Annotated in this window: 41 protein-coding genes, 1 tRNA gene and 1 pseudogene (1 of these 43 running past the window's edge); 22 read left to right on the top strand and 21 right to left on the bottom strand. The window is 35.0% G+C overall.

Features of this window, described 5'->3' with window-relative positions:
• The 3 genes from ACNQGO_RS10085 to ACNQGO_RS10075 all read right to left on the bottom strand — a co-directional run.
• Positions 1-767: the 5' portion of an aspartate-semialdehyde dehydrogenase gene (locus tag ACNQGO_RS10085; protein WP_417985180.1), read on the bottom strand. The gene continues 223 nt to the left of window position 1, outside the view; only the first 767 of its 990 coding nucleotides appear in the window; the start codon lies at positions 765-767; its stop codon lies beyond the left edge, outside the window.
• 414 nt (positions 768-1,181) lie between these two features.
• Positions 1,182-1,598, bottom strand: coding sequence for a large conductance mechanosensitive channel protein MscL (mscL, locus tag ACNQGO_RS10080; RefSeq protein WP_309756941.1), 417 nt, complete (start codon positions 1,596-1,598; stop codon positions 1,182-1,184).
• An 86-nt stretch (positions 1,599-1,684) separates the two neighbouring features.
• Positions 1,685-4,129 (bottom strand): bifunctional UDP-N-acetylmuramoyl-tripeptide:D-alanyl-D-alanine ligase/alanine racemase, encoded by a 2,445-nt coding sequence (locus tag ACNQGO_RS10075; protein ID WP_417947523.1) that lies wholly within the window; start codon positions 4,127-4,129, stop codon positions 1,685-1,687.
• 408 nt (positions 4,130-4,537) lie between these two features.
• On the opposite strand from ACNQGO_RS10075, the gene ACNQGO_RS10070 reads away from it, so the two are divergent.
• Complete coding sequence (locus ACNQGO_RS10070) at positions 4,538-5,143, top strand: hypothetical protein (protein ID WP_417985179.1); 606 nt, start codon at positions 4,538-4,540, stop codon at positions 5,141-5,143.
• On the opposite strand, the gene ACNQGO_RS10065 is transcribed toward ACNQGO_RS10070, so the two are convergent.
• The 7 genes from ACNQGO_RS10065 to ACNQGO_RS10035 form a co-directional block, all read right to left on the bottom strand.
• Positions 5,138-5,863: a porin family protein gene (locus tag ACNQGO_RS10065; RefSeq protein WP_417985178.1), complete on the bottom strand. Its 726-nt coding sequence runs from the start codon at positions 5,861-5,863 to the stop codon at positions 5,138-5,140. The two genes, ACNQGO_RS10070 and ACNQGO_RS10065, sit on opposite strands and share 6 nt — an antisense overlap.
• A 368-nt stretch (positions 5,864-6,231) precedes the next feature.
• A tRNA-Ser gene (locus ACNQGO_RS10060) sits at positions 6,232-6,318 on the bottom strand.
• Positions 6,319-6,373: 55 nt separating this feature from the next.
• On the bottom strand, positions 6,374-7,402 hold the full coding sequence (locus ACNQGO_RS10055) for an asparaginase (protein ID WP_417985204.1): 1,029 nt from the start codon (positions 7,400-7,402) through the stop codon (positions 6,374-6,376).
• On the bottom strand, positions 7,392-8,528 hold the full coding sequence (locus tag ACNQGO_RS10050; protein WP_417985177.1) for a 1-acyl-sn-glycerol-3-phosphate acyltransferase: 1,137 nt from the start codon (positions 8,526-8,528) through the stop codon (positions 7,392-7,394). Before ACNQGO_RS10050 ends, ACNQGO_RS10055 begins: the two co-directional genes overlap by 11 nt.
• A 65-nt stretch (positions 8,529-8,593) precedes the next feature.
• On the bottom strand, positions 8,594-9,361 hold the full coding sequence (locus tag ACNQGO_RS10045; protein WP_417985203.1) for a TatD family hydrolase: 768 nt from the start codon (positions 9,359-9,361) through the stop codon (positions 8,594-8,596).
• 115 nt (positions 9,362-9,476) lie between these two features.
• Positions 9,477-10,202: a tetratricopeptide repeat protein gene (locus tag ACNQGO_RS10040; RefSeq protein ID WP_417985176.1), complete on the bottom strand. Its 726-nt coding sequence runs from the start codon at positions 10,200-10,202 to the stop codon at positions 9,477-9,479.
• A gap of 6 nt (positions 10,203-10,208) precedes the next feature.
• Positions 10,209-10,790, bottom strand: a complete 582-nt coding sequence (locus ACNQGO_RS10035; RefSeq protein ID WP_417947985.1) for an RNA polymerase sigma factor — start codon at positions 10,788-10,790, stop codon at positions 10,209-10,211.
• A 131-nt stretch (positions 10,791-10,921) separates the two neighbouring features.
• On the opposite strand from ACNQGO_RS10035, the gene ACNQGO_RS10030 reads away from it, so the two are divergent.
• The 5 genes from ACNQGO_RS10030 to ACNQGO_RS10010 all read left to right on the top strand — a co-directional run bounded on the left by ACNQGO_RS10030 (position 10,922) and on the right by ACNQGO_RS10010 (position 17,897).
• On the top strand, positions 10,922-11,311 hold the full coding sequence (locus tag ACNQGO_RS10030; RefSeq protein WP_417947984.1) for a hypothetical protein: 390 nt from the start codon (positions 10,922-10,924) through the stop codon (positions 11,309-11,311).
• 240 nt (positions 11,312-11,551) lie between these two features.
• Positions 11,552-12,529 (top strand): hypothetical protein, encoded by a 978-nt coding sequence (locus ACNQGO_RS10025; protein WP_417985175.1) that lies wholly within the window; start codon positions 11,552-11,554, stop codon positions 12,527-12,529.
• A 208-nt stretch (positions 12,530-12,737) separates the two neighbouring features.
• Positions 12,738-14,690 carry a PKD domain-containing protein gene (locus tag ACNQGO_RS10020; protein ID WP_417985174.1) on the top strand — a complete coding sequence of 651 codons (1,953 nt, stop codon included), beginning with the start codon at positions 12,738-12,740 and terminating at the stop codon, positions 14,688-14,690.
• Positions 14,691-14,835: 145 nt separating this feature from the next.
• On the top strand, positions 14,836-17,460 hold the full coding sequence (locus tag ACNQGO_RS10015; protein ID WP_417985173.1) for a CHAT domain-containing protein: 2,625 nt from the start codon (positions 14,836-14,838) through the stop codon (positions 17,458-17,460).
• Positions 17,457-17,897: a retropepsin-like aspartic protease gene (locus ACNQGO_RS10010; RefSeq protein ID WP_417985172.1), complete on the top strand. Its 441-nt coding sequence runs from the start codon at positions 17,457-17,459 to the stop codon at positions 17,895-17,897. Before ACNQGO_RS10015 ends, ACNQGO_RS10010 begins: the two co-directional genes overlap by 4 nt.
• Positions 17,898-17,954: 57 nt before the next feature.
• Here ACNQGO_RS10010 and ACNQGO_RS10005 read toward each other — a convergent pair whose 3' ends face one another.
• Complete coding sequence (locus tag ACNQGO_RS10005) at positions 17,955-18,074, bottom strand: T9SS type A sorting domain-containing protein (RefSeq protein WP_417948271.1); 120 nt, start codon at positions 18,072-18,074, stop codon at positions 17,955-17,957.
• A 432-nt stretch (positions 18,075-18,506) separates the two neighbouring features.
• On the opposite strand from ACNQGO_RS10005, the gene ACNQGO_RS10000 reads away from it, so the two are divergent.
• The 9 genes and pseudogenes from ACNQGO_RS10000 to ACNQGO_RS09960 all read left to right on the top strand — a co-directional run bounded on the left by ACNQGO_RS10000 (position 18,507) and on the right by ACNQGO_RS09960 (position 32,357).
• Positions 18,507-19,202: a LytR/AlgR family response regulator transcription factor gene (locus ACNQGO_RS10000; RefSeq protein WP_417985171.1), complete on the top strand. Its 696-nt coding sequence runs from the start codon at positions 18,507-18,509 to the stop codon at positions 19,200-19,202.
• A 3-nt stretch (positions 19,203-19,205) separates the two neighbouring features.
• Complete coding sequence (locus tag ACNQGO_RS09995; protein ID WP_417985170.1) at positions 19,206-22,028, top strand: sensor histidine kinase; 2,823 nt, start codon at positions 19,206-19,208, stop codon at positions 22,026-22,028.
• A gap of 111 nt (positions 22,029-22,139) precedes the next feature.
• Positions 22,140-27,149: an Ig-like domain-containing protein gene (locus ACNQGO_RS09990; protein WP_417985169.1), complete on the top strand. Its 5,010-nt coding sequence runs from the start codon at positions 22,140-22,142 to the stop codon at positions 27,147-27,149.
• Between the two features lie 420 nt (positions 27,150-27,569).
• The gene (locus ACNQGO_RS09985; protein WP_417985168.1) at positions 27,570-28,391 is read left to right on the top strand and encodes a hypothetical protein; all 822 of its coding nucleotides are present in this window, start codon (positions 27,570-27,572) and stop codon (positions 28,389-28,391) included.
• Positions 28,392-28,640: 249 nt separating this feature from the next.
• The gene (locus tag ACNQGO_RS09980) at positions 28,641-28,979 is read left to right on the top strand and encodes a hypothetical protein (protein WP_417947856.1); all 339 of its coding nucleotides are present in this window, start codon (positions 28,641-28,643) and stop codon (positions 28,977-28,979) included.
• A 201-nt stretch (positions 28,980-29,180) separates the two neighbouring features.
• Positions 29,181-29,408: a hypothetical protein gene (locus tag ACNQGO_RS09975; RefSeq protein WP_417947857.1), complete on the top strand. Its 228-nt coding sequence runs from the start codon at positions 29,181-29,183 to the stop codon at positions 29,406-29,408.
• 44 nt (positions 29,409-29,452) lie between these two features.
• Entirely contained in the window at positions 29,453-30,238 is a 786-nt protein-coding gene (locus ACNQGO_RS09970) for a prolipoprotein diacylglyceryl transferase (RefSeq protein WP_417947858.1), read from the top strand.
• A 3-nt stretch (positions 30,239-30,241) separates the two neighbouring features.
• A complete protein-coding gene (locus ACNQGO_RS09965) occupies positions 30,242-31,459 on the top strand; it encodes an RCC1 domain-containing protein (RefSeq protein ID WP_417985167.1) in 1,218 nt (405 codons plus the stop codon).
• Between the two features lie 485 nt (positions 31,460-31,944).
• Positions 31,945-32,357, top strand: a pseudogene (locus ACNQGO_RS09960) (retropepsin-like aspartic protease).
• Positions 32,358-32,414: 57 nt separating this feature from the next.
• On the opposite strand, the gene ACNQGO_RS09955 reads toward ACNQGO_RS09960, so the two are convergent.
• The 3 genes from ACNQGO_RS09955 to ACNQGO_RS09945 form a co-directional block, all read right to left on the bottom strand.
• Positions 32,415-35,303 (bottom strand): T9SS type A sorting domain-containing protein, encoded by a 2,889-nt coding sequence (locus tag ACNQGO_RS09955; RefSeq protein WP_417985166.1) that lies wholly within the window; start codon positions 35,301-35,303, stop codon positions 32,415-32,417.
• 395 nt (positions 35,304-35,698) lie between these two features.
• Positions 35,699-36,922, bottom strand: a complete 1,224-nt coding sequence (odhB, locus tag ACNQGO_RS09950) for a 2-oxoglutarate dehydrogenase complex dihydrolipoyllysine-residue succinyltransferase (RefSeq protein WP_417985165.1) — start codon at positions 36,920-36,922, stop codon at positions 35,699-35,701.
• A gap of 221 nt (positions 36,923-37,143) precedes the next feature.
• A complete protein-coding gene (locus ACNQGO_RS09945) occupies positions 37,144-39,915 on the bottom strand; it encodes a 2-oxoglutarate dehydrogenase E1 component (protein ID WP_417985164.1) in 2,772 nt (923 codons plus the stop codon).
• Positions 39,916-40,035: 120 nt separating this feature from the next.
• Between ACNQGO_RS09945 and ACNQGO_RS09940 the strand changes: the two genes are divergently transcribed.
• The gene (locus ACNQGO_RS09940) at positions 40,036-40,578 is read left to right on the top strand and encodes a hypothetical protein (RefSeq protein ID WP_417946403.1); all 543 of its coding nucleotides are present in this window, start codon (positions 40,036-40,038) and stop codon (positions 40,576-40,578) included.
• Between the two features lie 56 nt (positions 40,579-40,634).
• Here ACNQGO_RS09940 and ACNQGO_RS09935 read toward each other — a convergent pair whose 3' ends face one another.
• Both ACNQGO_RS09935 and ACNQGO_RS09930 read right to left on the bottom strand, forming a co-directional pair.
• Positions 40,635-40,988 carry a hypothetical protein gene (locus ACNQGO_RS09935; RefSeq protein WP_417946401.1) on the bottom strand — a complete coding sequence of 118 codons (354 nt, stop codon included), beginning with the start codon at positions 40,986-40,988 and terminating at the stop codon, positions 40,635-40,637.
• Between the two features lie 140 nt (positions 40,989-41,128).
• Positions 41,129-42,103: a polyprenyl synthetase family protein gene (locus ACNQGO_RS09930; RefSeq protein WP_417946399.1), complete on the bottom strand. Its 975-nt coding sequence runs from the start codon at positions 42,101-42,103 to the stop codon at positions 41,129-41,131.
• Positions 42,104-42,370: 267 nt separating this feature from the next.
• On the opposite strand from ACNQGO_RS09930, the gene ACNQGO_RS09925 reads away from it, so the two are divergent.
• From ACNQGO_RS09925 to ACNQGO_RS09905, 5 genes are all read left to right on the top strand, one after another.
• Positions 42,371-42,892 carry a YceI family protein gene (locus tag ACNQGO_RS09925; protein ID WP_417985163.1) on the top strand — a complete coding sequence of 174 codons (522 nt, stop codon included), beginning with the start codon at positions 42,371-42,373 and terminating at the stop codon, positions 42,890-42,892.
• Positions 42,893-43,030: 138 nt separating this feature from the next.
• The gene (locus ACNQGO_RS09920; protein ID WP_417985162.1) at positions 43,031-43,627 is read left to right on the top strand and encodes a TetR/AcrR family transcriptional regulator; all 597 of its coding nucleotides are present in this window, start codon (positions 43,031-43,033) and stop codon (positions 43,625-43,627) included.
• Position 43,628: 1 nt separating this feature from the next.
• Complete coding sequence (locus tag ACNQGO_RS09915) at positions 43,629-44,969, top strand: TolC family protein (protein ID WP_417985161.1); 1,341 nt, start codon at positions 43,629-43,631, stop codon at positions 44,967-44,969.
• A gap of 5 nt (positions 44,970-44,974) precedes the next feature.
• The gene (locus tag ACNQGO_RS09910; protein WP_417971638.1) at positions 44,975-46,042 is read left to right on the top strand and encodes an efflux RND transporter periplasmic adaptor subunit; all 1,068 of its coding nucleotides are present in this window, start codon (positions 44,975-44,977) and stop codon (positions 46,040-46,042) included.
• A 64-nt stretch (positions 46,043-46,106) separates the two neighbouring features.
• The gene (locus ACNQGO_RS09905) at positions 46,107-49,274 is read left to right on the top strand and encodes an efflux RND transporter permease subunit (protein WP_417985160.1); all 3,168 of its coding nucleotides are present in this window, start codon (positions 46,107-46,109) and stop codon (positions 49,272-49,274) included.
• A 104-nt stretch (positions 49,275-49,378) separates the two neighbouring features.
• Here the strand turns inward: ACNQGO_RS09905 and ACNQGO_RS09900 are convergent, their stop codons facing one another.
• The 4 genes from ACNQGO_RS09900 to ACNQGO_RS09885 all read right to left on the bottom strand — a co-directional run bounded on the left by ACNQGO_RS09900 (position 49,379) and on the right by ACNQGO_RS09885 (position 55,003).
• On the bottom strand, positions 49,379-51,835 hold the full coding sequence (locus tag ACNQGO_RS09900) for a TonB-dependent receptor (protein WP_417985159.1): 2,457 nt from the start codon (positions 51,833-51,835) through the stop codon (positions 49,379-49,381).
• Positions 51,836-52,008: 173 nt separating this feature from the next.
• Positions 52,009-52,827: a GLPGLI family protein gene (locus tag ACNQGO_RS09895; RefSeq protein ID WP_417947505.1), complete on the bottom strand. Its 819-nt coding sequence runs from the start codon at positions 52,825-52,827 to the stop codon at positions 52,009-52,011.
• Between the two features lie 470 nt (positions 52,828-53,297).
• On the bottom strand, positions 53,298-53,738 hold the full coding sequence (locus ACNQGO_RS09890) for a LexA family protein (RefSeq protein WP_417985158.1): 441 nt from the start codon (positions 53,736-53,738) through the stop codon (positions 53,298-53,300).
• Entirely contained in the window at positions 53,729-55,003 is a 1,275-nt protein-coding gene (locus tag ACNQGO_RS09885; protein ID WP_417985157.1) for a Y-family DNA polymerase, read from the bottom strand. The genes ACNQGO_RS09890 and ACNQGO_RS09885 overlap by 10 nt, the downstream gene beginning before the upstream one ends.
• A 401-nt stretch (positions 55,004-55,404) precedes the next feature.
• Between ACNQGO_RS09885 and ACNQGO_RS09880 the strand changes: the two genes are divergently transcribed.
• The gene (locus ACNQGO_RS09880; RefSeq protein WP_417985156.1) at positions 55,405-56,076 is read left to right on the top strand and encodes a hypothetical protein; all 672 of its coding nucleotides are present in this window, start codon (positions 55,405-55,407) and stop codon (positions 56,074-56,076) included.
• A 439-nt stretch (positions 56,077-56,515) separates the two neighbouring features.
• Here the strand turns inward: ACNQGO_RS09880 and ACNQGO_RS09875 are convergent.
• The coding region (locus ACNQGO_RS09875) for an OmpA family protein (protein WP_417985155.1) at positions 56,516-57,671 on the bottom strand (1,156 nt) is incomplete at its 5' end.

The raw sequence follows: 57,671 nt of genomic DNA, 5'->3' as shown, positions 1-57,671 counted from the left end.
TGCAAAATATTTCTCACGTCATTTACATCAAAATCATTTGTAAACTCAACATTTACTGCTTCGCTGTGTCCGCCTACTACTGGTACTCTAACCGCAGTGGCCGTAACAGCAATGGTATTATCCCCTAATATTTTTTTAGTTTCTCGAACCAATTTCATCTCTTCTTTAGTATATCCGTTGTCCTCGAAAGAGTCACATTGTGGAATCGCGTTACGGTGAATAGGATACTTATAGGCCATTTCTCCTTGAACACCTGCGTATTCATTTTCGAGTTGCTGTACCGCTTTTACGCCTGTACCAGTGATGGATTGATATGTAGAAACAATCACACGTTTAATGTTGTATTTTTTGTGCAAGGGAGCCAATACCAAAACCATTTGAATGGTAGAGCAGTTTGGATTAGCGATGATTTTATCTGTTGCTGTTAATTCGCTTGCATTGATTTCTGGAACAATTAATTTTTTAGTTGGATCCATTCTCCAAGCCGATGAATTATCGATAACCGTAGTTCCTGCTGCCGCAAATTTTGGAGCCCACTCTAATGAAGTATCACCACCTGCGGAGAATAAAGCAATATCTGCTTTCATGTCAACAGCAGTTTGCAACCCCACAACGGTATATTTTTGACCTTTAAAATCAATCTCTTTGCCTACAGAACGTTCTGATGCTACTGGAATTAATTCTGTTACTGGGAAGTTTCTTTCGGCTAAAACTTTCAACATGATCTCGCCTACCATTCCTGTGGCTCCTACAACTGCTATTTTCATAGTATATTTTTAGTATTACTTCGTCCGTTCGACTTTCAAGCTCGGGTGAATATTAAATTTGAAGTACAAAAGTAAGTAATATTGAAATCAAAACAAGTGGGTTCACAAAAAATAACAAAATGTTTAATTTGTAACATTTGAATAAAGGCATGAAAATAAAAAGTACAATTGTCTCTAGTAATTGTTCCTTTTTGCATAGCGAAACTTGTGAAATAACGTTTTATATAACTTTTGAACCATTAAGAAATTAAGAAAATCAAGTTTTTAAATGCTTCTCAATGTATCTTAATTTCTTAATGGTAAAAAAGCCGATACTGTTTTAGACACACTGTTAAAGAAAAACCGCCTCGGTTACGAAGCGGTTTAGTCCTGAAATGTATTCAGGATAAATTAGAATATATAATGTAGCGGAAATTACTTTTTTAACAAATCTCTAATTTGCGTTAATAGCTCTTCTTGTGTAGGTCCAGCTGGAGCCGCAACAACAACCACTTCTTTTTTCTTTGCTTTTTCAGCAGCTCGTAGCACCACAAAAATAAAGAAAGCAATAATAACAAAGTTAATAATAGCTTGCACTAAATTTCCATAAGTTATCACCGCAGCACCGGCCGCTTTTGCAGCCGCTAAATCAGCATAACTATTACCATCTAGTGTTACGAACTTTTTTGTGAAATCGATTCCACCAGTAAGTAATCCAACGATTGGCATAATGACATCATCAACAGCTGAACCAACTATTTTACCAAAAGCACCACCAATAACAACTGCCGTTGCTAAGCTTAAAACGTCTCCTTTCATTAAAGAAGCCTTAAAATCACCAAAAAATCCCATAGAAAATAGTTTAAGTTTATAATTATTTGAAGTTGCTAACCTACTTAAAATTTAACACATTAGCAAAGAAACTACTACAGCGACATTTATTCCCTGAAAAATATTCGTTTAACACGCTGAGAAATATTGGTTAAAATTTCATAGGAAATAGTATTTAATTTTTCAGCAATGTAATTCACTGTAGGGTTTTTACCAAAAACTATAACAACATCGCCTTCATTGCAATTGATTCCCGTAACATCAATCATTAGCATATCCATACAAATGCTGCCAACAATTGAGGCTTTATTATTTTTGACCATAACATGTCCCACACCATTGCCCCAACTTCTCGAGATTCCATCTGCATACCCAATAGGAATTGTAGCGATTGTAGTTGTTTTATTGGCCATGAAACGGCGCCCGTATCCTACACTTTCTCCCGCCGAGATCGTTCTTATTTGTGAAATGATCGATTTTAATGTACCTACATTTTCGAGTTGTTTTTGTTCTTCGGCATCATTTGACACACCGTACAATCCAATTCCCAATCGAACCATATCATATTGTGCGTTTTTGAAATTACTAATTCCTGACGTATTTAGAATGTGCCGCAACGGTTTTATTTGCAATTCAAGAAGCAGCTTTGAGGATAATTTTTCGAATAATGCAATCTGAGTATTTGCAAAATCCATATGTTCGAGATCATCGCTGGTCGCGAGATGCGATAAGATACTTTTTATCTGAACTGTTTCATTTCCTTGTAGCGCAGCAATCAACTCAGTGATGGTATTTTCCTCAAAACCCAATCGATGCATACCAGTATCTATTTTTATATGAATAGGAAAATGATCTAAGTTTTTTTGTTTGGCTAATTTAATAAAAGCATGCAATCCTTTGAGACTGTATATTTCTGGTTCTAATTGGTGTTGAATTATAGCTGAAAAACTAGTGTTTTCTGGATTAAGTACCATAATAGGCAACGTAATTCCACCATTTTTTAGCGCAATTCCCTCATCGGCAAAAGCCACACCCAAGTAATCTACTTTGTGATGCTCGAGTAATTTTGCAATTTCGAGTCCGCCATTGCCATAACCAAACGCTTTTACCATCACCATCATTTTCACCTGCGGTTTCAGCTTCGATTTGTAAAAATTTAAATTATGACTTATCGCATTCAAATTAATTTCTAAAACTGTTTCGTGTGTTTTCTCTTCTAGCAAATAAACAATTTCTTCAAATTGAAAAGTCCTCGCGCCTTTGATCAGAATGGTTTCGTTGTTGAAATCTAACGTATCAAAATCAGTTATAAAACTAGCTGTATTTTCATAAGTAACTGCATTCGCAAATTTAGTTTTGAATGCCGAAATGGTTTCACCAATTCCGATGACACGATCAATTTTATGAGCAATAATCAAATCTGCCACTTTATCATACAACTCATCCTTAGGCAAACCACTTTGAAAAATGTCAGACAAAATCACGGTTTTCTTTTTATACTGTTTTTGACTTTCTAGAAAATCCAATGCTATTTTTAAGGATTGAAAATCAGAACTATAACTGTCATCGATGATGCTGCAATTATTGATTCCGTTTTTGACTTTCAAGCGCATTTCTACGGGATATAACAATTCCATTCGGTTTTGAATAGTCGCTTCATCGTATTCAAAATACAGCAAAACCATCAAACAAGAGATGGCATTCTCGATTGATGCCTCATCTTGAAATGGAATTTTGACATCGAACTGCTTTTTGCCCAATTGAATTTTCAAAATAACATTCTCTAAAACAACTTTCTTGGAAACTAAAACTGAGGCAACAGCATCATTCCAACTCCAAGTAAATGTTTTTATGTTTGGCTTGACATGCGCATCAATACTTTCGTTTTTATGGTACATTAAAACTTGAACGTGTTCAAAAAGTTTTAATTTTTCTTTTATCTTTTCTTGACTGTTGGCAAAACCTTCATCGTGCGCTGTTCCTATATTTGTTAGAATTCCAATGGTAGGCTTGATAATTTGCTCTAATTTTTCCATTTCGGAAACCGTTGAAATTCCGGCTTCAAAAATACCTAGATTGTGTTGCTCGTTGATTGCAATAACAGACAGCGGAACACCAATTTGCGAGTTGTAACTCTTTGGACTTCGGATGATGTTATAATCCGGGCTCAATAAAAAATTTAACCATTCCTTTACAATCGTTTTGCCATTACTCCCCGTTATCCCGATGATAGGGAAATTAAAAAAGCCGCGATAATTGGCAGCAAATTCTTGTAAAGCACGCGTAGTATTTTCGACAACAAAGAAATTAGCATTTCCTTTACATCCCTCTGGAATATGGGTAATCACAAAATTCTGCACTCCTACTGCAATCAATTCCTTGATGTATGCATGCGCATCATTATTGGGTCCTACCAATGCAAAAAACAAGGTTTGTACGCCGTTTTGTAGCGAGCGGCTGTCTATAGAAATGTTGTCTAGCTTTATAGCTGCAGCATTACCCACAAAAGATGAAGTGCTGTTTTGAATACTTTTTAGAATTTTATTGCTCATGAAAATAGAAAAAGATTGAAATAAGTTCTTGATGTATGAGGTATTGTTTATACCACTGGATTACACAAAAGATAATCAAAAATACCATTTCTTTTCAAAATGAAGCGCTACACATACTGGCTAAATGTAAAAAAGAGATCGCGTTTTTTATATTGAACGTCTTTTTTTTGCGTGAGGGATTGTAGTGGAGCTCTTTTAAAATCCCGTTTTTAGGGGATTGTAAAAAGCGGGAACAGAAAGCCCGACGCTTTGTAGCGGCTTTTTGCCGAGACAACGCGACACGCCCAAAAGAATATCGCCGAATGGATTGTACCACGCGATATTTTATATTTCTATCACGAAACAGTAGCAATTGTTTTACTATTTTTACAGAGTACTTATATTTGTTTTTAGCTAAAAGTAGATGCTTTGAAAAAAATTATTCCTTTGTTTTCTTATGTTTTCCATCCGATATTCATTCCGGCTATGGCCGCATTGTTTTACTTGTTCTTTACCGATAGTGAGTTTACAAGTCAGGAAAAATTATTTGTGTTTTTTCAAGTTGTGGTGGTAACGGTGTTATTGCCTTTGTTGGTTTTTTTATTACTAAAAACAGCTGGTACCATAGACTCTATAATGCTTGCCAAGGCATCCCAACGAAAAATTCCGTTACTGATTCATTGTTTTTTGCTGATTATTTTGGTAAAAAAAAGCATTACTATTGACCGGTATCCCGAGTTGCATTTTTTCCTTTTAGCGGCACTTTTGAGTACATTATTGGCCCTTATTCTTTTATTTGCCAATATAAAAGCGAGTCTTCACATGATCTCCATCAGTTCGTTAACGGTCTTTATAATTGGACTGAGTTTGCATTTTCAAAATCCAAATACTGTTTTAATCACTGTGCTCCTCCTCCTGAATGGATTTGTGGCTTCCTCCCGTTTAGAAATGAAAGCCCATACCAATACTGAGCTCATACTTGGGTTTGTTTTAGGCGCGGTACCACAGTTACTTTTACTTGTTCTTTGGTTATAAAATATAGAATATGATTCCAATATTTAGGGCCTTCACGTTTACTGGCTCGCCATTTACTTGAGCTGATTTAAACAATGAATTCAAACCATAATACGCATATAAATTAATGGTGTTGTATCCCGCAGAGATGTACGTTCCGTATTGTATTTTGTTGAAATCGGTATTGCCAGTAACAGTCACTTTGCCGCCAGAACCATCAAAAATAGAGTAGTCGTAGAGCAAATAACTCAGTTTTAATCCGCTGTAAATGCGCCAAAATTTGTGACTCGCATAAGTCGATGTTCGCCAACGGAACTCCAATGGAACATCTATGGAGAGTTGCGAAAATTTGTTTTTGTTGTACGTTGTTTCGGCATCAATGTAGCTATACACCTGCTTGTCTCCCACAGTGGCAATCGCTAAATTTTGATTGAAGTTGTTGTAGGTGAAACCCACACCAGAGGCAACAGCAACCGTTCTAGACTTATTAATGGGCATGTCTCTTAAAAATCCTACCGAGAATCCTGATGAAAACTTAGCTTGGGACAAACTGGCTGGTTTGTCCCTCAAAATATTATACGTAATGCTAAAATAAAACTGATCTTCGCGGTATAAGGAATCTACCTTTTTTTCTGTAATACTTTCAGCCACTGTGTTTTCTTGCGAAAAAACATTAAAAACCGAAAACAGCAGCAAACAACTTAGAAAAATACGCATATGGATGTGGATTAAATGTGCCATTAGGGTTGTTGCACCAAATTTAAACAACTTTAGTGATGTAACGCTATAAATATAGAATTTTGAAGGTTTTAAAAAACGTATTCCTTGTAAATAAAGCAAGATTAATTGATTATTAAAAACGCTACTGAAATGAGTAAATCAAGAAAATAGACTTTATGGAGGTTCTTTTCATGGTTTTGATCACCTTATTTTTCAAGTTTAGTAAAAAACTTGAAAGACCAGTTTTAACCCGAAAGAACATCTCTCAAATAATTAATGCTCGGCACTTCATGCCTGATCTTTTTTTGTTTTATGGCTTAGACAAATTAAAAAGTTTGCCACGCCATAAAACAAAAAATGCTCCCCTTACAGGAAACATTATTTTTTTGCAGAGAGGATGGGATTCGAACCCACGATGCAGTTACCCACATACTAGCTTTCCAGGCTAGCTCCTTCAACCACTCGGACACCTCTCTATTTTGGTTTGCAAATAACACAAAAAAAACTGGTTTAGAAAAGTAAAATCTAATATTATATCATTTCACCTCGTAAAGAAGTCTCATACACGGTTTTGAAATCCTTTGCAGGAATATTTTGCCCCAATAAATACATCAATTTTGTAATTCCAGCCTCGGTGGTGATGTCTTTTCCAGAGATTACTCCTATTTCTTTCATACCAGTACTGGTCTCGTATTGTCCCATATTGACACTTCCGCCAGAACATTGTGTAACATTCACGATGTGTAAACCTGTTGAAATTGCTTTTCTTAATAGATTTAGAAACCAATCTTCGGTTGGTGCGTTGCCTGCACCATAGGTTTCTAAAACAATCCCTTTTAGATTTGGAATATTCAAAATAGCCTCCAGCACAGCTTCACTAATCCCAGGAAACATTTTTATAATGGCTACATTCGTATCTAAGTTTTTGTGAACTATAATTTCACTAGTAGCACTTTTGGGTAAAAAAAGATCAGCGCTCCATTTTAAATGCACACCTGACTCTACTAATTGTGGATAATTAGGTGACGTAAATGCTTTAAAATGCTCTGCATTAATCTTGGTCGTTCTGTTCCCGCGGTATAATTTATATTCAAAATAAAGCCCTACTTCACTGATTACTGGTCCATTTTCATTTCGCAATGAAGCGATTTGGATAGCCGTGATTAAATTTTCTTTGGCATCCGTACGCAGATCGCCAATTGGCAATTGAGAACCTGTAAAAATCACAGGCTTCGCTAAATTTTCGAGCATAAAACTCAATGCTGATGCACTGTAAGACATCGTATCAGAACCATGAAGTACCACAAAACCATCAAACAGCTTGTAGTTATCAGCAATTACGGTGGCGATTTTGGTCCATTCCGCTGGATTCATGTTAGAGGAATCAATAGGATTTTCAAATGAAATGGTTTCAATGGCACAATCCAACTGTTTCAGCTCTGGTATGCGTTGCAATAATTTACTAAAATTGAAGGCTTTGAGCGCGCCTGTCTCAAAATCCTTGCTCATACCGATGGTTCCGCCAGTATAGAGCAAAAGTATTTTAGCTTTATACGACATCATGGTATTTTAAAGTACTAACAACAGGATTGGCATACATAGCCAAAAAGCCCTCTAGAGCGACTGGGTTGTCATGATCAATTCGCATTTCAAGACGACGTTCAAATAATGATTTTTCATTTTCGCTGTATAAATGTGCGTATCGATCTGTTTTGTGTACAATATCGTAGGCAATAAAATTAGTTGGCCAAAGCTGGTAATTACTTAAAATAGCATCATCTATAACTTGTGCCAAAGCGACTACTTGCTTGTTAGAACTGTCATTATCGGCCTTGATAGCATCAATTTCAGTATCTAAAACTTTGCCTACGTGAATATGAATGCGTCTTTTTTGCCCTAGAGCACCACTAAGAATCGTCATGAAATCCTCGTTTTTTTCCTTGACATACACTTCATTATTGGCCTCAGCCATTAATTGTGGCATTTTCAACGCATCAGTAGGATCGTACTCATAGGAAATAGAAACCGGAACAATTTTTACTTTTTTGAAATAATCCATTAAGTTTTTTTCATCAGAACCCATTCCGAGCATTTTCAAAACACCTGGATTGGTTTCATCATTGCCGTCCTTGGTTCTACCTTCACGTTGCGCAATCCAAACAGAGCGGTTTTCATGCTGTAACAAGTTCCCGATATATTCCGACAATAATTTTGAACTCTGCAACATCTCTCTTGGCGTTAAGCCGCGTTGTACTAAAAAGTTTCGGTTTAGTTTTGCTAAAGTGTTCAAAAACGCCTTTTTGACTAAATTATCACCAATAGCCGATGCTGTCATGACCAAACCATGCTCAAACAGAGCCGTATTTAGCAAGGTTGTATCTAATAAAATGTCCCGATGATTGGATATAAATAAATAGGAAGTATTGGGTTGTAAGTTTTCAAAACCAGAGGTCGTTAAGCCATCTGAACTTTTTTCCAGTACTCTTTGTACAGATTGGTAAATAAAATTACACTGAAAATCCCTAATGGAGTGCGTTTTTCGAAGTTGTTCTTTCCACACCTCATCAGCAACATCTGGAAAAGTAAAGTTCATCAATGCTTTCATCATAGGATGATTCACTACGTTTTGAAGAGCTTCGTTTATTTCGGAATCATAAAAAGGCCGAATAGCGTCAAATTTCTGCATTTTGGTTCTCAATTTTTGTGTGGGCAAATGAACAAAAAAAATATCAAAATAAGGTAAATTCTAGTTTAAATCCCAAAAATAGCTTTCGAATTTGCTGTGGTAATTGCCGCAATTTCATCTGCCGAAAGGCCATAAATTTGAGCCAACTTATCGACTACACTAACAATATAACTGCTTTCATTTCTTTTACCGCGGTACGGAACTGGTGCTAAATAAGGGGAATCTGTTTCTAGAACGATGTGCTTTAGTTCGATTTGATTCAAAAACTGATCTACTTTTCCATTTTTAAAAGTCACCACGCCGCCTATTCCCAACTTCATGTTGTACGAAATCGCTTGTAATGCCTGCTCATACGTCCCCGAAAAGCAATGAAAAATTCCAAATAAATCATCCGACTTTTCTTCCTCTAAAATTTCGAATATTTCATTAAAAGCCTCTCTACAGTGAATCACGATAGGTAGTTTGTAGTGCTTTGCCAATTGGATTTGTTTTCTAAAGGCGATTTGCTGCTGAGGCAAATGGGTTTTATCCCAATACAAATCGATACCAATTTCGCCAATTGCATAGAATTTTCGTTTGGCTAGTTCGTCCTCCACATGTTGTAATTCCTCCAAAAAATTATCCTTCACATACGTTGGGTGCAGTCCCATCATCAAGAATACATTTTCAGGATAATCGTTTTCTAAGTCGTACATGGCTTGTGTACACGTAGAATCGATTGCAGGAATAAAAAATTTAGAAACACCTGCATCCAAAGCGCGTTGCATCATTTCATTTCGGTCTTGATCAAATTCCTCTGAATATAAATGGGTATGCGTATCGGTAATTGTTATCTGTGCTTCCAATGGTATCGTTTAAGGCTGCAAAATTACAACTATTACCTAAAGATGCCACAATTTAGCACAAAGGAAATGGTAAAATGATAGTGAAAATCGTTGCAACAGCATCCTAATCTAGTTGTTGAATCAAATCCTGAACTTGATCATAATCTTCATAATCCGAAGGAATAGTCAATAAGATTTCTTTACAGGATGTGTAGTCTTTTTGTTTTAATTTGGCCAAAGCCAAACTCCAAATAGCCTTGTTTACATAAATGGAATTTCCTGATTGCAGTGCTTTAAAAACAACTTGAGATTCTTTTATATTGTTGTTTTCTAACAAAGCTATTCCATAAAAATACTGAATTTCAGGAGTTTTATTTACTTTTAAGAGTGCTTCAAAAATAGGAATTGCCGTTGCATACTCTTTGGCATTAAATGCAATCTCCGCTTTTTTTAAGGTACCATCTGCTTCACTTCTCTCCGTAAAATAAGCATTTTCGTGTTGGTTATAATCCTCAAAATTTGGATTGGAATTAAATTGAGAAACAAACAATCCCATCATTACAACAACCGACGCTGCCACGGCGTACATCCACGGTTTAAAAAACACCACTTTTGGACGATTGGTTTCAGACTGGTTACTTGCAATGGTTTTCAGATTTGCTATGAAAGCATTTCGCTCTTGCTCGATTCCAAATTTATTTGCTAATTGTCCTTGTATTTCTTGAAAAGTTTCGAATGCCGATGCCAACTCTGGGTTTTCGATTAAGTTTTTCTCGAACAGCGACTGTTCTTCACGAGACAATTCTCCCTGAAGGTATTGATCAAATACGATATATTGTTCCTCGTTCATGGCTAGTTAATTTTTTAATGATTTAAAGCGATTGGTTTCTTGAATCCACTGAGTGAGCTGTCCTGTACACAAGGATTTTTTCTTGCGGACATAACCGTAGGTCACATTCAGTTTTTGGGCCACTTCTTCCATCGATTGTAAAGAAAAACTCAACTGTAAAACTTCTTTACATTTGTCGCCTAATTTTTGAAACATCAAATCGAAAAGTTGTTGTTTCTCATCGAAAAGTTCCGTTTCGGCAAGCATTACTTGTGTGGATTCAGTAGTAGATGTGAAATCCTCTTGTAATGTTACCCCTTTATTAGCTGATTTTTTCAACTCATTTAACCATTTTCTTTTGCAGAGTAAAAAAAAGTATGCATCAAACGGACAGGTGAGCTGCAGTTTTTTGGCTTTGGCCTGATTAAACAAGAGTATAAGCACTTCTTGAACTACATCTTGGGCCTGATCTTCATCACCTGAATTGTTCCTAATATAAGCAACAACTTTAGGAACAAACTTTTTATAGATGGATTGAATAACTGCCGAGTTGTTATTCGCAAGTCCTTCAATATACATCTGGTCGGGATGAAGCGTAGTTTTAGTCATATAAAAAATATTTATGTGCTAATGTAAAAAAGAATCTGAAATAAATTCAGATTAAAGGGGTAACAAATACAAAACCAAGTTGATATAACGGTATACATCAATAATTAACACCAATTTAAAAGTTAGAAATCATGAAATCAACGAATCAAAATTCAGAAAAAAATGTTTTTAATAGAACTTGTCTTCTATTGGTTTTAGCAACAACAATTGGTTTTGCACAAACAGAAAAACAAACACAAGAAAACGATGCAAAAGCAAAAAGCAATTTGTCAACTACTGGCGCACAAAACAATCCTTATTTTAAAGATAATACCTCACAAGGTACAATGCTTTCTGTTTCTGGCGAAAGCAAAGAGCCTGTTCAAGTTTTAAAAACAAGAACTAAAAGTAATCAAACTAACGAAAGGACTACAAAACCAAACGGTCAGGATGATGGAAATCCTTTTCCTCCAAAAAGCCAGTCATCTAATGGAAAACCTCAAATAGCGACGTATGATTTAAAAGCAAATAAAAAAGTGTAACACATCCTAAACTATGGTCAATTGAATAAAACAGGAGTCACTTTCATCAGTAAACTTTGGGCTATAATTACTAGATGAAAAAAAAATTAAAATCAGGGGTAACAAATTGTACATCGAATTGATATAGTAAAGAAGCCCATAAAATCAACAAATAAAAAAAATCGAAAAACAGGGTAACAATTTCAAACCAAAAAGTATCTATTAAAAAACAAGTGAACAACAATTTAAAAATTAGAAATTATGAAAACAAATTTTAAAAACATCGGATTAGTATTTTTAGCAACAATTGCATTAGTAAGCTGTAACAACGATGACGAAATGGCAAGCACGCCACCATCAGCAGCCGAATTTACTGCTATTACAAAAGACGCTTTAACAGGCAAAACACAAAAATTTACTGCAACAGCAGGAAGCGGAACCATCAGCTTGACATCAGCAAAAGGAGTATCAATTACCATAAACGGAAACGCACTTACTAAAAACGGAAGTCCTGTAACAGGACCAATTGATATCACTTACGTAGAGTTATTTGACAAAGGATCTATGTTAGTTACTAACAAACCTACAATGGGAATTAAAACAGACGGAAGTCATGCCATGCTAAAATCTGGCGGTGAATTTTTCATCAAAGCAAGTCAAGGCGGAGTCGATTTAAAAACTACTGCTAACATTATCCTTAACGTTCCTAATACGTTAACCGGTGGTAGAGATGCGTTAATGACTTTGTGGGAAGGCGTTATTGATACTAAAGATGAACTAGCGTGGAAAGATGCTCGAGATGCTACAGGAGCTAATGGTGTAAAAGGCGGTGTAGAAGCTATGCAGAACGGATATTACGTTTCTTTTGGAAACTTTGGCTGGACTAATGTAGATCGTTTTTATAGCGACCCAAGACCTAAAACATCAATTCTTGTGGGTGCTCCAGAAGGATATGACAATTCCAATAGTGCTATTTACTTATCTTATGATGGAGAAGGTACAAATGCTCTTGCAAAATTAGACACCTTCACTGCTGCTGGATTATTTAGTGAGCACTACGGACAAATACCTGTTGGTTTAGCGTGTCACATCATATTTGTAACAGAAGAAAATGGCCAATGGAAATATGCTATCAAAGGAGTTACAGTTGCTACGGGAGCCATTTACAATTTTACTCTTGCTGAAACTAGCATAGGTACCGAAGCCCAATTAATAGCTGCAATCAATGCGATTCAATAACTTACAAAATATATTTTTAAAGAAAAGTGGTGATTTGCTCACCACTTTTTTTTACATTTAAAAGATTTTTAACAGTCACCAATGCCAATTTCAAACCAAATAAGTTAGTTCTTAGGAGCTAATCCTGCTATCCGTTGCAATCTTTTTATTCGCCAAAAAGGCCAATAAAAAGGATTTCCACTGCTATCAGGGCTAAAAAAACCAGAATATGAAACCACTTTTAGTATTCGCCGTTTGCCTTTGGTCAACGCTGTTGTTTTCGCAAGCAAAAGTCAAAGATACAGTCACCCGCAGAGCTTCTATTAATTACAACCAAAAAGGGAATCTCGTTTCTTTCAAACCAGAAACTCCGCCTCTTATCCCTATTGCTGGCGCACCTAAACCCAGTTATTCCTATTTATGGGAATTAGGAGATGGTCATTACAGCAAAGACGCCGAACCCAAACACACCTACAAAAAAAAAGGAACCTATACTTCCCGATTGACCGTAACTAATAATTATGACAACGGAAAACCTCCAGCAACCAGGCCTAAAAAAGTCGTTGTAAATGAAATAGATACTGATTCCTATAAAAATATTGCATCTATAGAAGAACAAAATGGGTTTATAATTCAAAAAAATAGAGATCCAATACCGGAGCAAGAAATCGTGGTAATTGTGAGTTATCAAAATATGGAAAACTATGTTTCTAATGGTAAACTCTATCTTTTTTACAATGAAAAACAATTCAAAAACAATAATTTTGAATTGGTTGACTTCAGGACACATTCCGGTGAACGAGAAATCAAAGAAAATTCGATTGTATCTCTAAACGACTTAGACAATTCAGATTCCTATTTGGCTTCCGACTCTCCTTTGGCTCCAGCCAAAAAACACAAAAACACTTCATCAGAAGAAGACTTAGATGCAAGTTTAAAAATAGCAAACGAAACCTATAAAAATGTTTCTATTCTAGAATTTGACGATTGCGATCCTAGTGAAACCCGCAATGTTTTTTATACTTTCCAAACTACTCCAGAAATGATTAAAGATACTAGTGCAACGATTACCATGCGCGGTATATTTGTCCCCAATCGAAGCTTTAAAAACCACAAGATTAAAAATCTGGAGATGGAAATTGTAACTTCTCACGATCCAAATAAGATGGGCTCCAACGGAAGCTTTATGAATTATAGATTGGTCCGCTTTAAAAGGGTGAATTTTAAAACTCGTTTTCAAAATAACGGTGAAGGGCCCGCAAGAATGATCCGACTTGAAACCGATATTCCGATTATGCTAGACAAGAAAACTTTTCAAATAGAGGATATGTATCCCAAATGCCCTATTTGTCCCAAAGACGAAATACCAACCGTGAGCTGCTTGGATACAATCATAAAACAAAACCAAATCATTTTCACTTTCAAAAACATTTATCTTCCAGGCAGCAACCAAAAAAATGTCAAAGAAATTGACAGCACCAAAGGATTTGTCAAATACTCGATGAAGTTCAGTGAAGATTTTCACAAAATAAAAACCAAAAGTAGAACCGCAATTATTTTTGATAAGAACGATCCTATCCTAACCAATTATGCTACCACTCGATTCCTTCCGGGAATTTCTGTAGGGATTAAAACAGGATATAACTGGTATCCCAGTTTAGAAAATTCTAAAAGTTATTTTATGGGCACAACGGTTTCGCCTTTTAAATCCTACAGATATTACTGGCAAGCAGAATTTTTAAATAGCCTAAATACGTACTCTAATACAACTGTAAAACAAGAAGAAATTGTAGTGACGCCAAACGGAGTCAGACAATTGCAACGCACTACCACAAATACAAGTAACGAAAACGTTAATTGGGAAGTTCCTATATTGCTGCGCTACAACATCAACAATTACATTGGCGTTGGTGCAGGAGTACAAGCCAATATTAATGCTTCTGCCAAACAAAATACAAACCAAAAAATAGAAAACTACGAAGGCATTACCGATAAATTTTTGATCAGCACTCGTTCAGAATCTTCAGCTTCTTCTCAATCTTTTACTAGTATTAAAAGTGGTCTCATCTTAGACTTAACCCTTGGAGCTGCTAGAATTGGTCCAAGTTTAGGCGCAAGATATGTTATAAACTTTAAAGAAAATTTTAGTTATTTTCAGTTGTATGGGATTTGGAAATTTTAGAAAAAAACTAATTAGCGGTAAGGATTCTCACTGATTTTTTACGTTACGATCTTTAAAATCTAAGGTGATAATTAAGTGCGATTACGAAATTATCACACTATTATACTCCCAAAAGTCAACACTTAAATGACCTTACATTCCTTATATGGTTAAAAATATTTTTCTTCTTCTACTGTTTACCACGCTAACTATTTTTGGACAAAAACCAAATACAGTAGAAGATAGGATATACAATGCCCTTGATGCGTTTACCGCAAATCCTACTGAAGAAAATTTAAATACATTAGAAACGTTTCATAAAAGCATCTCAACTGTGCTCGATGCGACATCTAACAAAAATACTCTCTTGGCTTACGTTGTTCTAAATTGCAACAAAGCCTACTATGAAAATCAATTTGGCAAAACCAATCAAGCTATTTCCAGTTATGAAAAAGCCTTAGAAGTTTTTCAAAAAAATAAATTAACAAATTACGATATTGTTGAGTTTTGCTTGAAACCATTGGGGAATTTATATACCATTGTAGGCGATTACGACAATGCAGAAAGTACTATTAAACAATACTTCTATCTTGCATCTAATGCTAAAAATCAGCAACAGAAATTAGCAGCAATTTTAAATTTATCTAATGTGTATCAAAGTTCTGGGCGAAGTTTATTAGCAATAGAATTACTTGAAAAAACGATTCAAACAGAGCGATTATCAAACATTCAAAAAGGAATTCTACTGAATAATTTGGGCAATAATTATGTATGGAGCTATAAACACTCTAATTCATCTAAACCAATTCCTAGTATTTTCAACAAAATAGAAAAAACCTATTTTGCTGCAATCCAATTGTTGCAATTTGAAAAATCGCAATCTGAAACACTTGCAAATTGTTATCGAAACTTAGCTGCATTGAATTTGCAATGGCGAAAAATCGAGTTGGCTAATTCCTATTTTAAAAAAGCTAACAACTATTTTTCTGAAATCCCCAATGTATCTCCTCAAAAACTAGCCAAATTCAGATACGAAGAAGCTAATTTGTTATTGGAACAAAAAAAATATGGTGAAGCGACCGAAATTATTTCTGATGTTTTCAAGATATTAATTCCTAATTATTCTAACCGAATAAGCATTTTACCCAACTCAAAATCCCTTTATGCCGAAACAATTTTATTGGACGCACTTGATTTGCAGGCGGTTATTTTTTTAGAACAAAATCAACCCAAAAAAGCCTTACAAGCTTATGCACATTCGTTTCAAATCGAAGATTTGTTTGCCAACTTACTCGTTTATGAAAACTCTAAAATTATTAGCCAAATTCGCATTAGAAATCGTACCGAAAAATGCCTTTCTATATACGAGGCTCTGTACCAAAAAGAAAATAAAATCGCCTATATAGAAAAGGCTTTCCAACTTGCGGAACGAACCAAATCTGGAGTTTTAAGAAATTTTCTTTCTAATAAAAAAACAGCTTCAAGAGAAGAAAAATTACAATTGGAACAATTACAAAATTGGAATAATACCATTCTAAAAGAACAACAAAAAGGAGATTTGGCAAACGTATCGCAAATAAACGCAGCCTTAAAAAACCAAAACGAATTGATGCTTTCGCTAAAAAAAATCAGAGGCAAAAATCAAATTAATAGTGAAGAAAACATCGATTTAAAAAGCTTGCATTTGAAACTAAAAAAAGACAAGGCTGCACTGATAGAATATTTTTCGGGATATAACAAAATGTATTCCTTTACTATACTTGATAATACAATTTCCTTAAACTCATTTAGCAATTCTGCTGAAACGAGTGTAAAAATCATGCAATTTATCCACTATTTTAGCAGTGCTAATTCTATTACAAATGATATTTCAGGCTATAATTATTATGGAAATAGTGCTTATAAATTATTAAAATTACCTAGAAATACGATCGCGGAGAACCTCATCATTATACCTGATGGCATTTTGAATTTTCTACCTTTTGAAGCGTTGATAACAAAAGAATCTTCAACGACAAATTTTGCTAAAATGCATTATTTACTCCATGATTTCACGGTTGGATATGCTAATTCGGCCACATTTTATTTAAATGAAAAACCAATTCAACAGCAAGAAAAAACTGTTTTGGGTATGTTTCCCATCTTTGAGAAAACTAATTATACTTTGACCTATTCTAAAGAAGAATTGCAATCGATAAAAAATAATTTTAAAGGCAAGTACTTTCAAAACTCCACAGCTACATTCAAAAACTTTAAAGAAAATGCTGGTAGCTATTCCATTTTACATTTGTCTACCCATGCATCTTCGGGAGATACTGAAACTCCTGCCAGTATAAAATTTTACGATCAGGAAATCTTATATTCCGAGTTGTATACTTTAAATATCAATCCTGATTTAGTGGTTTTAAGCGCTTGCGAAACGGGAATTGGAAAACTATATAAATCAGAAGGTGCTATGAGCATTGCCAGAGGATTTCAATTTGCAGGAGCTCAAAACTTGTTATTCTCGCTCTGGAAAGTAAACGATTATACAACCGCTTTATTTATGGACAAAATTTATACCTACATCCATAACGGCAACTCCTATTTAGAGGCAAATCACCAGTCTAAACTAGATTTTTTAGCCGATAAAAACATATCAAACACGAAGAAATCACCCTATTATTGGAGCGCTTTTGTGTACTACGGCGCATTGACAAATAAGACTGAAAGTACAAATTATATTTTTTACGGAATTGGAATGTTGCTACTGATTGGCTTATTTTTGTATTACAACAAGCTCCAAAAATGAAAAACCTCGACAAAATTCTCAAAAAAGAAAACTACAAAAAAATAAAATTCAAGATTACCAAGACGCAACATCTTTTGATAAAAGCAAAAATCAACGGTGTAGCAGGTAATTTTATTCTGGATACAGGAGCTTCAAACAGCTGCGTGGGATTTGAGAGTGTCGATTTATTTGCATTAGAAGCTAAAAAATCAAAGACAAAAGCAGCGGGAGCTGGAGCAACTGGAATGTTTACACAACTGGCTTTAAAAAATAAATTACAACTTGGTTCTTGGAAAGATTCTAATTTTGAACTCGTTATTTTTGATTTATCACATGTAAATGAAGCAATAACACAACACAAAGCAAAACCCGTTCATGGAATCATTGGCGCCGATGTTTTAATGAAAGGAAAAGGAATTGTAGATTATTACAATCACTATTTATATTTGATGACATAAAAAAAAGAGCGTATCAAAAACTAATACGCTCTACTTCTACTACTAATCCAAACAAATTTATTCTTTGATCAGTTTTTGGATAATTACTTTTCCGTCAATAGTTGTTCGAACGATATAAACTCCTTTTGAAAGTTCATTTGTTTGAAGTGTTGCAGTAAATCTCCAATATATTCCCATACTAATTTTGAACTTTACAGCATTTCATGTCGGTCTTAACAAATTCCTCGGCATATAAATGGGCATAGGTATCAGTGATTAGTATCTGCACTTTTATTAGTGCCGATTTCTTTACATGATTTGAAATCTTTTTGTTTTAATTTGGCTTAAACCAAACTCCAAAAAGCCTTGTTAACATAATTGGAACTTCCTGATTTTAATGCTTCAAAAACAACTGTTTCTAGTTATTTTCTGAAGTACAAATGAAACTACTATTTCAATTCAAAACTTACCAAATCGTTTTTAATAACTCTTAATATTAAAAAGGCTTCAACATACAATTTCTAAAATACAATAGTAGCTCTTAAAGGTGACCATCTCATTTGAGTAACCCTCAAAAAAAATGCTAAAGTGATGATTTGCTGAACACTTTTTTTTATATTTAGAAAATATATGACACAAATTAAAACTATACTTGTTGATGACGAAATCCTAAATCTAAAAAATTTAGAAATTATCTTGATTGAAAATTTCCCAGAAATACAAATTCTAGGATTATTTCAAACTACTGAGGATGCAAAGTTATTTTTAGAGAACAATCCTATTCAATTACTATTTTTAGATATATCAATGCCGGTAGAGAATGGATTCGATTTGTTAGCTCAGTTTCCTGTGAGAAACTTTCAGGTAATATTTGTCACCGCACACGAAGACTTTGCAATAAATGCCATTCGTGTTGGAGCCTTAGATTATATTTTGAAACCCATACTTATTTCAGAATTAAAGATTGCTATTGCAAAAGTATCTGAAATATATAAACCTGACATCGCGAATAAACTAACACTAACTTACGAAGGCGGAAAATCTATTTTAGATTTTGATGAAATCTTGTATCTAAAAGGTTTCGATAATATCACGACAATATATCTCACTAAAAAAAGAAAACTAACCGTTGCCAAAACCTTAAAGCATTTTGAAAGCATTTTAAAAAATGACTTTTTTAGAATTCATAAGTCCTTTATTGTGAATCTAAAATTTGTTTCTAAAACAGTATCCAAAGAAGCTTATTTTTTGGAATTAAATGAAGGAACACAATTACCTGTTTCGAGAAGAAATTACAAAACACTAAATGATTTTTTAAAAAAATAATTAATGAAAAGTGTATTTTTAATAGTATTTACAACGATTTTTTCATCCTTTTCCTATGCTCAAATTCAATATAAATTCAACCATTTCACTACTGATGATGGCTTGCCAACCAATTCTATTTATTGTATAACCGAAAATAAAAACGGAGAGATTATTTTAGGAACGGACAATGGCTTGACTTTCTTTAACGGAAATAATTTCAAAACTTTGAACGTTAAAGACGGATTAATAAATCCTTATATTGTGGCTGTTACCGTGGATAAAAAAGGAGTGCTTTGGTTTATTAATTATGGAGCAAAACTTCAAAAATATGAGAATAATAAGATTCAAAACACGAGTGTATTTTCAGAATACCACACCCAAATTATAGAGACTAAGGACAAGTTTTTTCTTTACACTTTACAAAACAGATATACCAATAAATGTTACGCATACAGCGAAGTAAGCAAAAGTGACTGGAGGATTTCAAGATCTAAAAATTCTAAAATTTCAAAAAAAATAGCTCCTCCCATATTAGTGCAGGATAAGAAAGAAATTCAAGTTTTAGATAATCATTTGATTTACAAAAAATACAAAGTACCAATACCTAATGAAGTCAGATTTATACATAAAGTAGTTTTTACAAAAAACGATGTTTGGGTTCTGGATGAAAATTTTCTTTTTTTGATAGATCTTAGGGGTGTACTAGTAAAAAAAATAAAACTACCACAATCTCTTTCTGTAAATCCAATTTACAAAAATGACTTTATTGTAGATCCTCAAAACAATTGCTGGCTAAGCATTCAGAGTAAAGGACTTTTTATTTTAAATAACAATAACTGGAGCTCCATCAGTGAGAATTTAGGACTGAACACAACTGAAAATATTAACTTTTTATATTGCGACAGAAAAGGAAAAATATGGATTGCAACCAATGAAAACGGGCTTTTTTGCATTCCAAATACTTTAATAAAAACTTTTCGATTTAAGAATAAAGAAAATTATTTCAACGGATTTGCAAATTCAAAGGATAAAAAATCATTGTTTGTTTCTTCAAAATTTAGACTGTATTCGTATAAAAACGAGACATTAAATCTGTTAGAAAACTCATCCTTAGAAATTAAAATCGGCAACTACAACAATGTCCCCATTTTATACTTACCCCAAAAAGAGCCCATACATTGGGATAAAAAATTACAGTTATTAAAAGTTACTGGTAAACTACTTTTAAAAAATGAACGAGATAAGCATTATGTTTTTGCAGGAAATTCATCCATAAACATTTCACTAAAAGGAAAATTTGATTATAAATCCATCAGTTCAAAAATTCAAAAAAAAGAGAAAATAAAACAAATTATTTTGTACCAAAATGAGTACTATTTTAACAATTCCGAAAAAATAAATATCAGAACTTTTGATGACAATTTTATTTCTGAAAAACGGGATTTAAAATTTAAAATCAAAGGGTACATTGAAGATTTTATTTTTATAAAAGACACCATGTGGATTGCTGCAAACAACAGTATTTGCAAGGTTTATAATGAAAAAATCGTAGATAGGATTACCCAAATCAACAATATGAATATCGATGTAATTCATAAAATAAGACATATTGGTGAGGATGTTTATCTATGCACTAATAATGGATTATTTAAAATAAATGCAAATGGAAATCAAGTTTTAAATAAATACAATTTTTTGCCCAACAACGACGTATACAATGTAGCCCTTTTCGATAATGAATTATTAGTTGCCACAAAAGATGGGTTAGGAAAAATAAACAACGTGTTACTTCAAAAAAAATCAGACAAACCAATATTTGATGTGTTTTATTATGAATCAAAAGTTAAGAAATTAGAAATACCTGCTGATCAAAATTTAGTCAAGATAAAACTGGTAATTCAAAATTACAATTCCCCTAAAAATCAAATAATTCAATATAAAATAAACACCACTGCATGGACAAATTCACAAAGCACGACTGTTGATTTCCAATCGCTTTCGTATGGGCAAAACACACTGATTTTTCGAGTAAAGGACGTCAATTCAGATTGGGCGACTAATAAAATTGAGATCCATAGAGCTTTTCCTTTCTATCTGAAATGGTGGTTTATTCTTATAGTTAACATACTCGTTTTGGGGCTCATGTATTTTATTTATCGCTATCAAATTACAAAGATCAAGCGCAAGAAACAGCAAGAAATTAGCACTAATAACAAAGTAGCAGAATTGCGTCAAAGTGCACTTTCGGCAATGATGAATCCACATTTTGTATTTAACTCCCTTAACGCAATCCAATATTTTGTAAATAGCAATCAAAAAGAAAAAAGTAGTGAGTATTTAGGAAAACTGGCGCGACTGGTTCGGTTATTTTTATCACACGCATCAGAACCTTTTATTAGTTTAGAGGACGAAATCAAACGACTAAAAATTTATTTAGAACTGGAAAAAGTACGATTCAATAATTTTAATTTTTATTTCAATATTGATGATAAAATTGATAGGTATCAAACTAAAATACCAAATATGATTGTGCAACCTTTTATAGAGAATGCCATTCTTCACGGTGTTTCACATTTAAAGGAAAATGACGGAAAGATCGATATAAATTTTTACTTAAAAAAAGATGTGCTAACCATAGAGGTTATTGATAACGGTTATGGGATGACCCACACCAAGCCAAATAATGTAAGTCATGTTTCAAAAGGGATTTTAATTATTAAGGAAAGAATAGAGATTTTACAACGGTCCTACCCCGAAAAAACATTCTCAATAATACAACAAGATGCCTTTCCTAATGCCATTCGTAAAGGTCACAAAGTGGTACTTATAGTAACAATTTTATAATAGAAATACTTTTTTTTACCGTTGCCTAAATGAAAACTACCGTATTCTAAATGGTTTTGGTTTGTTTTATAGTTTCCCATAGTTTTAACGGATATAAAAATCTTGAAAACTATGAAAAAAACTATACTCCTTATTTTTTTACTCCTTTTTGCAATAAACGGAAATGCTCAATGCTGGAAAGTTATTTCTACAGGTACTCAAAATACCCTTGCAATAAAACAAGATGGAACTTTATGGGCTTGGGGGCGTGATTTTTTAACAGGCGGAGCAGGTGATGTTTCTACCCCTGCACAAATTGGGACTGGTACAAATTGGGAAGCCGTTTCGGCGGGATCTATTCACGCATTAGCTATAAAAACAGATGGCACTTTGTGGGCTTGGGGACTAAGCTCGGACGGTTCATTTGGAAGCGGAATTGCAGGTGATTTTTCTATATTGCCTAAACAAATTGGCATGCAATCGGATTGGTTAACAATTGCAGCAGGAACCAAGGTATCTACGGCAATAAAAACAGATGGCACCTTATGGTCTTGGGGTTACAATGCTGTTGGTCAGGTTGGAGATGGAACGACAGTAACCAAACTAATTCCCACACAAATTGGTACAGATACAAATTGGTCTTCTATATCATTACATGTTTCCAATTATACCTACAGTTCTACTTTAGCATTAAAAACAGATGGCACTTTATGGGCTTGGGGTACAAATAATGATGGGCAATTAGGTGATGGAACATTTGTGCAAAAAAACGCACCTGTACAAATAGGTACAGATACCAATTGGAGTTCAATTGACACAGGGGAATCTCATTCACTAGCAATAAAAACTAATGGCACATTATGGGCTTGGGGCAAAAATCAGTATGGGGAACTTGGTGACGGAACTACTGTTAAAAAAAATGTTCCAACCCAAATAGGCACGTCAACACTTTGGACTTCTGTTCGAGGAGGCACAGGTTTTTCTGGTGGTACACAAACTGGCGGATTATTATTGGCGTGGGGAGTTAATAGTAGCGGGCAATTGGGAAATGGTACTTTGACAACACAAACAACACCTTTGTTATCAACTACTTCAGCACAAACTGTGTCGGCTGGATCAAGTCATTCCTTTATACAAAACGCTACTGGCACTTATTCTTGGGGCTATAACGCTTATGGTGTTCTTGGCGATGGTACTACAGCAAATAAAAACATACCAACGCTAATAAATTGCCCAACATCGCGACCACAAGCAATAGCTCAAACTTATTGTAGTAGCGCAACAGTAGCGAATCTAGTTGCGACAGGAACGGCACTACAATGGTATGCAAACGCAACATTAGGTGCGGCTTTGGCAGGAGCTGCACCATTAGTGACAGGGACGTATTATGTGTCGCAAACAGAGAACGGTATCGAGAGTTTAAGAACTGCAGTAGCAGTTACAGTGAGTACTACTCCACCACCAACAGCACCAACTTCTGCTGCACAAACATTTTGTAGTGGAGCAACTATTGCAAATTTGACAGCTACAGGAACTACACCGCAATGGTATACAAGTCTAGTTGGAAATACAGCGTTGCCTACAACAACAGCTCTGGCAACAGGCACTTATTTTGTAAGTGAATCATTAAACGGTTGCGAAAGCACAAGAACAGCGGTTTCGGTTACTATAAATACCACGCCAGTTCCAGCGGTTGCTGCACAAGCATTTTGTGTTTCAGGAACGGCAGCTAATTTAGTTGCAACAGGAACTGACCTAAAATGGTATGCAAACCCAACGGGAGATACTGTTATAGCGGGAACAACTGTATTAGCGACAGGAACGTACTATGTATCGCAAACTTTAAACGGTTGCGAAAGTGCAAGAACAGCGGTAGCGGTTACAATAAATACCACTCCAGCTCCAACGTTTGCAGCACAAACATTTTGCAATTCAGGAACGATAGCTAGCTTAACATTTACAGAAACTATTGGAGCAACAATTCAATGGTATTCAACTTCAAGAAGCACAACACCTTTAGTTGTAGCAACAGCATTATCCACAGGAACGTATTATGTATCACAAACGATAAGCGGGTGCGAAAGTGCTAGAATAGCGGTATCTGTAACTATAAATACCACTCCTGCTCCAACTGCTGCTGCGCAATCATTTTGTAATTCAGGAACTGTAGCCAATTTAGTTGCAACAGGAACAACCATAAAATGGTATGCAAATCCAAGCAGTACATCAGTCTTATTAGGCACAACAGCATTAACTTCGGGGACTTATTATGTAACTCAAACTTTAAACGGTTGTGAAAGTGCAAGAACCGCAGTAGTTGTAACATTGAATAGTACAACAGCACCAACGGCTGCAGATCAAGCATTCTGTAATGCTGGTACGGTAGCAGACTTAATTGCAACAGGAACAATCATAAAGTGGTATGCAAATCCAAGCAGCACAGTAGCTTTGTTAGGCACAACAGCATTAACTTCGGGGACTTATTATGTAACTCAAACCTTAAACGGTTGTGAAAGTGCAAGAACAGCAGTAATAGTAACAGTAAATAGTACAACAGCACCAATAGTTTCTGCACAAGCTTTCTGCCATGCAGCTACAGTAGCAAATTTGGCTGCAACTGGAACAGCTATAAAATGGTATGCAACAACAACAACAACAACAACAGGCGGTAGTGCATTAGTTGCAACAACAGCATTAACTTCTGGTACATACTATGTAACTCAAACCTTAAACGGATGCGAAAGCACAAGAGTCTCGGTAGCGGTAACGATTACTAGTACAACAGCACCAATAGTTTCTGCTCAAGCATTTTGCAATGCAGCGACGGTAGCGAACTTAATTGCAACTGGAACAGCGATAAAATGGTATGCAAATGGAATGGGCGGTAGTCCATTAGTTGCGACAACAGCATTGGCAACGGGCACTTATTATGTATCGCAAAGTTTAAACGGTTGCGAAAGTGGAAGAAGCTCAGTAGCGGTTACGATAAATACTACTTCTGCTCCAATGGCTGCGGCTCAAGTTTTTTGTAATGCAGCAGCTGTAGCAAATTTAGTAGCTACAGGAACAACTATAAAATGGTATGCAAATCCAAGCAGTACATCAGTATTAGTAGGCACTGCAGCATTGGCAACGGGCACATATTATGTAACTCAAACTTTAAACGGTTGTGAAAGTCCAAGAACTGCGGTGGCAATCACAATAAATGTAACAGCACCACCAATTATTGCTGCACAAACATTTTGCGGTTTTGGTAGTATTGCTAGTATAACCGTTCCAGAAACTATACCTGAAACAACCCTAGCATGGTATGCAACTTCAAGTAGTGGAGTTGCTTTATTGACAAACACAACCCTGAATACAGGCACGTATTATGCAACAGCAACAACAAACGGTTGCGAAAGTACTAGAACAGCAGTGTCAATTATAGTCAATAATACTCCTGTTCCATTGGCTAATGCACAAACGTTGTGCAGTACAGCAACAGTTGCAAATCTCGTAGCTTCTGGAACAAACCTTCGTTGGTATGCAACTCCAATAGGAGCTTCTTTGGTAGGAACTACATTACTAACCACAGGAACCTATTATGTATCACAAACTGTGAATATTTGCGAGAGCCCGAAAACAGCTGTGGCGGTCACAATAACATCAAATCCTTCAATTTCGTATGGTACTCCAAATAATTTTACAGTTGGAACAAGCATAAATCCGCTAAGTCCTATTAATGTGGGTTGCCCAATACCACTTAGCGGAGTTAGCACATTTGCAGGAAGTGGAGCAATAGGATCTACAGACGGCATAGCTGCAAGCGCTAGTTTTTACCGTCCTTCTGGCGTTACTGTAGATGCTACAGGAGATATATATGTAGCAGATACTTACAATCAAAAAATTCGTAAAATAACTCCTTCTGGAGTCGTTTCTACCTTTGCGGGTAATGGATCAGCGGGTGCAACAGACGGCCCAGCTGCAAACGCTAGTTTTTACGGCCCTTCTGGCATTACCATAGATGCTACAGGATATATATATGTAGCAGATATAGGTAGTCGCAAAATCCGTAAAATTACACCAGCTGGAATTGTTTCTACCATAGCGGGTAGTGGATTGGCGGGTTCTAATGACGGCCCTGCTGCAAACGCTAGTTTTTACGGCTGTTCTGGCGTTACCGTAGATGCTTCTGGAAATATATATGTAGCAGATAGTTTCAATAACAAAATTCGTAAAATTACACCCGCTGGAGTTGTTTCTACCTTTGCTGGTAATGGGTCAGCGGGTGCAACAGACGGCCCAGCTGCAACCGCTAGTTTTTCAGACCCTTCTGGCGTTACCATAGATACTGCAGGAATTATATATGTAGCAGATTCAGGTAATAATAAAATTCGAAAAATTACACCCGCTGGTGTTGTTTCTACCGTTGCTGGAAGTGGAGTAAGAGGTTATACTAACGGTCCAGCTGCAACCGCTGGTTTTTACCTACCCTCAGATGTTGCCTTAGATACTGCAGGAAATATATATGTAGCAGATCATTATAATCAGATTATTCGTAAAATTACACCAGCTGGAATTGTTTCTACCGTTGCTGGTATTAATGGAGTATTTGGTTCTACTGATGGCTCACTTGCAATTGCTTCTTTTGATTTTCCTAATGGGGTTGCATTAGATTCATCAGGATATATATATGTAGCTGATAGTAAAAATGATAAAATACGAAAAATTACACTTACAAGTTATGAAATTTCGCCAAATTTACCAGTAGGTTTAAGTTTTGACTCTACAACAGGAATAATAAGTGGCACCCCAACAGCTTCATCGCCAGCAACTAACTATGTTATAACTGCACATACTATGGGCGGTACCACTAGTACAACTTTAAATATCAGTGTAGGCAATTTGAGCACTGATAGTTTTGAGGTGAAAAACAACCTAAAAATTTACCCAAATCCTACTGCAGGTAATGTTACAATCGAACTAAACAACTTGAACAATGCTAATTTGCAAGTGTCAGACATTAACGGTAGAATACTATTAAATCAAAAACTAGACAACACTACTGTTATTGATGTTTCTGGTTTTCCATCAGCTACCTATTTATTTAAAGTAAATTCTGATCAAGGAACTGCCACTAGCAAGGTTATTAAAAAATAAAAAACTATGATTCAAAGCCGCGTTAAATTTCGTGGTTTTGATTTTTAGAAGTCAGGAATTAGAATATTACAAGAAGATAAATTGATTATAATTTTAAAAAAATGAAAGATGCAAAATTTAAAAAAAACAGGGCACAATTTGATTAATAAACTTTGGGCATTGTTTACTAAATAAAAGATGAAAAAAGTAAAACAAAAATCCCAACCGAATTCGCAAAATCATATCCTGATGCTAATTTTGAAATCATCAATCAAGACAATTATCAAGATTTTATTTTCTAATACAACACCCTTTTTTACCGTTCCCTAAATGAAACCTACCGTATTCTAAATTGTTTTGGTTTGTATATCCTGTAAACCATAGCTTTATTTTATACAAAACCATAAAACTATTAAAACAAACTTCAAACTGCTATTTGTGATGATACTACTCATACAGACAATGCAAGCACAAAAAATCGCCAAGGGAATTAAGGATCAAGGGGTGAAATCACATACACATCAACGTGGCTGTTGTCAATATAAAGTCATTTATCTTGGTGGAAGTTTTAATAATCCTAATATAAACAGCAACCAACGACTTTATGGGAAAACAAGAGGAATAGCATTAGATTATTCACAAACAATCCTCCGCAAACCAGGATTTTCGATTGGGTTTAATATAGGCGGTCAATATTTTACTGGAAATAATGATCCATTTGAAAGTTCTTTGCCGCAACCTTATTCAATTAGTAATCAAATTTCGAGTACGGTCACATCGTCTGGCGACAGCAAAAATTCAGGCTATTTTATTGGAGTTGGACCACAATTTAATATTCATTTTGCTAATCATTTTGTATTTAGTCCTATTTTTCAACTTGGGTTTTTGAGTACAAAGCAAAACGAATCCAAAGCGACACAAACCACCCTGATTAGCGGAGGTGCAGTGGCTGACTATAACAAGACTTATGTTATAGTTTCGCAAAACGAAAGTAAAATTTCTGGAGTTGGTTTTATACCGAGAGCTAGACTTACTTACGTGATTAGTAACACCATTGGCGTTTGGACCGAAGTAAATTATTTAATGGGACAGACTGCGAAAAAAAACACTAATACCTTTGAGCCTGAAAGGGATTCAGATACTCAAACCGTTTTCAGCGTTGCACAAATGGATGCAGGCACATACACTACCACTTCAAGTGATGCAAAATACAGTGCTTTAGGACTTAATTTTGGAGTAATGTTTGGTTTTGGTGGTATGTAATAATGAGGTATAATATCAAGAATATAATTAAACAACTCTATCTATCAAAAGAGAAATTATAAAAAATATCGACTCTATTTTTATTGTCCTGCATTTGTTTTTTCCAAGAATATAAAATAATAGTTACGAACAGTAGAAAGAAAGTGTGCGGTTACGCTAAAAAAATGTATTTCACAACAAATTTATAATTCATACCAGACTCAATACCAAAAATTATTTCACTGTCAACTTAACAACACTAAAATCATTATGAGAAACATTAAAATAATTCTTAGAATACTCGTTATGACTCTGTTTTTAGGACAAAGTTTGCAAGCGCAAACATGTATTGACCATGAAGGAAATTACAATTTTAACAATTGGGTACCATTTTACTCAACCGTTACAAAAGGAGCTGACATACAACATAAAAATTACTTAAAACTTCAAGACGGAAGCGGTCCATCATTCGTAATAAATTATATTGATTTTTCAGGAAACTGGATAACAAAAGGTTTTGAGCAATGCTTAAGTTTTGATTATATGGCAACATATAATGTATCGTCAGGTATGACTATCGCAAAATCGCCACTTGTTTGGCTTTATTAAGTTAACTCAATAACTCTTTTAAGTAATCAAGCTAATTTTGGACAACAATATTTAAGAGCATGGCTTATTCCAAACCCGTCGTTTCGTATTATCGCAAATGGTGTTTGGAATACATGGCCGTTACCGATAGTTTTATTGGAAAATTAATTTCTACAAACTATTAGAAATCTAAAAACAATCATTGTAACAGCAATTATCACATTGTGCTGTTATGCTAATGTAAATGCACAAGCTATAGAAGTCAAAACTAAAGGAAAAGTTGTCAGCGCAGGAACTTCTACAAGCAACGTAGCAAAAACCAATACTGTCACAACTAACAGACAAATACTACAAAAAACAGTTAAAGGGATTAAGGATCCTGCTGTACAAGGTTGTGGTAGTTGTGGTATAAAAGGCAAGCAAAGGCTGGTGGCAACGCACAAGCAATAGCAAAAGAAACTGCTCGAGCAGGAAACACCAATAAACTCTAAACTATGCATCCCGAACTATTCCATTTTACTCTTCCCGATTTTCTTAGTAACACACAAATTACGATTTACACCTATGCGTTTTGTATAACGCTAGGATGTTTAATTACAGGTATATACACCCAGCAAGCCGCATATAAAGATCTAGGAATACAAAATCTTTCAAACAATTTTTTTTACTTAATTTTCATCAGTGGGTTTGTAGGCGGAAAATTATTTTATTACCTAGAAAATCCGAGTTATTACTGGTACAATCCCAATTTATTATTAGATAATTTTTCAGGTGGTTTTGTATTTTATGGCTCATTTGTAACCATAATCCCGGTTGTTGTTGGGTATCTAAAAAAACGGAACATCCCCGTCTTACCCATGCTGGATATTCTAGCAATAACTACTTTAATAGTTCATGCGTTTGGTCGTTTTGGATGTTGCTATGCAGGATGTTGCTATGGGTTACCTACAAATAGCATAATTGGGGTGACGTTTCCAGCAACAAATCATATAGCGGTACATCCTACCCAACTTTATGAGGTGTTTATTTTACTAGGGCTATTAACAATGTTATATATCATCAAAAAAAAGAAAAAATTTCATGGGCAAATTTTCTTAATATATATAAGTTTATATGGAATATCTAGAGCCATTCTCGAGATTTTTAGGGGAGATAGCCGAGGTTTTATTATCAAGGATATTGTTTCTCACTCCCAATTTATTGGATTTCTTTTACTAGTTGCTTCCATTATTTTTTATACCAAATTAAAAAAACAAAATATTACTAACTTAAATAACTAAAAAATGAAAAAAAAATTCTTAAAATTTATTTTGCCAATGCTATTACTTGTAGCAGCTACCCTTACAATAGGCCCAAGTTGTTCTGGAGAATTACTAGGAAACACTATAGGAGATCCCATTGCATATTCTGAAATTTCAGCTGGACATGACCACTCAATTGCTAAAAAACTAGATGGGACACTATGGTCTTGGGGTTTAAACACAACCGGACAGCTAGGAAATAGCAGCATTTCAACGAGTACAAGCAACCCTGAAAAAATTGGAACAGATACAAATTGGGATAAAATTTCAGCTGGACATTACCATAATTTAGCTCTAAAAACAGACGGAACATTATGGGCTTGGGGAAGCAATAGTTATGGAGAATTAGGTGATGGGACACTATCTATACAAAAAGAGCCCATACAAATTGGAACTGCAAATGACTGGAAATATATTGCTGCTGGAAGCAATCATAGTCTAGCCATAAAAACTGATGGAACTTTATGGGCTTGGGGCAGAAATGACAATACTGGACAACTGGGCGACGGAACAATAGTCAATAAAAGTACGCATGTAAAAATTGGTAAAGATACAGATTGGATGATTGTGTCTGCAGGTGACCGCCACTCTGCTGGTATAAAAACTGACGGAACACTTTTTATGTGGGGTAGTAATGACGAAGGACAGTTTGGAGTTGGTGCAGGAAATACCAAAGGGAGTCTAACGCCATTATCAACAGCTAATGTTGCCAGTAAAACTACTTGGAAAACAATTTCTTGTAGTAATTTTCATACTATAGGTATAAAAACAGATGGTACAATGTGGGGATCTGGAACAAATAGTAGAGGACAACTTGGTATAGGTTCAATAGTATCTCAAAATACATTTACTAAAATAGGAACAAGTGCTAATTGGATAATGATTTCTGCGGGTATGCTAAATAGCATTGCAATAAGTAGCAATGGAACTACTTCACAAAGCAAAGCATACTCTTGGGGTGCAAACGATTTAGGACAATCCGGAGATAATACAAATATTGATATTCTAGCTCCAGTTTTAATTGCTAATATCTTTGGCAATACAGATAATTATTTGCGTGTATCAGCAGGCGGAAACCATACTCTAACAATTCTTTCTACTAGTTGGAATCCTGTATTATGCTCTGGAAAAAACGACTTTGGACAGTTAGGAGATGGTTCAAATATTAATAAGAAAATTTTTGTGAGAGTTACACAATAAAAACAAACAACACTATTATTGCCTATAAAATTGCTTAAAATATTGATTGATTACTTTAGCTTAAGATAAAAATTATTGTACTCCTTAACCGCTAAGAATATTTTTTAAATAGTACATAGAGAAAAAAATCAGTAAATTAAAGCACTTTATAGGCAGTATTTGTAATAAATATTTCTGTGCATTTTTTAGTCAAGACTAACGCATGAGTTATTAAAACCACCACAGATTTTTAGATTTTTTTCTTGTTAATCTGAATCTTGTGATACATAAAAACTAATTTGTAAAAATTCCGTTGAAACAACTATTGTTTAACAGGAAGGTTATATTAAAATTATTGACAAATAGAACTTTATACGTTTGCCCAGTGCATACAGTGAAACGTTTTGCTTTATCAGAAAATATTTTTTTAGTAATTCTATCCGTAGCTGCGCGTAATATAAAATATATTAACACGCTCTAAATGAAAATTCTTTAAAATCATTAAAATGGAAAACTACAAAAAAGTAAAATTTAAGATTACTAAAACACAGCATCTTTTGATAAAAGCAAAAATCAATGGTGTGATAGGGAATTTCATTCTGGATACAGGAGCTTCAAATAGCTGCGTAAGATTTGAGAGTATTGATTTGTTTTATTGGACGCAAAAAAATCAAAGACAAAAGCCTCAGGTGCTGGCGCCAAATAAATATTTACCCAACTGGCTTTAAAAAATCAATTGCAACTTGGTTCTTGGAAAGACATCAATTTTGATATCGTTATTTTTGATTTGTCTCACGTTAATGAAGCTTTACTGCAACGCAAAGCAAAACCAGTTCATGGAATCATTGGCGCTAATATTTTTATGAAAGGAAAAGCGATTGTGGATTATTACAATCATTATTTGTATTTGATGACATAAAAAAAAGAGCGTATCAAAAACTAATACGCTCTAATTCTACTATTAATCCAAACAAATTTATTCTTTGATCAGTTTTTGGATAACTACTTTTCCGTCAATACTTGTTCGAACGATATAAACTCCTTTTGAAAGTTCATTAGTTTGAAGTATTGCAGTATTGTTTTTTGGATTTTTAACCAAAACTTCCTGACCTAAGATATTATATATACTCACATTTTCTATAGTACTATTGGCTTCGATCGTTAAAACATTCGAAACTGGATTTGGATACATCATAACTTTTGCCGTTTCAAAACTAGCCAAACTTAACGTGCTCGCTACCTTACTGAAATACACATTATCAATATAAACAGTTCCCGCTGGTGCTCCTGACATTACTAATTGAGCAATATGTGCTTTGGTAGTCAAGCCGGTAAACTCGGATAGCGGAATATCATAATGGTTCCATCCAGATAATGTAGGCGTACGCGTTACCTCAAACTCTACATCATCACCTCCTTGATACACCCCATTTGCACCAAAATCTACTAATTTAACTCTAAAAGCAGTCAAATCTGGTGTCCACACATCAATATGAAAATACAGCATTTGTGAAGCATCTAGCGAACCTGTTACATCTACACCAAAATAATTCAAATTTGTATATTTTTTAGTGTCATTTCCAGCGATTTGCATTTCAGTTAAAGTACTTCCAGCTGACCAATCGGTTCTCCAAGTGGTAACCGGAATGTTTGAATAGGCATTACTAAACATAGAAATAACATTGGTTGCCGCAGTTGTAGGCGTTGCTGCTGCAACAGTAGGTTCTGTTGGTGTTACTACTACAGTTGATTTATAAAAGTAAAAATTGTCTAAATAAACCGTTGTTCCCGCAGGAGTAGAGGACAAACTCATTTGAAATACATTACTAAAGTTGATTCCGGGAAAGTTAGAAGTGTTCAATAGTACATCAAAACTATTCCAACCTGCTGCAATTGTTAAGGTCACTCCAGATTCAACTGGACCCGGATTTATTAAATTGATTTTAACAGAAGTTGCACTAGAAGACCATAAATCAACGTGCATTTTAGTCATATCGGAAAGGTCAAAAACCTCTGCGCCAGGCAATGTAATTCCTTGATAATTGAAATTACTTAATTTTCTTGTATTGTTGGTAGCAATGACTTCATCAGTTACATCCGTAGACTGACCCCAACACTTACACCAATCGCCTGCCTTGTACACTGCATAAGCATCGCTGTAAATAGATTTTACATCTGTTGCAACTCTAGCTGGAGGCGTTGGTGCGGCAACAGTAGGCGCAGTGGCAACAACTGGAGCCGCTATTTTTGCAGAAAAAGTGATATTATCCACATAACATACATGATTCGCCGATCTTGTTGTTCCTTCTGGAATAAAATCTGGAAATACAATAATTTGATCAATGCCTGTAGAAACACCTTCACCTATTTTACCTGCAAAATTGAACGTTAATTCTTCCCATTCGTTTATTTTAGTATTAGTAACCGAAATCTCTCCGGTAGAACCGCCATCAGGACGAGCAAACTTTATCCCTACTTTACTAATTACATCCTTGTACACCATTACTTTTATCGTACTATTAGTTTCATTTAAAGTAAAGGTTCCAATACCATTGGTGCCAGAAGCATGAGTTGTTTCGAAACCAGTATACCAAGCCCCTGCAACCAATGCCGTAAATTTTGCCGCTGTGTTAGAGGTATTGATTCCTGTTTTATTTGGATTTGGAGCTAATAAAGATGCGGTTGAAGCTCCCGATGGATTGTCAAAAGAAGTCAAAACCCAAGTTGATCCGTATTCTCCTGTTTCGAATGTAACAGGTGCACAAGGAGCAGCAGCTGGTGGAGCCACTATCGCTACCTTGTTAAAATAGACATTATCGATGTAGATTGTTCCAGCAGAACCTGAAAATACGAATTGTGCAACATTCGATTTTGTTGTTAAACCTGTAAATTCTGATAGCGGAATTTCTAAACTGTTCCATCCGCTTAAGGCTAATGTACGTGTTATTTCAAATTCTTTATCATCACCACCTTGGTACGCACCATCAGCTCCAAAATCGACTATTTTCACTTTGAATGTAGTTACATTTGGCGTCCATACATCGATATGAAAGTTTAACATTGTTGAAGCATTAATTTTATTGGCTTCCGTAATTACTCCAAAATAACTTAAATCGGTATACTTTTTAGTATCATTTCCGGCAACTTGAATATCAGATAAAACATTTCCTGATTGTCCCCAATCTGCTCTCCAAGTATCTACTGTAACATTGGTATACGCATTACTAAATAACGAAATTACATTAGTCGCAGCAACTGTAGGAGTTGGCGCAGCAGCTGTTGGTATAGTTGCAGCCGGCTTTGCAGAAAATGTTACGTTATCAAAATAACTGATTGTTTCTGTAGTTCTTTCTTTAAAATCTAAAAAGAGTATGATTTGATCAATATTTATAGTTTCGAACAACCCTATCTTTCCAGAGAAATCAAAAGTCAATTCTTCCCATTCGTTAATTTTTGTATTGGGTACTTTAATTTCTGGTTGTGCACCACCGTTTGCTATTGCAAATTTGATAGCCACATCACTGATAACCGTTTTGTACACCATTATTTTTACAATACTGTTTGAAGCACTCAAGGTAAAAGTGCCTATTCCATTTGCACCCGAAGCATGGGTAGTTTCAAATCCTGCATAAGGCGCTGCGCCAGAGACTGTAGTTCCTGCTACAAATTTTCCAACCGTTGCAGAACTGTTGATTCCACCTGGAAATGAATTAGCTACTTTAGAGTATCCTGCTCCACTTCCATTTTGAAAAGTGGTAAAGGGCCAAGTAGAACCAAACTCACCTGTCTCTAAGGTAACTGGTGCGTTTTGTGAATATCCTATCGAAAAAAACAACAGGGAAATAATTAGAGTAATGTTCTTCATATTGTTGAGTTAAGAGTTATTCTCAAAGCTATGAATGTATTGTGTTGCGATCTGATAAGAAAAGTATCTAAAAACTATACAACAAAACAAAGAATTTTCAAGATCAAAATATATCTTAAATAGCACTATAACTTACCTTAGTCTCAATTAGTGGAATTCAGAAGAACTAATACAAACCTTTACAATTCAATAATGTTGTGGTAATGTTATGGTAAATAAATTATTTTTTAAACTTTTTTTTAAACAAAAAATAATTTTTTATTACATTAAAAACCATACTAATAAATAAATTGCAAAAAAATAGCTATTTCTAAATCAGAAGTCGCAAAAAAAACCCGCCTGAGTATTAAACCAGACGGGACTATATAGGAAAGCATATCTTGACAAAAGTCAACTTATAACTCTAACGCTTTTTTAGGATTGTTATCCATTAATAATTCTAAAGGATTTTCTAAGGCTTCTTTCACAGCAACCAAGAACCCAACAGACTCACGACCATCAATAATACGGTGATCATAAGAAAGTGCAACATACATCATAGGATGAATTTCAACTTTGCCGTTTACAGCAATAGGACGCTCAATAATATTGTGCATTCCTAGTATTCCTGACTGAGGAGGATTGATAATAGGAGTACTCAACATACTTCCAAAAACACCACCGTTAGTAATGGTAAAAGTTCCTCCAGTCATGTCGTCAACTGTGATTTGACCGTCACGAGCTTTAAGTGCTAATCTTTTTATATCGGCTTCAACACCTCTAAAAGTCAAATTTTCAGCATTACGCACCACAGGAACCATCAATCCTTTTGGTCCTGATACTGCAATTGAAATATCACAAAAATCGAAAGCAATCTTGTGATCACCATCCATCATACTATTTACATCTGGGAATAATTGCAACGCTCTGGTTACAGCTTTTGTAAAGAACGACATGTATCCTAAGCCAATCCCACCATGTTTTGCTTTAAACGCATCTTTGTATTCATTACGAATTAAGTTGATTGGCGTCATGTTTACTTCATTGAAAGTAGTCAACATGGCTGTTTCATTTTTAGCAGCTACTAATCTCTCTGCTACTTTACGACGTAGCATCGATAATTTTGTACGCTCTGTACCACGAGAACCACCAGTTGGAGTTCCCATAGAAGGCACTGCATTTACAGCATCCTCCTTAGTGATTCTTCCTGCTTTACCTGTTCCTGTTATGGATGCTGGCGCTATATTTTTTTCGTCTAATATTTTTCTGGCTGCTGGTGATGGCGTTCCTGAAGCGTAAGTTGCTGCTGGGGCTGCTGCTACGGGAGCCGCTTTTGGTCCCGAAGTTTCGGGATCAACAGTTTTTGTAACTTCAGCTACTGGCGCATCACCTGAGGGTTTTGCTCCGTCTGTATCAATATGGCAAACTACCGCTCCCACTGCTACAGCATCACCTTCTTCTGCTTTAAGAGTAATAATTCCGCTTGCTTCTGCTGGCAATTCTAATGTTGCTTTGTCTGAATCAACCTCTGCAATTGCTTGGTCTTTCTCTACATAATCTCCATCTTTTACTAACCACGTTGCAATTTCAACTTCTTTAATTGATTCCCCTGGTGATGGGACTTTCATTTCTAAAATCATGTTCTATTATTTTAAATTATGAATTTTAAGTTTTAAATTGTGTTCAAACAACCTATATTTTTTATGAAAACTATTTTTTAGCCCTGATTGCAGTGAAAATCCTTTTTAGGCGCCTTTTTCGGCGAATAAAAAGATTGAAACGTAAAGCAGGTTCCTGGCTCCTAAAAATACTTATTTTAGTAAGATTGCTTTGCTTCGTTCCTCGCAACTCCTCGCAATGACTATCTAAATAAATTTTTATCAAATACCATTTTTATAGCATCAGCATGACGGCGTTTTGCTCTTGTATAACTTCCCGCGGCTGGTGCTGCATACGCTTTTAAGGAAGCTAATCTCCATTTTACTAAATCGAAATTCATTAACATATAACTGTAAGCCCCCATATTCTTTGGTTCTTCTTGTGCCCAAACATAATCATCTGCATTTGGATATTGCGCTATAATCGCTTTTAATTGTTCTACTGGTAAAGGGAATAATTGTTCGATTCTAACAACTGCAACATCTTTACGACCATTATTTTCTCTCTCGGCGGTAATGTCATAATAAAATTTACCTGTACAGAAAACTAATGTTTTCACATCTGCTTTATTTACGGTTGTATCGTCAATCGTTTCTTGAAAACTTCCGGTTGCTAATTCTTCTACTGTAGACACACATCTTGGATCACGCAACAAACTCTTTGGTGTAAATACCACAAGTGGTTTACGAAAGGTGGTTTTCATTTGTCTTCGCAACAAGTGAAAAAAGTTGGCTGGCGTTGTACAATCGGCAACATACATGTTATGTCTGGCGCAAAGTTGTAAATAACGTTCCATTCTAGCCGAGGAGTGTTCTGCTCCTTGACCTTCGTATCCGTGAGGCAATAATAAAACAATTCCGTTTTGATTGTTCCATTTGTCTTCACCACAAGAAATATATTGGTCAATCATAATTTGGGCTCCATTACTGAAATCCCCAAATTGTGCTTCCCAAATGGTCAGTGTATTTGGATTTGCTAACGCGTAACCATAATCAAATCCCAGCACACCATATTCAGATAAAAGAGAGTTATAAACATTAAACTTCCCTTTTTTATTTTCGATTGCATTCAATACGATAACTTCCTCTTCAGAATCTTCTACTTTCACAACAGCATGACGATGAGAGAAAGTTCCACGCTCTACATCCTGACCGGAAATTCGAACGTCAAAACCTTCGGTCAAAAGTGCACCGTAGGCTAAGGTCTCTGCAGTTCCCCAATCGATGGTATTGTTGTCGTATCCTGTTTTTCTATCAGTGACAATTTTACTGATCTTATTGATGAATTTCTTATCTGATGGCAACGTGGAAACCGTTTTTATAATGGAATCTAATGCTGCTTTCGGAAATGAAGTATCATATTTTTGCAACATCTGGGCATCTGAAACCTGCTCAAAACCTTTCCATTCATTTTTCATAAACGGTGTAATGATGGTTAAATCCTTTTTACGAGATTCTTCTAAATTAACCTCTAAATTAGATTTGTATTCTTGCTCTAATCCTTTTACAAAAGTGGCATCAATTACACCATCAGCAAGCAATTGCTCCATATAGATGTCTCTTGGATTCTTGTGCTTGGCAATAATCTTGTATAAAACGGGCTGTGTAAAACGAGGTTCATCTCCTTCGTTATGACCGTATTTTCTGTATCCTAATAAATCGATAAAAACGTCACGACCAAACTCCATTCTAAAGTCTAGTGCAAACGACATCGCATGTACTACTGCCTCAGCATCATCTGCATTTACATGCAATACTGGCGAAAGCGTCACTTTGGCCACGTCTGTACAATAGGTTGAGGAACGTGCATCTAAGTAATTCGTTGTAAAACCAACTTGGTTGTTGATGACAATATGAATCGTACCTCCGGTTTTGTAACCGTCTAGTTGCGCCATTTGTACGATTTCGTACAAAATTCCTTGACCTGCAATGGCAGCATCCCCGTGAACGGCGATTGGCAATACTTTTGAGAAATCGTTAGGGAAATATTTATCTTGTTTGGCTCTTGTGATTCCTTCAATTACAGCACCTACAGTTTCCAGATGCGAAGGATTTGGCGCCAAATTAATATTGATTTTTTTACCGGCACTTGTAACTTTATCAGCCGTAAGACCTAAGTGGTATTTTACATCTCCGTCAAAATATTCTTGGTCATAATCTTTACCGTCAAATTCACCGAAGATATCTTGAGTAGATTTACCAAAGATATTGGCCAAAACATTCAAACGACCACGATGTGCCATTCCCATTACAAATTGCTCCACTCCTTTTTCGGCAGCTTTTTCAATCAAAGCATCCAATGCTGGAATAATAGACTCTCCACCTTCAAGGGAGAAACGTTTTTGACCTACATATTTGGTGTGCAAAAAATTCTCAAAGGAAACCGCTTGGTTTAATTTATTGAGAATTGATTTCTTTTCCTCTATAGAAAATTTAGGCTGATTGTCATTTACTCCTAATTTTTTCTGAATCCACTCAACCACTTCTGGTTTTCGAATATACATGTATTCGACACCGATGTGCTGACAGTAAATCGTATCTAAATGAGTTATTATTTCATGAAGGGTACACGGTTGGATATTGATCACTTTAGCAGCATCAAAAACCGTATTTAAATCCGCAGTTGAAAGTCCAAAGTTTGAAATTTCAAGTGTTGGTGATGAAATACGTCTTTCTCTTACAGGGTTTGTTTTGGTAAACAAGTGACCTCGTGAACGGTAGCCATCAATTAATTTCAAGACATTAAATTCTTTATGAATTTTATCCGAAATCAAACTAACATCCGTGTTAATAGCTGCAAAATTAGCTATTTGCTCAACTGGGTTTTCCTCATTATAAGTCGTCATCCCAAAGTCGAAACCTTGAAAAAAACTCCTCCAACTTGGCTCAACGCTGTCTGGATTCTCTAAATATTGATCGTATAATTGTGCGAAAAATTCGGTGTGTGCTGCGTTTAAAAATGAAAACCTATCCATAATATTTAGTGAATATACCTTTTTTGTTAAAATAGTTTGGCAAAAGTACGATAATACAATAAATTTATAATTTATTTTAAGATACTTTTACATTGAATATTGTTAAAAAACCTGAAACTTATGACTACAAATCGCATTTTGAATGATTTTAGCGCAATTTTGATGCTGCTTTCCATTATACTATCCGGTAGTGTTTTTGCACAGCAAAATGATAGCACACCGAAGATGGAAAATCAATTTTGGAAAAACGTACAGTTTGGTGGCGGGATCGGTTTGGGATTTGGGTCAGGCTTCACCGATATTTCTGTAGCGCCGAGTGCCATTTATAACTTCAATGAATACGTCGCTTTCGGGGCGGGATTGCAGTACAAATACCTAAAACAACGCGACTTTTTTGCGTCTCATTTGTATGGAGGAAGCATAATTGCACTTTTGAATCCCATAAATGAAATTCAACTCTCTGCTGAATTGGAGCAATTAAGAGTCAATGTCAGCGGGCATGGATCCAATACAAATTCACAAAATTATTGGAATACAGGATTATTTGTGGGAGCAGGTTACCGCTCTGGAAACGCCACTATTGGTGCGCGTTACAATGTACTAACGGACAAAAACAATATTTATGGCAGTGCTTTTATGCCTTTTATTCGTTTTTATTTTTAATCCTCCCCCCTTGCCCCCTCCGAAGGAAGGGGAGACAAAATCGTAGAAAAAGAGAACTAATGATACTTATTCCTGAACCATACTTTTTGCCATTCTCTTTTTAAAATTAAAAAAGCAACTTGCTCCGCCAAAATTACCAAATCAGAACCGTCGAGTTTTTTTATTTCTTCTTCGGACACATCAATAATATAAAGCAGGTTCAAATATTCAGCAAACTTGTATTGAATGAGGCGGTAGATTTTTTCATGCAATTGAATCTTTAATTCGGCAGCAGTAGTACTCATTGGGAAATCTACTGCTTCATTAGCCAAATTAAAATCCTTATTGAGCTGCTCGACTAACTTCAAATATAAATTTTCTGCTTCGACTTCACAAAGTAATAAGTCGGTATTTTTTGGAACTATAAACATATCTTTAAAATTTCAATGGCAATATCAACAGCAATTTTCAATATTGTTGTTGTGGTGCAATTTATTTTTTGTTATTTTTTTAATATCAACTTTCAAAATCAACGTTGCTATTGATTATTGAAATTGCTATTAAAATTGAACTACACTTTCCTTCCCATTAAATTCTCTCCAAATGCCTTAAGCATAGCTTTTTTATCGTCACTAATATTCATTTGATCCAGCATTTGAAAAGCTTTAAAAGTAAAATCTTGTATCGCATCTTGCGTTGCTTTTGAAGCCCCAGAACTATTAAAAAGAGCTTTCACACGTTCTATTTTATCGGTGCTGTCTTCGGGTTGGATCGCGAATAAACGCTTTAATTCCTCCGCTTCTTCTTGGTTTGAAAAAGCAACTGCTTTAAGATATAAATAGGTTTTTTTATTTTCGATAATATCACCACCTACTTGTTTGCCAAAGGTTTCTGGATTTCCAAAAGCATCTAGAAAATCATCTTGCAATTGGAAAGCCAAACCTAAATTTAATCCAAAATCATAAATCAGATTTGCATTTTCAACAGAAGTTTCTGCAATAATAGCACCCATTTTCATAGCTGCTGCCACTAAAACTGCTGTTTTATACTGAATCATTTTTAAATATTCAGGAATGGTCACATCTGTACGATCTTCAAAATCAACATCCCACTGTTGCCCTTCGCACACTTCAAGAGCTGTTTTGCTGAACAACTTTGCGAGATCTCTAAAGATGAGCGGTTCATATTGTTCAAAATATTGATATGCTAAAATCAACATCGCATCACCAGAAAGAATTCCGGTGTTGATATTCCATTTTTCATGCACCGTTTCGTGTCCTCTTCGCAATGGCGCATCATCCATAATATCATCATGAACTAATGAAAAATTATGAAAAACCTCAACGGCCAATGCTGCAGGAAGTGCTTTTTTATAATCGGCATCAAAAACCTCAGCACTCATTAGCGTGAGCACTGGACGCATTTTTTTTCCGCCAAGATCCAAAATATAATGAATAGGCTCGTATAAATTTCTAGGCTCTTTAGTTTCATATTGCGATTGCAAATAATCCGAAAGAAACTCTTGATACTGCTGAATGGTATGCATTATTTTTTTGTTTAAGTTTAAAATTCATACCGTTTTGGGATGTCCTAACATTTGAATTCTATAGTCACAAAGAAACTCAAAAAACTTGAAACTTACTAAATTGTTAAAGTTACTCAAATGTTAAATAAATCAAAATACTTTGGAAACTTATTTGGTATTTAAAGTTTCCTTGTTACATTTGTACTCGAATTTAACGGTCCCAATTTCAACCTCAAATTTTATTACCTTTTATTACATCTGGTAAAGTTTAATCAAACCTCAAGAATTATGAAAACCAAATGGAACATTGACTCCAATCAATCTGATGTACAGATTAAAATGAGACACTCAATAATCGCTTATTTAGGTGGATCGATCAATTCATTTGGCGGCTATATTGATATTGAAAATAATGAAATTGAAGACGCATCGATTGAATTCTTTTTAGATGTAAATAAAAAAGATGCTAAACTGGCACAAAAAAATGATTATTTAAAAATGAATAATTTGTTCGATGTTCATGAATACCCAATGATCAGCTTTAAATCGACTTCGTTCCAAAAAATAAATAACAATATTAATTTTTTAAAGGGCAATTTAACAATCAAAAACATCACTAAAATGGTAGAACTTGATGCCGAGTTTATAGGAATCAATGCGTATAACGGTGCTAAAAAAGCAGGATTTGAAATCACTGGAAAAATAAACCGACAGGATTTTGGCCTAACGTATAACACCTTTACGCAAACTAGCGGATTGGCTCTAGGACAAGACATTAAATTAATTGCAAACCTAGAATTTACCGTTTAGGATACCAATCTAAAGGGAATGTTAAAAAGCTGTAAATTTAATGGAAACTATTTTAGTATCTAAAGTTTCCTTTGTAGCTTTGCATTTCTATAAAATGCTATTTTATTATAAACATCAAACCCATTCAGCATACCCAATATGAAAGATAAAATTATAAATAAAGCTAAGGAAATGTTTTTGAAACTCGGTTTCAAGAGCATCACTATGGATGATATTGCAGGCGAAATGTGTATTTCTAAAAAGACAATTTACAAGTATTTTGCTAATAAGGAATTGTTAATTGAAGAAAGCGTTCAAATCATTCATACAGAGGTAAATGCTATTATTACTGATATTACCTCAAAAGATTTTAATGCTATAGAGGAGAATTTTGAAATCAGACGAATGTTTGATGACATGTTCAAAGCCACTGACACTTCGCCGATATACCAACTGAAAAAACATTATCCTGAAGTATATCAAAAAGTACAAACCTATCAAATAGAAATGTGCCAAACTTGCTTTCGAGAAAACATTAAAAAAGGAATTTCACAAGGCCTTTACCGAAAGGAAATAAATATTGATGCCTATGTTACTTTTTATTACGCCCTGATTTTTACAATCAATGAAAACACAAGGTCTGAGCGTGAAGCTTTTGCACTAGAAATGCAAGCACTAGAATACCATACCAGAGCCATGGCAACTGACAAGGGCATACTAGAATTAGAGAAAAATTTAATTAAATCAAGCCTATAAAATGAGAAATACAATTATACTAATGACCGTGCTGCTTTCCTTAAGCATTCATGCACAAGAACTAAAAAGCCTTACCTTAAAAGATGCCATTGTATACGCACTGGAGAATAAAGCCGATGCAAAAAAAGCAAGATTACAGATAGAAAAAGGAGAGTATGAAATTAAAGAAGTGCGTTCAAGAGCTTTGCCTCAAATTGCTGCAAATGGAAGCTTGAACTACAATCCTATTTTACAAACTACCGTAATTGACGGAGCTGGATTCGGTCAACCTGGCACTACCATTCAAGCTGCATTTGGTCAAAAATGGAACTCTACAGCAGGTATATCTCTTAATCAGGCCTTGTACGACCAAGCTGTATTTGTAGGTTTAAAGGCAGCAAAATCAACTCGTGAGTTTTACCAAATAAACGCACAATTAACCGAGGAGCAAGTTATAGAGCGTGTGGCAAATGCCTATTACCAAGTTTACGTAACACGCCAAAACTTAACGGTACTGGACAACAACCTTAAAAACACTACAAAAGTTAAGGACATTATAAAAGGACAATACGATAACGGATTGGCTAAAAAAATTGACTTAGATAGGACTATGGTGCGTATATCAAACATAAATACGTTGCGCCAGCAAACCATAAATGCGGTTACACTGCAAGAAAATGCCTTGAAATTTTTTATGGGCTTGCCAGTAGATACTCGTATTTCTATTCCAGAAACGGAATTCGAAATAACTCCAAATGCGCTTTCATTGGCTCCAGATACTACAACCAGAACCGAATACTTATTGCTTAAAAAGAACGAGCAGTTGCTGGAATACCAAAAAAAATCTATTGAAGCGAACTACTACCCAAGTTTATCACTTACAGGAGGATATAACTTCATTGGTCAAGGTCCTGAGATGCCTTGGTTCAAGAAACCTTCAGATGGAGTTTATTGGTCGGACTTTGCATCAGTTGGACTAAATCTACGTATTCCCATATTTTCAGGATTTGGAACAAAAGCAAGAGTAAGTCAAGCTGATAACAAACTTGCTTCTATAAAAGTAGACTTAGAGGAAACTAAACTAGCATTAGATTTACAATATACCAACGCTAGAACACAAATCGAGAATAGTATTGTATCGATCAACAATCAAAAAGAGAATGCAAAGCTAGCACAAGAAGTTTTAACCAATACCAACAACAATTATATTCAAGGTTTAGCTTCATTAACGGATCTACTTGAAGCAGAAAGCGAACTTGTGGTTGCCCAAAACAATTATACCACAGCGCTATTAGATTACAAACTAGCAGAAATACAAGTAATAAAAGCAAAAGGAGAACTAAAAACATTAACCAATAAATAATCAAAATGAAAAAAATTATCATAACCGTAGTTGTAATTGCTGTCTCTCTAGGGATTATTGCTTACATACTTACTAATAACAAAAATGAGAACGAAGCTAAAACAGCTATTGTTGCTGAGAAAAATGCGACGGTATCAGTGCGAACTGATGTTGTAAAAACAGAAGAAGTTTCTCTTGACTTTGTTTCTAATGGAAATTTTGAACCTGTTCAAGAATTAAAATTCTCAGCAGAAAAGTCAGGTAAAATAACCAAAATATTAGCCAAGGAAGGAGATTACGTGAGCGTAGGACAAACTCTTGCTATTGTACGTAGTGATGTGGTAAATGTAAATGCTCAAAACGCAAATGCCATTTATCAAAACGCAGTTGCTGATTACAACCGATTTGAAAATGCCTTTAAAACCGGTGGTGTAACCAAGCAACAACTAGACCAAGCAAAATTACAAATGGTAAATGCTAAGTCACAATTAACACAAGCAAACATCAACGTGGGTGATACTAGAATCAAGGCACCAATAAGCGGATTCATCAATAAAAAACACATTGAGGTAGGTTCTATCATTACAGGAATGCCTGCAACACAATTATTTGATATTGTAAACGTATCAAAGTTAAAATTGAAAGTTAACGTGAATGAAAGTCAAGTTGCAGGATTAAAAGTAGGTAGCACAACTAATGTAGTTGCAAGCGTATATCCAGACAAAACTTTTTCTGGTAAGATCACCTTTATTGCAGCAAAAGCTGATGAAACTTTGAACTTCCCTGTAGAAATAGAAATTACAAACAATGCTAGCAAAGATCTAAAAGCAGGAATGTACGGTACTGCTACTTTTGCCTCTAACCAACAAAAACAATCCTTGAAAATTGTTCCAAGAAATGCTTTTGTAGGAAGTGTTAGTAGTAACCAGATTTTTGTGATAGAAAATGGAACCGCCAAATTAAAAACAGTAACTGCTGGTAGAATTCTAGGCGATAAAGTAGAGATATTAAACGGCCTTGAAGACGGCGAACAAGTAATTGTAACCGGTCAAATCAATTTGCAAGACGGAAGCAAAGTGGAAGTTATTAAATAAGTCTTAAAGTCGAAAGTCTTAAAGTCATCAAGAAACAGTTCAAAGCCTAAAGCACCTTAACAACATGAAAGTAGCAGAAATATCCATAAAACGTCCTTCGTTAGTCATCGTATTGTTCACAGTACTTACGCTAGGCGGACTGTTCAGCTATAGCCAATTAGGCTATGAGTTGATCCCAAAATTTGAAACCAACGTGATTTCGATTGCAACGGTTTATCCCGGGGCATCACCCAGTGAGGTCGAAAATACCGTTACCAAAAAGATTGAAGATGCGATTTCGTCCCTGGAAAACATCAAAAAAATTGATTCTAAGTCTTTTGAAAGTTTATCCTCGGTTTCGATAACATTAACATCTAATGCTGATGTAAATATTTCTATGAATGATGCACAGCGTAAAATAAACGCCATCATAAACGACTTACCAGATGATGCTCAGGCGCCTTCACTGAACAAGTTTTCGTTGAGCGATTTACCAATTATGACCATTGGTGCCAACGGAAAAATGGACGAAGTTGCTTTCTATGACTTAGTAGACAAGAAACTTGCGCCAGTACTTTCTCGTGTGCAAGGAGTAGCTCAAGTTAATATTACCGGCGGACAAGAGCGAGAAATTCAAGTGAATCTGGATGCAGTAAAAATGCAAGCCTACGGACTTTCTATTCCACAGGTACAACAGAATATTTTGTCCTCAAATTTAGATTTCCCTACCGGAAACATCCAAACTCGGGAACAAAAAATATTAATTCGTTTAGCTGGAAAATATAAAAATGTTGAAGAGTTAAGAAACTTAATTGTGTCCTCAAGAGGTGGAGTCCAAGTTCGTTTAGGCGATGTTGCAGATGTACAAGACACGCAAAAAATTACGGAAAAAGTGGCTCGTGTGAACCAGAAAAATGCCATTATTTTACAAATTATTAAGCAATCTGATGCCAACGCAGTTGCTGTAAGTGAAGAATTGGTAAAAACTATTGCGAAACTGGAAGGAGAATATAAAGCTGCCGACTTAAAACTAGAAATTGCCAAAGACAGTACCATTTTTACCCTTGAAGCAGCTGATGCTGTAGTGCACGATTTGCTTATTGCAGTGCTTTTAGTAGCCTTTGTCATGCTGTTTTTCTTGCATAGTATTCGAAACTCCTTGATTGTAATGGTCTCTATTCCTGCTTCGTTAATTGCCACTTTTATTGGGATTTACTTAATGGGTTATACCTTGAACTTAATGAGTTTGTTAGGATTGTCACTCGTTGTAGGTATTCTTGTGGATGATGCGATTGTGGTTCTTGAGAATATTTATAGGCACATGGAAATGGGCAAAAACAAAGTGCGAGCTGCCTATGATGGTACAGCCGAAATTGGTGGAACTGTAGTATCGATTACGCTTGTAATTGTGGTTGTATTTTTACCAATTGCATTGAGTTCTGGTCTGGTTTCTAATATTATTACGCAATTTTGTGTCACGGTCATTATATCTACCTTATTGTCATTAGTTGCTTCGTTTACTATTATTCCATGGTTGTCATCCATATACGGAAAATTAGAACACATCACTGGCAAAAACCTTTTTGGAAGAATCATTCTTGGTTTTGAAAGTTATTTAACCCGATTCATTAACTGGATCTCTGGCTTACTGACATGGTCTTTGGATCATTATAAAACAACACTTGCCATAGTTTTAGTTGTATTCTTCAGCTCAATTGCATTGGTACCAGCAGGATTTATTGGTGGTGAGTTCTTTGCAGCATCGGATAGTGGTGAATTTTTAGTTCAAATCGAAATGCCAAAAGATGCTTCGCTAGAACAAACCAACTTCATGACGCAAAAAGCAGAAGCCTTTTTAGACAAAGAAGATTTTGTTCATAGTCAATTTACTATTGTGGGTCAAACCAGTGGCGGCATGGGAGCTTCACAATCAACTGCTTACAAATCAGAGATTAATGTAAAAATGGTTGAATTAGACCAGCGCGATGAACCTGCCAATGTTTACGCTGCAAAAACCAAACGTAAATTAGAAAAAATACTAGTGGGTGCCAAAGTAAAAACGGTTCCCGTAGGTATTTTAGGAACAGCTGAAGATGCTACTTTAGGGCTTATTGTAACAGGTCCAGATGTAGAAAGTGCTATGAAATTTGCTATTGCTGCCGAAAAAGAATTGCGCACTATTCCTGGTGCAACAGAGATTGAATTATCGGTAGAGGACGGAAATCCTGAAGTAAGCGTAAAAGTAGACAGAGATAAAATGGCTGCACTTGGTTTGAGTTTACAAACCGTAGGTATGACTATGCAAACCGCTTTTAGTGGAAACACAGACGGGCGTTTTAGAGCTGGAGAATACGAATACGATATCAATATTAAGTACAATGCTTTCGATAGAAAAAGTATTGCTGATGTAAGCAACTTGATTTTCATCAATGATATGGGTCAACAAATCGAGTTAAATCAATTTGCAACCGTTACGGAAGGTTCTGGTCCAAGCCAATTAGAGCGTAGAGACAAAACAGCGTCTGTAACTGTTAAAGGCCAAAATGTGGGTATCTCTTCTGGAACAATTGTATCACAATGGGAAGAGAAAATTGACAAATTGGAGAAACCAGTTGGTGTTGACTATATTTGGGGAGGACAAAAAGAGAATGAAACAGAAGGTTTTGGAACCTTAGGAATTGCATTATTGGCTGCTATTATCTTGGTTTACCTTGTAATGGTTTCGTTATACGATAGTTTTGCACACCCGTTTGTGGTATTGTTTGCTATTCCGCTTTCGTTTATTGGAGCATTATTAGCCTTGGCTTTGACCAATAATACGTTAAATATTTTTACTATTCTTGGGGTGATTATGTTAATTGGTTTGGTTTGTAAAAATGCGATTATGCTTGTGGATTACACCAATCAGCGAAGAGCTGCGGGCGAGAGCATCAGAACCGCATTAATTCAAGCGAATCACGCACGTCTTCGTCCAATTTTGATGACAACCATTGCGATGGTATTTGGTATGTTCCCAATTGCATTAGCATCTGGTGCTGGTGCCGAATGGAAAAACGGACTGGCATGGGTAATTATTGGAGGATTAATAAGTTCATTATTCCTAACCTTGATTATTGTTCCGGTGATTTATGAAATCATGGAGAAATTAATTGCTAAATTCTCTAAAGGTCAAAAAGTAAATTATGAAGTCGAAATGATAGCTGATTACGAACACAGAGAATTAAATGAGGACGGAGTTACTCCCAAACACTAATACCTTCTCATATAACATAAAAACGACCTGCTCTTGATAGATGCAGGTCGTTTTTTTTGTAAGTATGTTGCGTTCAAATCTCAAGTTTCGATATTTAGAATTTATTACAACGAAAATCTAACTTTGAATAACAATTGCCTTGGTCTTAACATAAAATTAGTTGTAACATAACTAAAATCATTGACATTGATAGTCTTGAAATTATTGGTGCCAAAAACATTGTTCACTTGCATCTCAAAATCAATTTTTTTCTTTTGAATCGTGTATCTATAAATAAAATCTGCAAACACATTTTCGTTTCTCTCATGGAACAAGGTGGTGTTTACATACTCTGACTTTAAACCAAAATATTGTTTGTTTTTCAAATTAAAATTTAAATTTAAAATATGATTTTGTTGTTTTACTTGCGGTTGTTTTAGTTCCTCTAATTTGTTATTCGAAAACGTCCAACTTCCTGCGTATTCTAAGTTAAGCCAATCCGTTAAATCGGCATCTATTTTACTTCCAAAAATCAGATTTTGATTTGCTATATTTACTAAATTACCATTAATAATTTGCTGAAAATCCTGCAAAGCAAAACTGCTATTAAGCGTTAAATTTGATTTAATTGCTGAGACATATTTCCCAATGCGGGTTGAAAAATTATGACTGTATCTCGTGTTTAATTGTTCAATTGCTTCGATGGAAACCGCTCCATTTGCTAAAACTTCACTTTGATACAGTAAATTATTCTCACTTTGAACATTGCTGTAGCTGGCATTAAAAAAAAGTGATTTCACAGGATTCCTAAATGAGACTCCCACATTATAATTTTGAATTTTTGATTGTGGCAAGGGAGAATTAATTCTTTTAATACTTCGGTAATTTTGTAAAATATAGCCGTAATGCAACTGGTTTATAGTACCAAATTGATTCGAAATTCCTGCCGAAGAATTAATTTTCCAATAGGAATTTATATCATAGTTGACCGTCAGTCTAGGTTCGAAAGTAGTTTGGCTTAGGTTTTCCGATTGTTGAAGTGGAGCGTCTTTTATTGTGTACGAATGAAAATTAATTGGGGTTGACAATTCAATTCGCCAATTCGCTTTTTTAAATTGAGTTTGCAAATCAACATATATTTTAGAACGAAACCAATCTAAAGTATTCGAAAAATCAGGACTTAAAACACTATTGCTTGATGTAGCTATATCACTATTGAGTTTTTGATTTTCTAATTGCAAACCTACTTTTGACTCCAATGTAAAATACTTTACCGCTTTGATCATCGACAACGTATTGTTTGTGTAATAGGTGAGTAAATCTGTATGTTGTGTAACGGAGTCGTACGGCTTATTTTCGTTAAGTAAACCTTCAAACTGTCCGGGATTTACGCGCAGTTCTTGTGGAGTTTTGTTTAATCCTAGGTATGAAAAAAGTACAAGCTTTTGTTTTTCTAATGAAAATATTGATTTCAAATTATTTGAAAACCTAAAATATTCATTACTCAACCCCTGCATTAAACCCTCGTTATTTAAAACGATATTCCCGCGCTGACTATCCCAAAAGCCTTGAAACTCGAGACTGTTTTTGAAATAATTTTTGGTTGTGTTTTTTTGAAGTGTAAAATTTGTTTGTAAGGAATTATAATAGAATTGATTGTATTTTTCTTCTAACAAATCAATTGTACCCGAGGGCGTAAAAAATTGCGTGTTGGTAAAACCTTTTTGCTGTTGATAATCGTTTAAATAGGAAACATTAACACGTAATTCGTAGTCCTTCTTTAGCTTTTGCAAATAATTGCTTGACAATAAGTGAATAGAATTATCAAGCCATCGCTTTTCAGAAAATTTAGGATTGGCTAATTGTTGTACTGCAAGCCAATCTATTTTCTCTGAATTGTTTTCAAATTGATTTAGTAAATCTTCAATTGTTAACTTTTTAAGCTGCGACGCTACATTATCTCCTGTATTATTTGTTTGATAGGTAGTGAGCATTTGCCTTTTTTTAGAGAAAAGCATCGGAGTAATATTGGCATCCCAAAGTAATGGGCTAAAACCACTTCCAAGCCTCGCTTGACCTGTAAAAGTATAGGAGTTTTTAAGTTTGATATTGAGTGCCGTTCGATCAGAAAACTGTAAACTATCCAGTGTTTTTATGGGCTGATGGTTCTCCAGAATTTGCACTTGTGAAACCTCTTGATAAGGCAAGTTGTCATTGGCTAAATTGTATTTTCCTTCTAATAAATCTAGACCTTCAATATAATATTTGTTAATTGCTCTACCTTGATATAAAATTTTACCATCAGGCAATACCTCAATTCCTGGCATTCTCTTTAGCACATCACCAATGCTTCGGTCTTGCTCTTTTGAAAATGAATTCACCATATAGCGTAGAGTATCGCCTTTTTGTAAAATAGGTGCTGCTTTTACAGAAACCTCCTTTAGTACAAATGACTTTTCAGAAAGAATGAAATTTTTAACTTGCGTAAAATTATTAATTGCACTTAATACGGTTTCATATCCCATGCAACGTACCTCCAAATCTACTTCAGGATCAGGACTGATAAAGGTAATTGCAAACATACCCCTACTATATGTAATGGCATAAGCAATGATAGAAGATGATGATTTTTTATAAATGGATACACTGGCACTAACAATTACCTTGCCTCGTGTATCCGAAATTTGACCTTTAATTATGGTTTGAGAATACAGGCAATTACATAAAAATAACAGCAGCAAAAAAACTATTCGCATTAATCTGTAAGTTCCATAGGATTGTTTTCAAACTTCATCTTTTCTTTGGCTCTTTGATCGGCTAAATCAAGCATTTCCTTTGGAAAAGTCATTCCTCCAGAATTAATCAAGGTCGATGGTTTTTCCTTGTATCTCTTTTTTAGTTGTTTATACTCTTCGTAAGTTATTTGAGTAGGTTTTTGTAATTGATCGGCAGTATTACAAAAGCTTGAACTGTTTTTTACACTTGCAACATTAAATTGATAATGTTTATTGGTATCGTAAATTGACAAAATTAAACCCGGCAAACCATTAAATTTATATGGTCCGTCGGATATACTAATATCTGTAGTATACCATGCCACATAAGTTCTACCCGCAAACTCAGTTGTTGCTTTTTTACAGCTATAGCCCAATATTTCTTTTTGCTCCTCCTGTAATTTCCAGTCAAACTTATCTAAGTTTTGATTGTAAGTAAAAGTGCCTTGTCCAAATCTATCATTAATAATCTTTTGATTTGTACCATACTCTTTTACAATAGTATAATGTAATTTTGTTTTAGGTAACGATTTTCTATCAGGAAGACCATCGGAATCTTTCCAATTTTTCTCCAAATCATTTAATTTCATGTTATTCAAACTAACGTAAAAAGAAAAATTTTTTGCAACATTCAATACCATTTGCTCTCTCTGTTTGCTGAGGGTATCCTCTTTGTTCACTTGGTATGAATAATCATAAATTATTTCATAACGTAAAGTATCTTTTGGAAAGTTTTGAGCGTAAATTATGCTTACTGTACCTAATAAAATAATTACCAGTAAAAGTGATTTTAAATTCATTTTTTTGTTTGTTTGTTTTTAAAATGGCTGATTTTCAGACATTCATAATATTTATTACGACTAACAGCCAGTTACAATAAATATTACTGCAGATGCAGTAAGGAAAGCCGAATATGAAGTACGAACAGAACTTTCATATTCGACAATCTACTCGTTCCCACTATTATCGATGAATAAAACATAGTATGAAACCCTACATTTGAAACAAAAATACATGTGTACTTATTGTAAAACAAATCTGAAAAAAAATAAGAGACATCTATGAAAATTAACAAATAATTAACAACGCTCCCAAATGAATAAAAATGCAATTATATTTTGGTAAGAACATATAAACATTTATGCAACAGAGAATTAAATGAGGACGGAGTTACTCCAAAATACTAACACCTTTTAACAACAAAAAAACGACCTGGTCTTGATAGATGTAGGTCGTTTTTTTTGTAATAATTAAGTACAAATTAAATGGCTTAAAGCTTTTTAATCACATATGTCACAATACCCCAAATGATGAGTGCGTTTTCCTCGGTGACTTTTATGAGTGGATAATTTGGATTTTCTGGCATGAGATACAAACAATCTTTTTCAACCTTCATTCGCTTTACGGTAAACTCTCCATCAATAAAACAAATGGCAATTTTGTTGTTTTGTGGCTCTAAGCTTCGGTCAACAACAAGTACATCCTTGTCATCAATACCGGCATCAATCATAGAGTTTCCTTTGACCTTAATATAAAAAGTAGCCAGCGGGTTTTCACTCAATTGTTTGTTCAAATCAATACTCATTTCCATAAAATCAGCGGCTGGCGATGGAAATCCTGCTGAAACCCCTTCGTTTATGAAAGGAATGCGCAATTCACTTTCAAAATCAGGAAAGTAAAAAGTAAGTTTAGATGTTTTATTTACTGGCATTTAATTTCAAGTATATCTTTAAAACTGGTAGTGTATCTAGGTGACAAATGGTTTTGTTTCATATTCCAGGTCAAACTAAAATTTTGTGAGGCTAGTTTTATTTTCTTGTCTCCTATTTTAGCATTCAACCCATCAATTACTTTCATTAGTTGTAAATGTTTGGGGTTTTCTTCCTCAAAAAGATCAAACTGTTTTTTATTTTCATCAATAAGTTCAGTAACAATTACACCTGCTTTTTTAAATTTTAAATGCTCATTACCTGCATGAAGTTTTTTAAGTAAGGCTATCGCAGCATTAGCAATGGTCAATGTAGAATTAGAACCATAAGGTAATGTTACGGCGCAATTAAAATAATATTTAGATGTTTGTATGCTGTGTTTGTCTACAACTAGCATGACTATTATGGTGTGGCAACATGATTTTTGCTTGCGTAATTTCTCGGCACATTGCGCTGCAAAAGTAGCTACACGTTCTCGTAATAAATCAAACTCTGCAATTTGTTTAGGAAAACTTCTGGTAGTAGCAATGCTCTTTTTTTGGGTAGCAATAGGCTCTAGGTCTAATACTGATTTACCTTCTAGTTCATACTTTAAACGCATTCCTAGTACACCCATTTCTTTCTTTATCCAAGCCTCATGTTGGGGTGCGGTAAAATCAAGAGCCGTTACTATATTTCTAGCTTTCATTTTCTTATTCAGTCGATGTCCTATTCCCCATACATCTTCAATCTTAGTCCATTTAAGGGCTTTTACTCGTTTTTCATCACTGTCTATAACATAAACACCTTGCGTTCTATCTTGGAATTTCTTAGCAATTTTATTGGCTACTTTTGATAATGCTTTTGTTTCGGCAAAGCCAATGCAAACCGGAATACCTACCCATTTGTGTACTCGGTTCTTCATTTGAATTCCATACTGGTGATAGTCCTCGATTGACAATCCATCAAAATTTAAAAAAGCCTCATCGATACTATAAATCTCTAAGTTTGGTGTAAACTGCTCTAAAATCTCCATTACTCGGTTACTCAAATCACCATATAGGGCATAATTTGACGAAAATAATTGCACATCATGCTGTTTTACAATTTCTTTTATTTGAAAAGCGGGCGCTCCCATTCCTATTCCTACCGCCTTCGCCTCATTACTTCGTGAAATGACACAACCATCATTATTAGACAAGATTGCAACTGGTCTCCCGTTGAATTTCGGCTGAAAAACACGTTCGCATGAGGCATAAAAATTATTACAATCGACTAAAGCATACATCCTGCAAAATTACTCAATATCCCTCGATGCGACTTCGTAACAGAAGTTAATTTTAAACACTGTTAATAAGTAGTTTTATGTAAAACGATTTTCCAAAAAGAACTTTTTATTCTTGTATTAGAAGTATTTCTAATTCAGAATCAAAAGAACAAGCAGCGAATAAAAAAGCGAAAGCCTTAAATTAATCTTAATAGTATCCTTTTAGTAAAATTTTTTTATGTTTTTATTAAATTACAAATTATTGATTTTAAACACTTTAAAAACAAAAAGCCGATCAAAGCTATAAAACCAAGAAACCATCTTTCACATTTCTGGCATGCTACTTGAATATACCTAATCAAATAAGTAAAAAGCGAAAGCCGAAAAGCTCAAGAGTAGGCAAAATTCAAAATTGAAGTATCATGAAAAAAATTACCTTTTTAGTTGTTAGTATTTTCATATTTGGAGGTACTGTAGCAAGCGCAACAGAAAAAATCGATTTTTCTGTACAGAGAAAATCTCTAATAGATTTTAGAAATGATGATCCGATTGTGTTCACAGAACGAGGAATTGAATTTTATGTGTTTCCTGACGGGCAACTAGATTTTAATACACGTCCTACAACCAATGGCGACATGTATTACAGATCAAAAGGCAAAAACGGTGTCAACAAAACGTATGGTGCACCAGGAAATAGCAGAAAAGGCAATTATGGCGTAAAAGTAGAACATGATAACCTAGGCAGAGTAAGACAAGTGGGAAATGTGTTCATTAACTACGATGCTAACGATCGAGTAAAACGAATAGGATCTGTATACATGACTTACAACCGATATGCCTTACAGCGAGTAGGTGGTTTAGAAATCATTTACAACCGTCGTGGTCAAATTGTTGATATTGTTGGATCTGTTAAAGGAGGTGGCCGTTATGCCTACAACCAAGACAACGATTATGGTTATGATCACAATACGAATGATGATCGTGATGATGATAATGATGATGACCATTATTATTACAGAACAAATGGTACAAAAGCTAAAATTGAGGATACAAAAGTATCCGGGAATGTAGCCGTCAGAATAGACAGAAAATAATTGATTAGTTTTAAGTGGTTTGTTTTTTTAATTCCCGCTGGTATTCGTATCAGCGGGTTTTTTACGTGAAAAACCATCCTGCAAGGGAGTACATTTAAGAGATAGAAAAAACCTAAAAGCTTAGTATTACAAGAGAAAGTAACAACCCTAAGCCAAAGCCTTCTAAAGTAGATGATGTGCGAATGAATGATTTACAGAATGCTCTGAATGAAATTAAAAGATAGGAGCACGTTACAAGATCAAGCTCATTAGTATCAAAATTTATATACCTTTTGGGACTAATCCAATTCAGGCAGTATTCTATATAGCGTAAAAATTGGCAATTTATCTTTTAATCAAACCGTATCCAATGGTTTTATATTTTCAATTTATCAACCACCAAAAAAGGCTATCCAAGTTTATGGATAGCCTTTTTAGTTTTTTGTTGTTTTGATAAGGTTTATTGCATAGAAACAACAATAAACTCACTTCTTCTATTAGCTTGATGTTGTGCCTCCGTGCAGTTTGATTGGTTCGTGGGTTCACATCCACAATCGTTTACAAGTTGTGATTCGCCGTATCCTTTGGCCGTTAATCTATTGGCAGCTATACCGTTTTTAATCAACCATGCTTTTGTTGCTTTAGCTCTTCTATCAGATAATGCTTGGTTGTAAGCTACGGTTTGTCTACAATCTGTATGTGATCTAATGTCGATAGTCATCTTTGGGTATTCTTGCAAGACTGCTAATACTTTTTCAAGCTCAAAAGCCGCATCTTTTCGAATAACTGACTTGTCTAAATCAAAATACAAAATCGGAATATCTAAGGTTTTAGCTAAATCTGTTCCTACTTCAATTGCTTTTTTTCGTGGCTCTAAGGCCAATGGACCTTGTGTTACTCCAGATACTTTTGCTATTACAAGCTTATTCTCTTTGGTTTCATATTCTGGTTTTTCTCCACGTAAATAATACGTTTCCCCACATTCAACCTCAAAAGTATAGTCCCCTGATGATGCAGTTGTACTTTCTTTGATTAAATTGAAATTGGAATCAAACAAACTTACCTTAGCATTTGCCAATACTAAACCGGTATCCTGATCCTTGATGACTCCTTGAAGTGCTTGAGCACATACTAAAACTGGGAATTTATTGAATCTATAAATATCATCAGATCCTAATCCGCCCTCTCTATTGGAAGTCACAAATCCTTTTTTATTCTCTGCATCTATCACAAATGAAAAGTCGTCTTGGGTACTGTTTATAGGTGTTCCTAAGTTTTCGATAGTGATTCCTGGAGTTTTTGATGACAAATCCATAACAAATACATCTAAACCTCCAAGTCCAGGATGTCCATCACTGGCAAAGTACATTTTGTTGTCTTGTGAGATAAAAGGGAAGGTTTCTCTTGACTCTGTGTTTATAGGCAATCCTAGATTCTCTGGCGTGCCGTAAGTATCATTTGCATTGATGCTTACTTTAAAAAGATCTGATAATCCCTTCGTACCTGGCATGTCTGATGCAAAATACAAGGTTTTCTCGTCTACACTCAACGCTGGATGCGCTACACTATATTCATTACTATTAAAAGGTAATTCTTGTACATTTACCCATTTTCCG

Source organism: Flavobacterium frigidum (genome assembly GCF_048286735.1).
In the GTDB taxonomy this organism is placed as follows: Bacteria; Bacteroidota; Bacteroidia; order Flavobacteriales; family Flavobacteriaceae; genus Flavobacterium.
The sequence above is the reverse complement of the archived record's forward strand: the minus strand, read 5'-3'. Positions and strand labels throughout refer to the sequence as shown.

Bases quoted from the DNA above. Each gene is read 5' to 3' on its own strand.
- ACNQGO_RS10050 (WP_417985177.1), bottom strand. From the start codon at position 8,528: ATGCAGAAATTTGACGCTATTCGGCCTTTTTATGATTCCGAAATAAAC.
- ACNQGO_RS09970 (WP_417947858.1), top strand. From the start codon at position 29,453: ATGCATCCCGAACTATTCCATTTTACTCTTCCCGATTTTCTTAGTAAC.
- odhB (WP_417985165.1), bottom strand. From the start codon at position 36,922: ATGATTTTAGAAATGAAAGTCCCATCACCAGGGGAATCAATTAAAGAA.
- ACNQGO_RS10040 (WP_417985176.1), bottom strand. From the start codon at position 10,202: ATGAACGAGGAACAATATATCGTATTTGATCAATACCTTCAGGGAGAA.
- ACNQGO_RS10065 (WP_417985178.1), bottom strand. From the start codon at position 5,863: ATGGCACATTTAATCCACATCCATATGCGTATTTTTCTAAGTTGTTTG.
- ACNQGO_RS10025 (WP_417985175.1), top strand. From the start codon at position 11,552: ATGAAAACAAATTTTAAAAACATCGGATTAGTATTTTTAGCAACAATT.
- ACNQGO_RS10020 (WP_417985174.1), top strand. From the start codon at position 12,738: ATGAAACCACTTTTAGTATTCGCCGTTTGCCTTTGGTCAACGCTGTTG.
- ACNQGO_RS10015 (WP_417985173.1), top strand. From the start codon at position 14,836: ATGGTTAAAAATATTTTTCTTCTTCTACTGTTTACCACGCTAACTATT.
- ACNQGO_RS09965 (WP_417985167.1), top strand. From the start codon at position 30,242: ATGAAAAAAAAATTCTTAAAATTTATTTTGCCAATGCTATTACTTGTA.
- ACNQGO_RS10030 (WP_417947984.1), top strand. From the start codon at position 10,922: ATGAAATCAACGAATCAAAATTCAGAAAAAAATGTTTTTAATAGAACT.
- ACNQGO_RS09915 (WP_417985161.1), top strand. From the start codon at position 43,629: ATGAGAAATACAATTATACTAATGACCGTGCTGCTTTCCTTAAGCATT.
- ACNQGO_RS09925 (WP_417985163.1), top strand. From the start codon at position 42,371: ATGAAAACCAAATGGAACATTGACTCCAATCAATCTGATGTACAGATT.
- ACNQGO_RS09920 (WP_417985162.1), top strand. From the start codon at position 43,031: ATGAAAGATAAAATTATAAATAAAGCTAAGGAAATGTTTTTGAAACTC.
- ACNQGO_RS09905 (WP_417985160.1), top strand. From the start codon at position 46,107: ATGAAAGTAGCAGAAATATCCATAAAACGTCCTTCGTTAGTCATCGTA.
- ACNQGO_RS10055 (WP_417985204.1), bottom strand. From the start codon at position 7,402: ATGTCGTATAAAGCTAAAATACTTTTGCTCTATACTGGCGGAACCATC.
- ACNQGO_RS09890 (WP_417985158.1), bottom strand. From the start codon at position 53,738: ATGCCAGTAAATAAAACATCTAAACTTACTTTTTACTTTCCTGATTTT.
- ACNQGO_RS09945 (WP_417985164.1), bottom strand. From the start codon at position 39,915: ATGGATAGGTTTTCATTTTTAAACGCAGCACACACCGAATTTTTCGCA.
- mscL (WP_309756941.1), bottom strand. From the start codon at position 1,598: ATGGGATTTTTTGGTGATTTTAAGGCTTCTTTAATGAAAGGAGACGTT.
- ACNQGO_RS09935 (WP_417946401.1), bottom strand. From the start codon at position 40,988: ATGTTTATAGTTCCAAAAAATACCGACTTATTACTTTGTGAAGTCGAA.
- ACNQGO_RS10075 (WP_417947523.1), bottom strand. From the start codon at position 4,129: ATGAGCAATAAAATTCTAAAAAGTATTCAAAACAGCACTTCATCTTTT.
- ACNQGO_RS10005 (WP_417948271.1), bottom strand. From the start codon at position 18,074: ATGGGAATATATTGGAGATTTACTGCAACACTTCAAACAAATGAACTT.
- ACNQGO_RS09995 (WP_417985170.1), top strand. From the start codon at position 19,206: ATGAAAAGTGTATTTTTAATAGTATTTACAACGATTTTTTCATCCTTT.
- ACNQGO_RS10010 (WP_417985172.1), top strand. From the start codon at position 17,457: ATGAAAAACCTCGACAAAATTCTCAAAAAAGAAAACTACAAAAAAATA.
- ACNQGO_RS09885 (WP_417985157.1), bottom strand. From the start codon at position 55,003: ATGTATGCTTTAGTCGATTGTAATAATTTTTATGCCTCATGCGAACGT.
- ACNQGO_RS10000 (WP_417985171.1), top strand. From the start codon at position 18,507: ATGACACAAATTAAAACTATACTTGTTGATGACGAAATCCTAAATCTA.
- ACNQGO_RS09900 (WP_417985159.1), bottom strand. From the start codon at position 51,835: ATGTTTGCAATTACCTTTATCAGTCCTGATCCTGAAGTAGATTTGGAG.
- ACNQGO_RS09985 (WP_417985168.1), top strand. From the start codon at position 27,570: ATGATACTACTCATACAGACAATGCAAGCACAAAAAATCGCCAAGGGA.
- ACNQGO_RS09910 (WP_417971638.1), top strand. From the start codon at position 44,975: ATGAAAAAAATTATCATAACCGTAGTTGTAATTGCTGTCTCTCTAGGG.
- ACNQGO_RS09930 (WP_417946399.1), bottom strand. From the start codon at position 42,103: ATGCATACCATTCAGCAGTATCAAGAGTTTCTTTCGGATTATTTGCAA.
- ACNQGO_RS09955 (WP_417985166.1), bottom strand. From the start codon at position 35,303: ATGAAGAACATTACTCTAATTATTTCCCTGTTGTTTTTTTCGATAGGA.
- ACNQGO_RS09895 (WP_417947505.1), bottom strand. From the start codon at position 52,827: ATGAATTTAAAATCACTTTTACTGGTAATTATTTTATTAGGTACAGTA.
- ACNQGO_RS09980 (WP_417947856.1), top strand. From the start codon at position 28,641: ATGAGAAACATTAAAATAATTCTTAGAATACTCGTTATGACTCTGTTT.
- ACNQGO_RS10035 (WP_417947985.1), bottom strand. From the start codon at position 10,790: ATGACTAAAACTACGCTTCATCCCGACCAGATGTATATTGAAGGACTT.
- ACNQGO_RS09880 (WP_417985156.1), top strand. From the start codon at position 55,405: ATGAAAAAAATTACCTTTTTAGTTGTTAGTATTTTCATATTTGGAGGT.
- ACNQGO_RS09940 (WP_417946403.1), top strand. From the start codon at position 40,036: ATGACTACAAATCGCATTTTGAATGATTTTAGCGCAATTTTGATGCTG.
- ACNQGO_RS09990 (WP_417985169.1), top strand. From the start codon at position 22,140: ATGAAAAAAACTATACTCCTTATTTTTTTACTCCTTTTTGCAATAAAC.